Raw genomic sequence first — 55617 nt, forward strand, 5'->3', positions numbered from 1 at the left:
CGCACCGCCGAGCCGAGCCGAGCCGAGCCGAGCCGAGCCGAGCCGAGCCGAGCCGAGCCGAGCCGAGCCGAGCGCCGGGATTGGCGCTTTCGCTGGTCACGATCCTGTCGCCTGTCATGCTGATGCTGGTCCACACGGTATCGTCGCGCCAGTCGCCGCCGACCTGAGCGCGACGCACGATTCGCCGATGGCGCTGGCGATCGACACGCGCGGTGTTCTTCTGCCACGTCAGCGATGCCAGCGTCTGCATGGCACGCAAATACTTCGGACTCCCATTGAAACTGACGCTGCCCATCTGTTCGGTGTTGCAGACGATCGTCTCCATGGTCGGCCTCGCGTCGACACTGGTGTTGCAGAGCGCGTTGACATAACGGGTGCAACGGGTCTCACGGAGCGTCGACAGGATGTGCCGCCCGGCGGTCTTTTGCGAGAAGCGCCGGCCGCTTACACTTGCCGGCAGGCGAGGCGCACCCCGCGCCTCCTGAAAAGCGGAGCCACTGTCATGCTTGAACTGAGACCGACTTGCGAAGGATGTGGCAAGTCACTGCCGCCGAACGCGTCCGACGCGATGATCTGCACGTACGAATGCACCTTCTGCGAAGTCTGCGCGCTTAGCAGATTGCGCAATGTGTGCCCGAATTGCGGCGGCAATTTCCAGCATCGACCGATTCGCACGCGTGCGCAGCTCGAGAAACATCCTGCTCGTATCGAAGCGCACGTTGGCCCGATCGACGAAGCGTCGCACGCGCGCTTTTTCGAACGCTATCGGGACACGCCTGCTGGCGAGCGTTAGCCGGCGCGGCTGTGCCTACCGTGCCTATACGCTGCACGATACGCATAGGCACGCTCCACGCAGAATCCCCGCCCATGCCTACCCACACGCGCACGGGTTTTACTCATCGCGCTGCACCGCACCCGGCGTCGCACTTCCACTCGCCGTATGCGCGGCCACGCGCAACAGACGGATCTGTTTGCGATAGTTGCGGCAGCCGCTACAAGTCGGCAGATGCAGCCGGATCGCGACCCACTCGCCGGTCGTCAGCGAGCGGTCGAGAGCGTCGGACAACAGGCGCGTGATGTTTTTACACTTCCCCATTCGCGTCCTCGCTGGATAGGCCCTTCTCGCTCAGGCAGGTGCGCAAACGCAGCCGTGCGCGGTAGATCAGCACGCTGCAGTGATTGGCGGTGATCTGCAGTTCGGTGCAAATGGCCTCAATCTCGAGATCGAGGAATTCGCGCATCATGAACACCCGGCCGATGTGCTCGGGCAGATGCTCCAGGCAGATCTCGAACAGGGTCCAGAACTGCTGCTGACGCAGCGCGGTTTCGGGCGTCGGCCATGGACGCGGTTTGGCAGCGCGCGACCAGTGGCCATTGTCGTTGAACAGTTCCCGATCGAGCAGCGCCTCGCCGTCGAGTTCGGATTCGAGCGCCGACAGGTTGATCGTGCGTTGCCGCGCTCGCAGCGTGTCAATCAGCTTGTGCCGCAAGATGCCGAACACCCAGGTCTTGTGTTCCGACTGCGCGGCGAACCTGTCGGCCTGCGTCCATGCGGCGGTCAGGGCTTCCTGCACAGCGTCCTCGGCGGCCGCGGCGTCGCGCAACTGCAAACGGGCAAAGCGCACGAGGTCGCGCCGCAACTGCGCCAGATACACGGGATCGTCGAGCGCCGGGCCGCCTAGTTGCGCCATCGCGTGCTCCGTCGATGCGTCCGCGGTTGCCGCGCGTGATCTTCTCGAACCTTGTCGTTCATGAGCGAAGGGGCGTCCTCGTGTTATCTGCGGATACGTGCGCCATTCTCCTTCACGTTCCCGCATAAGCGAATTGGTGCTGAACATAAGGCCGCCGACATTCGATCAAGAGATGAGCTTGGTCGCGCGGGCGGCGCACTTATGACAACGGAAAAATATTATTGCGCAAATTGAAATCAATGCCGTTCGCGCGTATCTCGAATCCCCACTGACACCGAAGACAGGTCTGGAATTCGGCCGCCCCAGGTACATGCCAGCTCATTTCAAATCATTTCATTAATTGAAAAAATGTCTTCCTGTCTTTGCTGTTTGTAGGCGGACAACGAGTCGTTATTCTTCAGCCCATCCGATCGCACCGATCGCGAACCACACGCTGAAGAGGAGTAGCACCATGAAACGCATTCTTTCCGCCCTGATCGCTTCCGTCGCCCTGTTTGCTGCTGCTTCCGGCGCAGCTCACGCTGCGGCTCCGGCGCAGTGCAACGGCCCGGCATCTTACTGCAACGTGTTCTTTGGCAACTGATATCGGCCAACGGACGTGGCCGGGCCAATGGCCGGTGCAGGCTGGGTCCGTCAAGGCTGCCGTGTTTCGAAGTCGCAAAAAGGGCATCGATAACGGCGCCCTTTTTGCATTCAGACGGGAACTGGACTGAGTCATTGGGCGCAGCCGGCGCACCGCACGCCGCATCCCAATACCGCTATCGGTGTTGCTACCGACGGCCAGTTTTCCCGCCGCCGTCCATCCCGGCACCCGTACGCCACACCTGCTTGCCGCGTTCGGACAGTTCGCCGCTGCTATGCACCTTGTCGGCTTGCGTACCGTCGACGGCCATATCGCCGCCGGGTTGTTCCTGTGACCGCTGCTTTTCCTTCTTGCGAGCAGCCACCGCTTCATCGTGGGATTTGCCTGCGTAGTTCAGACTCATGGCTGGATCCTCCAGAAAGTCGGTTCGCTCAATGCACGTCGTCGGTCGTCTTGCCCGCCGCCCAATGTGCATCCGGTCCGGCACCTTTTCATTACGCATTTGCCTCAAATCGTCCCAAGCCGAAGGCATGCTTGATTGACAAGGCAAAAGTACCAGTTATCCACAAAGTTATTCAGCGAAACTGTGGATAACTTTGGTGGTTCGCGAGGTTATCCACCGGCGGTCGCCCCGCCGCATCTCCAATGTTGGCAAGCCGCCGTTATTTGCCACCCGGCCGCCACCACTCGCGCGGCTTTTGCCTATGATGGACAGTTCGTACCCTTCGCGCGTCAAGCGCCTGTCATCGAGGAAGCGAACCATGGCCCATCACATTGCAGTCGTCGTCGGCAGCCTGCGCCGGGACTCGTTCAATCGTCAGCTGGCAAAAGCGGTGATTTCGCTTGCGCCGGCCGATTTCACCTTCGAATACATCGAGATCGGCGGTTTGCCGCTCTACAGCCAGGAGTATGACGCCGACTATCCCGAAGCCGGCAAACACCTGAAGCAGCGTGTCGAAGCCGCCGATGGCCTGCTGTTCGTCACGCCCGAATACAACCGGTCGATGCCCGGCGTGCTGAAAAACGCGATCGACTGGGGTTCGCGCCCGTGGGGCACGAATTCGTGGGCCAACAAGCCCGGCGCGGTGATCGGCACGTCGGTCGGCGCGACCGGCTCGGCGCTGGCGCAACAGCATCTGCGCAACACGCTGGCCTATCTCGACGTCCCAACCATGGGTCAGCCCGAGGTCTTCATCAAGCACGACCCGGCCGTGATCAACGAAAATGGCGAGATCCTCAACGACGGCACGCGCAAGTTCCTGCAGAAATTCGTCGATCGCTACGTCGAGTGGGTCAAGCGGCACACCGCTGCCTGAAGCGAGCGCCGCCGTCGTCCGTCGATTGGAGCGGCCCCCACCTGTCCGGCACGCATCGAGAGACGGCGGTCGTCAATGCCTGAATGACCGCCGTCGCCGCTGCCCCGTTTTTTTACCTGTGTTGATGTCCCGTCACTCGTTCCCACCCGTGACGCACCGCGAGCTTGAAACGCTCCCACGTGCTATCGGGCGAGGTCTTTTCCCAGTGGCGCCGGGCTTCCGGTTCGACGTCGTCCCAGGTGCGGTTACGGAAGCGCTCGTCGCGACCTATTTCCGCGCCATAGCGATAAGCCGGCACGTAGTCTTCGTAGCGCGCATCTTCGGTGGCGTATTGCTCGTCGTAGTGCGAGCGGAAATCTTCTTCGTACTCCAGATATTCGTTCGGTATCTGCTCACCCGGACCGGCGCCCGGCTGCCCGCCTTCCGGAATGTCTTTCGGCGGCTGCATCACGGCGCCTGAGCCCGGCACCGAGCCGGCGGCAATCGCGCTGCGCCCCGCATCGCCGACCAGCGGGTCGGTGACCGGTTCGTTCAGCGGATCGAGCGTCGGCCGCTCGCTGAGCGGCGGTGGGACGAAAGGCTCGGCGTCGGTGTTGCCAGGCGGCACCGCATAGCGCGGTTCGATCCTCGTGGCAGGCCGGCTGGTCGTGCCCGGAGTCGCCGCGTCCGGGGCGCTCGTGTCCGGTCTCGCGCCGCTGGGCGCGTCTGCCGCGCGTGGCGCTCCAGCGGGCGTCGTCACGCTCGACGTGTGCGGCGTGCCCGGCGTCACCGCGCCGATGCCCAGTTCATCGAGTATCGAGTGATCGCGTCTGCCTGCCGTCGGGGTTCGCCAATCGCGCGAGCGTTCGCCGACCTCGGTCGCACCCAGCCTCGTCAAGGTATTGCGGGCGAGTTCCGCGTGCGATTCGCTGGCTGCGCGCACGCACACCAGCACCGCGCCACGGCGCACGGCTTCGGCGTAGCGGGCGGTGTCCAGCGGATGGGAGTCGGTGGCGAACAGGCTCGACAGAAAGCGCTCGATATTCGCCAGCACGCCGGCGCCAGCGACTTCCTCGGTTGCCGAGCCGATGGACGGCTCTGGGGGCGCCTGCAACTCAATCGTGTCGCGTCCAAAGCCGGTCTGTACGAGCGTGTCGCGGGCAGTCTCCGCTTGGGTATATGTGTCGAATAAACCGATCACCATATGTTGCATGGTCGTCTCCCCACGTATTCAGGCGCAGCGGGCGGCGCTGCAACGCGCGGCCCCCTGCATCTGTTTAGTCGTGCAACAACCATGCCGGACGCTCGCCACGCGTCACGCGCTCGCGCGCCGCGCAAAGCCAGTCCGCTCGGGATGAGTCATAGGAAAAAGCGCGGTGTGTCACCGCCGCGTTTTTACAACCCTAGGTAAAGGGCGCCAGGCCCGTGGCGCCAAACCCGCTGTCGCGAGCTTTACTGCGCCGGATGTGTCGTCGCCGGATCGGTGCCGCTTTGCGCGAGGTCGTGCTGGATCGCTTCGAGCATCTGTTCCAGCAGGCGGATATCGAAGGGTTTGGACAGCACCCGCACGTCCACGTGCCGCGCGCGGTCGAGTTCTTCCGCGTAGCCGGTGACGAGAATGACCGGCAGTCTGGTGTCGAACGCGAGCACCGCTTCGGCCAGATCGATGCCGTTCATCGCGCCGGGCATGTGGATGTCCGACAGCACGACATCGAACGGCAGTGGCTCGCCGGTGCTGACCTGCTTCGCGTGCGCATCGTCGAACAGGCGCAGCGCCGTATCGGCGTTGAACACGCACGTGACCTGGTGTCCCATCATCTGCAGCAGGGCTTCGGTGCCGGCGGCGACTTCTTCGTTGTCCTCGACCAGCAGGATGCGCAGTCCGTGCGATGCGCCGCTCTCGCCGGCGCCCGTTTCGACCGGTCCGGCGGCTTCCGGCTCGCCGGTGGCGCGCGGCAGGTAGAGGCGCACCGAGGTGCCTGCGCCGACCGCGCTGTCGATCGCGGCGAGTCCGCCCGAGCTCTCGCAGAACGCGAAAACCTGCGGCAAGCCGAGGCCGGTGCCCATGCCCTTCGGCTTGGTCGTGAAGAGCGGCTCGAAGGCGCGCGCCAGTATGTCGGGCGCCATACCGACGCCGGTATCTTCGAGCGACAGTTGCACGAAGTCGCCAATCAGCGGGAACCCATCCTCGCGCCGGAACACGATGTTGGTCGCCCGCACCATGAAGCGCCCGCCATTGGCCATCGCGTCGCGAGCGTTCACGGCGATGTTGATCAGCGCCAGTTCCAGCTCGGCGATGTCGACGCGCATCGGCCACGTGTCGACCCCGGGATCGATCACCAGCGATACCTTCGCGCCGAGCGACGCGCGCAGCAATTCGCGGCACGTCGGCAGCCAGCGTTCGAGCGACAGCGTTTCCGTGCGCAACGGTTGCTTGCGCGCGACGCCGAGCAGTTGCCGGGTGAGCGACTGGCCGCTCTTGAGGGCCCGCTCCATCGCCGACAGTTCGCGATCGAGCCCGGTCACGCCACGCCGCCGCGCAATCTGCACGTTGGCCGACAGGATCATCAGCAGATTGTTGAAATCATGCGCGACGCTGCCGACCAGCGTGCCGAGCGCTTCCATCTTGCGCGACTGCCGGTACGCGGATTCGATCGAGCGGCGCATCGACGCTTCGGCCTGCCAGCGCTCCCACGCCTCCTCTTCCGCACCGAGGCGCCGCAGCGACAGCCAGATCACGCACCACAGCGCGATCGACGGCGTGAACATCGACAGGATCAGGACGCTCAGGCGCCGGTACCACGCGGCCCGGATCGCCGACGTGCGATAGCCGCACAGCACGTACACGGGATACGAGCCGATATGGCGGAACGCCACGATCAGATCGTCGTCGTCGACATTCGAGCGCATCCGCACCACGCCGGCGCGCCGTCCTTGCGCGACGGCTTCGGCGAACGGCGAATGTGCCGCCATGACCGCCGGCTCGCGAGGGTTGCGCGGAAAATGCGCGAGCACCGCGCCATCGGTGCGGACCAGCGTCATGATCATCGGCGTGCGGTCGCTGCCGCCGAGCAGTTCGCGGTAGAACGCGTCGAAATAGCTGGGCCGCAGCGCGATCGACACCAACCCGGCGAACGAGCCGTCGGCGGCCTTGCGCGCCACGCCCATGTTGAACACCTGCTCGCCGGTCACATGGCCCGTCATCACCTTCGACACGTGTTCGAGTTGCTGGCCCGCGCGAATGCCCATGAAATCGTCGCGCTCGCGTATCGACAGCACCGGCGACGGGTAATAGCGGCTGCTGGCGAGCAGCGCGCCCTCGTGCCCGAAGATCGACACCGCGGCCACCTGCGGGTAGCCGCCGCCCATGGTGCGCAGCTTCTCGTGAATCTCGGTTTCGCGGGCGCTGATGCCTTCGTCATCCAGACCAGCGGTCAGGTCGATGATGCGCGCGTTGAGCGTCTCGTTCATGTCGAACACTTTCAGCGCGTGCTCTTCGGCCACGCGCACCGTGCGCAGCGTCACATCCGTTGCGTCGGCCTCGCGCGTATGCAGATCGGACAGCGCCATCGCCGCGACGTACACGCACGGCAGCACGATCGCCGCGACCAGCAGCGCGATCAGCGTGATGCGCCGCACGTGGAAATTCTGTTCCGGCACCGCCGGGAACGACGCCTCGTCCGGCCGGTGGGCGGCACTGCTGGACAGGCGGTGCGCGCGAGATGGTTCGAACCGGTTTGGTGTCATGTTTCGATAAAGCCAAAATCGTTCGGGACCAGGAGGCCGGGAGCCGGCTTCACAAGAGAAGCATAGACGGGCTGCGGCGGTAGAAGTTACCCGTTACGAACAGGTGGAGGTTCGCCAACCCACATTTGTCTGTTTTTTTAAACAGCGACGAATCGGGAAGCGCAAACGTACACAAAAGTATAAATGTAAAAGAAAGCACGAAAAATCTATTCGAATATTTTAAGTATCGAGCAGAAACGGAAAATATCATTAGCGAATGCGAATTTGCCGAGTTGCCTTTGCGCGAATTTACTCTGAAAATCCATCCCACGATAAAAATCCGTCTGCCATGTTCGGACGCATTCGCCGCGAGGGCAGCGAGGCCATGCGTGACGCGCGTGAGCCGAGGCATTCGCGGCAGCCACGCGCGGCAACGGGAACAGCCCGCTCCACGAAGTCGCGCAGATTGATCTACGGGGTAGGCTTCGAACATGCCGGTCACAATCGTCGTCCATTGCGCGCACACACCTTCACGTGGGGCCGCCGAATACGCCGAACGCGCGTCGCCGCGTACGCTTGCCGCTCGCAGGTCACCCGCATTCCAGCAGGCGTCATCGCGCCTTGCCACCGGTCGACAGAGCTCGCGCTAAAGAAATCCGCCTGCCCGCCGTTAATGCGTATGAGATAACTCCGCTCCTTGAGCTGCCCATGTCTTTGCCTATCGTGATCGCCGATGATTCGCTGCTTGCCCGCAAGGTGCTCACCAGGGCATTGCCGCCGGATTGGGATATCGACGTGTCCTATGCATCGAACGGGCGTGAGGCGCTCGATCTGTATCGCGCGGGCAAGGCGTCGGTGATGTTCCTCGACCTGACCATGCCGGACATGACCGGCTATCAGGTGCTGGAAGCCTTGCAGCACGAGGATCTCAATACCTTCGTGATCGTCGTTTCCGCCGACGTTCAGCCGATGGCGCAGGCGCGCGTGCGCACGCTCGGCGCGGCCGCGTTCATCGCCAAGCCTGTGACGCCCGAGGCGGTACTGCCCATCCTCAAGGAGTACGGGTTGTATGTCTGAGCCAGTCCTCACCGAAGATCAGCGCGACGCGCTGCAAGAGGTCGCCAATCTGGCGATGGGCCAGGCCGCGACGCGCCTCGCGCGGCTGCTCGATTCGTTCATCGAACTATCGGTGCCGCGCGTGAAGGTGGTGGCGGTCAGCCAGGCGGCGCAGGAGCTGCGCGCGATGACGGGCATCGAGGACACGGTGAGCGCGGTGCGTCAGGGCTTTCGCTCCGACATCAAGGGCGAGGCGCTGGTGATCTGCCGCAGCGACAGCATCGCGCAGTTGTGCTCGCTCGTCAGCGATCCGTACGCGCGCTCGAGCTACGAGGCGGTGAGCCAGCGCGAACTGATGTTCGATGTCGCGAACGTGCTGGCTGGCGCGTGCGTGTCGTCGATTCTCGACCAGCTCGGCCGCACACCGGTGTTTTCCGCGCCGGGTCTGCTCGGCGAAGCGATGACGCTCGACGAAGTCTTCCAGCCCGGCGTGCTGCAGTGGCAGGTGGCGTTGCTGGTCGAAGTGAATTTCGCGCTCGAGGATCACCGCTTTCGCGCGCATCTCGTGATTCTGATGGCCGAAGAGTCGATTCGCCATATGAACGTGGCGCTCGACGCGCTGTTGTCCAGCCTATGACCGTGTCCGTGGAATCATTGAGCGAGCTGGTGGTCGAGCGCGTTGGCTTCGGCATCTTCGTGGTCGACCGCGACATGAATGTGCTCATGTGGAATCGCTTCATGCAGGATCACAGCGGTTTGTCGGCGCAACAGGTGGTCGGCCAGTCGCTGTATGCACACTTTCCGGAACTGCCGCGCGTGTGGCTCGCGCGCAAGATCGAAAGCGTGTTTCAACTCGGCACGTTTGCGTTCAGCTCGTGGGAGCAGCGCCCGTATCTGTTCAGGTTCGATCATGACCGACCGATCACCGGCGGGGTCGACTTCATGCAGCAGGACTGCACGTTCATGCCGCTGATGCGCGATCGCGAAGTGGTGGCGGTGTGCGTAACGATCTCGGACGTCACGCATGTGAGCATCGTGCAGCGCGAGCGCGAAGAGGCGGTCGCGAAGCTCCAGGAGTACGCGGATCGCGACGGTCTGACGGGTATCGCCAACCGCCGGTTCTTCGAGGCGCGCCTGCGCGATGAATTCACGCGCTGGCAGCGCTATGGCGGCGACATGTCGATGCTGCTGTTCGATCTCGACTACTTCAAGAAGATCAACGACCAGTTCGGTCACGGTGTCGGCGATACGGTGTTGCGCGTGATGACGCAGCGCGTTGCCGAGGTGGTGCGGGCGCAGGACACGTTCGGGCGCTTCGGCGGCGAGGAGTTCGCGCTGCTGCTGCCGTGCACGCCGCTTGCCGATGCGATGCGCGTCGCCGACAAGATCCGCTGCGTGATCGCCGATACGCCGGTCGAGGTGCTGGGCACCAGCGTGCCGGTGACGGCGAGCGTCGGCGGCGCCGCGGCGCGCGAGGGCGTGCCGACCTATGACGTGCTGATCAACGAGGCCGACGCGGCGCTGTACAGCGCGAAGCGGCAGGGACGCAACCGCTCGGTCGCCTTTCGACGATAGTGCGCAGGGTGGGCCGCCGGCCGGTACGGTTGCCGAGGTGGCCGTGCCTCTCGCGTTCCTGGCCCTTTATCCACCGACGAAACTGCGGCGTCTGCCAAACGTTGATATACTTTTCGCCGTTTCCGGCATGCCTGCCGGGTGTTTCGCGCGGGTCCGCACGCGCGGGCCGCCTGCCCTGCGGGTAGCCATCAAACCTCTTTGAACGCCTTTCAGCGGGCGCCTCCAGCGGAGATCGTCTTGGCTGTTTCCAATCTCGTCGTGGACGATACAGAAATCGACGCCGCTGCCGCCACGTCCGGCAGCTCGTTCTATCTCGCGATGCGCATTCTGCCGGCCGCGCAGCGCGATGCAATGTATCAGGTCTACGCGTTCTGCCGCGCTGTCGACGATATCGCCGACAGCGACATGCCGCGCGCCGAACGCGCTGCCGCGCTCGAGTGCTGGCGCGCCGACATCGACGCGTGCTATGCCGGCGCGCCGCGTGCTTCGCTGAGCGCGCTGACGCGGCACATTCACACGTTTCACCTGCATCGCGAAGATTTTCACGCGATGATCGATGGCATGGCGATGGACGCCGCCGCCGACATCTGCGCGCCCGACGAAGCCACGCTCGACCTCTACTGCGACCGCGTCGCCAGCGCGGCGGGCCGTCTGTCGGTGAGAATATTCGGGATGCAGGACGAGCCCGGCCGTCTGCTCGCGCACCATCTGGGTCGCGCGCTGCAACTGACCAACATCCTGCGCGATATCGACGAAGACGCCGGTATCAACCGCTGCTACCTGCCGCGCGAATTGCTCGCACGCGAAGGCATCGCTGTGAGCGACCCCCTGCAGATCGCCGACGATCCGTCGCTGCCGCGTGTGTGCGCAACGCTCGCCGAGCGCGCCCGGCAACACTTCGCCGCGTCCGACGCGATCATGGACCGCGAGCCGCGCAGTCACGTGCGGGCGCCGCGCATCATGTCGGGCGTCTATCGTTTGCTGCTCGAGCGCACGCTGGAGCGCGGCTTCGACATTCCGCGCACCAAGGTCAACAAGCCGCGGCTGCGCATGCTGTGGATCGTCGCGCGTTACGCGCTCTTCTGAGCTGATGGCGAGGCTCGTCCATGTGGTCGGTGCGGGCCTCGCCGGGCTGGCCGCCGCCGTGCAGTTGCAGCGGCGCGGCGCGCAAGTCGTGCTGCATGAAGCGGCGGCGCAGGCCGGTGGCCGTTGCCGTTCGTACTACGACGAGAAGCTGGGCGCGACCCTCGACAGCGGCAATCACATGGTGCTGTCGGGCAATGCCGCGACGCTCAGCTACACGCGGGCGATCGGCGCCGCCGACGAACTGATCGGCCCGCAGCAGCCCGTGTATCCGTTCGTCGACCTGGCCACGCGGGCGCGCTGGACCGTACGCATGTCGCCGGGACATCTGCCGTGGTGGATTTTCGACCCGCATGCGCGCGTGCCGAATACCGGTCCGGGCGACTATCTGGCGCTCGCGCCGCTGTTGTTCGCCAAGCCCGGCCGCAGCGTTGCGCAGACCATGCGCTGCAACGGCCCGCTATGGGACCGGCTGCTGCGGCCGCTGTTTCATGCGATGCTGAACCTCGAGCCGCGCGAAGCGTCGGCGGAATTGACCGGCGCGATGGTGCGCGAGACCCTGCTGGCTGGCGGCATCGCGTGCCGGCCGCTGGTGGCGCGCAACGGTCTGGGCAGCGCATTCGTCGATCCGGCGTTACGGTTGCTGCAACATGGCGGCGCAACGATCAAACTGGGTTCGCGGCTGCGGGATATCGTCTTCACGGACGCCGGCCGCGTGCAGGCGCTGCATTTCGCCGACCAGAGCGTCACGCTCGACGCGAACCAGGCCGTGATTCTCGCGGTGTCGCCGGAGATCGCGCCGACGCTCGTGCCGGGGTTGCGCGCGCCGAATCGCTTTGGGTCGACCGTCAACGTGCACTTTGCGGTCGAGCCGCCGTTCGGCATGGCGCCGGTCACCGGGTTGCTGAACGCGACCGCCGAATGGCTGTTCGCGTTCGACGGCCGCCTGTCGGTAACACTTGACGCGGCCGAGCGTCTGCTCGACACGTCGCCTGAAGCACTCGCGGCCACCGTCTGGGCCGAAGTGGCTCAAGCGGTCGATCTGCCTGCTGCGCCGATGCCGGCCTGGCAGGTGGCGATGGAAAAACGCGCGACGTTTGCCGCGCTGCCGGACCAGGAAACGCTGCGTCCCGGCACGCGCACTCGCTGGAATAACCTGATGCTTGCGGGCGACTGGACCGCCACCGGTCTGCCCGCGACGATTGAAGGCGCGATCCGCTCCGGCCAGAAGGCCGCGGATACGTTGCTGAATGAACCGATGGAACGCCGATGAACGACTTATCTCAAGCCCAGCCACTGGACGACGTCCTGCCCGACCACACCGACGCGGTGCCACCCGCTGCGGCCGTCGAGCCGTTCGCGTCCGCGGCGTCGAGCGCTTCGAGCGCGTCGCTCGATGCCGCGATCACGCGCGCCACCGACGCGATCCTCGCCGCGCAAAAGCCGGACGGTCACTGGGTCTACGAACTCGAAGCCGACGCGACGATTCCCGCCGAATACGTGCTGCTGGTTCACTATCTCGGCGAAACGCCGAACCTGGAACTGGAGCAGAAGATCGCGCGCTATCTGCGCCGCATCCAGTTGCCGAACGGCGGCTGGCCGCTGTTCGCCGATGGCGCGCTCGACATCAGCGCCAGCGTGAAGGCGTACTTCGCGCTGAAGATGATCGGCGATCCGGCGGATGCCGAGCACATGGTGCGCGCACGCGAGGCGATTCTCGCGCATGGCGGCGCCGAAAAAGCGAACGTCTTCACGCGGATTCTGCTCGCGCTGTTCGGCGTGGTGTCGTGGCGCGCCGTGCCGATGATGCCCGTCGAGATCATGCTGTTGCCGATGTGGTTCCCGTTCCACCTGTCGAAGGTGTCGTACTGGGCGCGTACCGTGATCGTGCCGCTGCTGGTGCTCAACGCCAGGCGGCCGCTCGCGCGCAACCCGCGCAAGGTCCGTATCGACGAGCTATTTCGCGGCGCGCCGGTCAATACCGGTATGAACGAACGGGCACCGCATCAGCATGTCGGCTGGTTCAGCTTTTTCCGCGGCGTGGACGCGGTGCTGCGCGCGGTCGACGGCCTGTTGCCGAAAGCCACGCGTGAGCGCGCGGTGCGGGCGGCGGTGGCGTTCGTCGACGAACGGCTGAACGGCGAAGACGGCCTCGGCGCGATTTTCCCGGCGATGGCCAACAGCGTGATGATGTACGACGTGCTCGGCTATCCGGCCGATCACCCGAATCGCGCGATCGCGCGGCAGTCGGTCGACAAGCTGCTCCTTATCAAGGACGACGAAGCATATTGCCAGCCGTGTCTGTCGCCGGTATGGGATACGTCGCTTGCCGCGCACGCGCTGCTCGAAACCGGCGAAGCGCGTGCCGAACAGGCGGCCGAACGTGGGCTCGCGTGGCTGCGTCCGCTGCAGATTCTCGACGTGCGCGGCGACTGGATTTCGCGTCGGCCGAATGTGCGTCCTGGCGGCTGGGCGTTCCAGTACAACAACGCGCATTACCCGGACGTCGACGATACGGCGGTGGTCGCGATGGCGATGCAGCGCTCGGCGGCGCTCACGCAATCGGCTGTGGATCGCGAGGCGATTGCGCGCGCGCGCGAATGGGTGGTCGGCATGCAGAGCAGCGACGGCGGCTGGGGCGCGTTCGAGCCGGAAAACACCCAGTATTACCTGAACAACATTCCGTTCGCCGATCACGGCGCCTTGCTCGATCCGCCGACTGCCGACGTGTCGGGCCGCTGTCTGTCGATGTTCGCGCAACTCGGCGAACTGCCGCAGAACAGCGAGCCAGCGCAGCGCGCATTCGCGTACATGCTGCAGGAACAGGAGTCGGACGGCAGCTGGTACGGCCGCTGGGGCCTGAACTACATCTACGGCACGTGGACCGCGCTGTGTTCGCTGAACGCCGCGGGCATGCCGCACGACGACCCGCGCATGAAGCGCGCGGTGCAATGGCTGCTGTCGATCCAGAATGCGGACGGCGGCTGGGGCGAGGGCGGCGAGAGCTACAAGCTCGACTATCGCGGCTACGAGCGCGCGCCGAGCACCGCGTCGCAGACCGCGTGGGCGGTGATGGGCCTGATGGCGGCCGGCGAGGTCAATCACGAAGCCGTCGCACGCGGCATCGACTATCTGCAGCGCGAACAGCGCGAGCACGGCTTGTGGGACGAAACGCGTTTCACCGCGACCGGTTTTCCGCGCGTGTTCTATCTGCGCTACCACGGCTATCGCAAGTTCTTCCCGCTGTGGGCGCTGGCGCGCTTCCGTCACCTGAAGCGCAACGGGCTCACGCGCGTCACGGTCGGGATGTAACGGATGCCGCTTTCGACAACGCCGTCAGGTCCATCGACCGATGCCGGCCGCCGCGGCAGCGCACCGGTGATCGTGGTGACGGGCATGGCGTTCGAAGCGCGGATTGCGCGCGGCGAGGGCGTCGAGGTGGTCTATGCCGCGCGCACCGATCTGCTCGAGCGCGCGCTGAGCGCGGCAGTCGCACGCGGCGCAGCGGGCATCATCAGCTTTGGTACGGCGGGCGGTTTGGCGCCGGATCTGGAGCCGGGCTCGCTGATCGTCGCAGACGCCATCGTCGGGCCGCTGGGGCGCGCGGAAACCGACCGGCAATGGACCAACACGCTCGCCGCCGCGATGGCGGCAGGGCCGCTCGCGGCGCGTCTGCGGCGCGGTCTGATGGCGGCCGTCGCCGCCCCCTTGGTCAGCGCTGACGACAAGCGGGCGTTGCATCGTTCGACCGGTGCGTTGGCGGTGGATATGGAGTCGCATATCGCCGGCGCGACGGCCGCCGCGCACGGGCTGCCGTTTGCCGTGTGCCGCGCGATCGTCGATCCGGCATGGCGCACGCTGCCTTCCGCCGCCACTGCCGGTCTGCGCGACGATGGCAGCACCGCGCTCGGGCCGATACTGCGCGAGCTGATGTGCGAGCCGGCGCAGCTCGGCGCGCTGCTTCAGGTTGCGCTCGACGCACGCGCCGCACGGGCCTCGTTGGTCCAGGCACGGCGGGCGATGGGCGAGGCAGGCGTGTTGAAGAGACCAGCCTTGGTCTGAGCGGCAGCTTGTTGATGGCGGCGGTGCGCTCGCACGGCGCCCAGCGGCGCTACCCACTCCGTTAGTCTCGACGAGAGTGGCGAGCCCGCACCGCACGCACGCAGATCCGCTACGCCGACGAAGCGTTCGCTCACTCACTATCGCCTGAATTTAGCTCGTCCTTCGGCGCGTTCAGATTCGTTGCGCGCCTTGTCCCGAACCCCGCTGCTCGTCCCAATCCTATTGCGTGGCCGGTACCGTAGCCGGTTGCTTGTCACCGGCCGGTGGGGCCTGAGGCGCCGGCGTGACTGATGCGCCGGCGGGCGCTGCGGCCGGGGTGGTCGGAGCAGTCGGCTCGGCGGGCGCAGCGGGCATTGCGCCCGCCGCGCCGCTGGGCGTGGTCTCGCCCGGATCGCTGTAGTTCGGGACGCCCGCCGGCGCGCTCGGGGCCGCGTTCGGAGCGGCGCCCGGAGCCGCCTTCGGGGCTTGCGCGGCGTCGCCCGGCTCCGTGTAGTTCGGCAGAGCCGGTGCGCCTGCGGCAGGCGCGACCGCAGCGCCGGAGTCGCCAGTGTCGTCATAGTTCGGCAGCGGCGCGTTGTCGCTCGTGCCACGCAGGCGTGCACGGCGTTGCTGCAGGTACGCGTCACGCACGAACGAGTATTTGTCGAGCGCGGCCTGCTCCAGCAGGTTGGTGGCGCCCAGCAGGTCGGAACGCACGCTGACGAACTGCAGCACGTACAGCGGATTGCGCACCGCCGGTTCCATGTAGTTCAGCGGGTTGAACTTCACGTCCACGACGAGGCCCATGCTGTCACGCACGGTGCTCGGCCCGAACAGCGGCAATACGACAAACGGGCCCGACGGAATACCCCAGTGGCCCAGCGTCAGGCCGAAGTCCTGGTGGTGCTTGGGCAGGCCGGCCGGAGTCGCCCAGTCGAGCAGACCACCGATGCCGAAGATCGTGTTCATTGTGAAGCGCATGATGTCTTCGGTCGCGTCGGTGATCTTCAACTGCAGCAGCGCGTTCGCGGCGTTGGTCAGGTCTCCCAGGTTCGAGAAGAAGTTGCTGACGGCAGTACGCAGCGGCTGCGGTGTCACCTTCTGATAGCCCTTCGCGACCGGCTCGGCGATGTAGCGGTCCACGTTATCGTTGAACTTGAATACGGCCCGGTTCATCGGTTCCAACGGGTCGCCGGGCTTGCGGTCGGGACCGGTTGCGCAGCCGGAGATCAATCCGGTCGCGACGAGCGCCAGCGCGGCGTTACGCAACTTCATGCTTGGATTCCTTTTTGCTTCGCACGACGTTGGCGCGACGTTGGCGCGGCTTGCCCATCAGCACCGGCTGAAATACCACCGCACCGATCAACGTGCAAACCAGCGACAGCGCCAGCAGTCGTCCCATGCTGGAGGTGCCCGGATGATGCGATAGCCACAGACTGCCGAATGCGGTCGCCGTGGTCGCCGCGCTGAACAGCACGGCATGTGTCAGGCTCGACTGCAGCAGACCGGTCTGGCCGTGGCGCCACGCCATCACGAAGTAGATCTTGAAGGCCACGCCGACGCCGAGCATCAGCGGCAACGCGATGATATTCGCAAAGTTCAGCGGCATGTCGAACACTACGCATAATTCCAGTGTGACGAGCGCGGACACCAGCAGCGGCACCAGCGTGCGCAGCACGTCGCCGAGCCGGCGCAGCGCGATCCACAGCAGGATGGCGATCGACACGAGCGCATAGACGGCGGCTTGCAGGAACGCCTTGATGATCGTGTCGGCCGAATGCAGGATCGAAATCGGCCCGCCGATCGCGCCGGGCTCCGCCTTCTTCACCGCGTGCGCGAAGCGGGCGAGCATCGCGTCGTCGTTGGGATCGATGCCGGGCGGGACTTTCGGCGCGATGTCGACGAGGGCCCGGCCGTCCTTCGACACCCAGCTCGAGGTGATGCTCGCGGGCAGGTTCTCGCGCGTGATTTCGGTGGGCTGCAGCAGGTTTTCCAGCTGCTTCAACGCGATGCGCAGCGTATCGGACATCGCAATCTCGGCGCGCTCGCGCGTGGCGGGATTCGCGTCGGCCAGCTTTTGCAGTGTCGCCGACAGGTGCTTCGCTTCGGCCGCGCCCGGGCCGGGGTGATCGTCGGCGGCGAGCGAGAGCTGGTTCGACGTGCGCTTGAGCGCGGCGACGCGTATCTCGTCAGTGGCCGGCGATGCCGGTTGCTGCTGTAGCGCGGGCAGCAGTTGCTGCGCGGCGCTCGCGATCAGCATCATCTTCTGCTGCTGCTCGGTGGGGATGAAGGTAGTCAGCGTATTCACGCGGCCCACTTCCGGCAATGTCCGCAAACGCGCCGCTATGGCGTCGGCCTCGGCGAGCGACGGCGCGAGCACATGCACGTTGTTGACCGCGGCTTCCGGCGAATCTTTCAGCGACAGCAGCGTGGCCAACGACTCCGTATGCGGGTCCTTCAGATGCAGCGGGTTGAAGTCGAACCGCAGATGCGCAAGCAACGGCGTCGCGCCGATCACGACGATCAGCGTGCCGATCAGCACCGGGTTGCGGTGACGATCGAGGAAATCGTCGACCGGTGCGAGCTGCTTGAAGCCCGGCGACGCGGCTTCGCCCGGCGGGTTGAAGACTTTCAGCAGGGCCGGCAGCAGCGTCATGTTGGTGAAGTACGCGACGAACATGCCAACGCCGGCGATCTGGCCCAACTCCGACACGCCGCGGTAGGCGGTCGGCAGGAACGAGAAGAAGCTCAGCGCGACCGCGACCGCCGCAAGGGTCAGCGGCACGCCGATGGTGTGCGCGGTATGCATCAGCGCGGCGGAAAGCCGGTCGTCGCGGTTGCGCTCCTCACGGTACTTGACTGCGAACTGCACGCCGAAATCGACTCCAAGGCCGACAAACAGCACCATGAAGGCGACCGACAGCATGTTGAGCGAGCCGACCATCATGAGGCCGAGCGCGGAGGTGATCGCGAGTCCGACGAATAGCGTGATGAACACGGCGGCAATCATGCGGCCCGAACGCAACGCGAGCCACAGAATGATCAGCACGACGATGACGGTGCCGATGCCGTTGAGCACCGCGCCGTCCTTCACCGACGCGAACTCTTCGTCCGCGAGCGGCTGTTCGCCGGTCAGGCGGATCGTCGCGCCATAGCGCGTATCGAGGTGCAGCGACGCGGCGGTGTCGCGAATCGCCTTGGACGCCATCGCGCCCGCTTCCAGCGCCTCATAGTTGAGCACCGGCTGCACGAGCACGAACGCGCGTGCCGGATCGGTGGCGGCGCTCCTGTCGACCAACGCGCGCCACGAGAACGCCGCCGGCTGACCGGCCAGCACGCGATCGAGCGTGGTCGCGCTTTGCGACAGCAGATGGCTCATGTCGGAGAGCTTCACCTGGCCGAGTTGCAGTGGCAGCAGCAGGCTCGTGGTCAGCGTGCCGGCAAGGCCGGTCAGGCTCGGATCGTGGGCGAGGGTGTTGACGAGCGGGCGCGACTGAACGAGTTGCGAAGTGGTCGACATCACTTCGTCGGTTGACGGGAACAGCAGGCCGTTGTGTTCGAAGAACGGACCGCCGGCCGGCTGCGAGACCGCCACGAATTCCTTCGGGTCGGCCTTGAGCGCGGCGGTGAGCGCATTGGCGGCGGCGTCGGCGAATTCCGGTGCGCGCGCTTCGACCACCACCAGCACGGTTTGACCTCGATCGGGGAAGGCCTTGTTGATCGCCTGGTCGAGCGCTGACCATCGCTTGTCGGTTTCGATAAGACGGCTGACGTCCGTGTTGATCTTGAAGTTGTCGACAACGTAGAAGGCGCTCAAAACGGCGAGCAGGATCGACAGTGCGATGATCCTGAACGGATGACGCACCGAATAGGCGACGAGACGGACAATGTATGACTTCAGCATGTAGGCGAACGTGGCCTTATCACGGGTGTTGATTTCGACGAAAGTGCACAAGTATACAGAGACACAGCGTTGTAACCCGACTTCGGTAGCAATTGCGGCTCCCGGGTGGCGGCCGGGAGGGAACGCATTCTCGGTATACTGGGTCTATCCTGAATTCGCCGCCGGCTCGTAAGCCTGTCGGCGCTTACTTCTCTCCAAGTCCCTGGCGAACGTATGAAACGTTATCTGACTGCTCTTCTGGCTGCGGCCGTGGTGTCCACGGCGGCGTACGCGCAAACCGCGCCTGATGCGTTGGTAAAAAGTGCCGTCGAGGGCACGGTCGCCGCGATGAAGGCCGATCCTCAGGCGCGCGGCGGCGACATGGCCAGGATCACCCAACTCGTCGAGTCGCGCTTCGTGCCCGCCACCGACTTCCAGCGCACGACGCGCATCGCGGTTGGCAGCGCCTGGTCGACCGCGACGCCTGAACAGCAGAAGCAACTGTACGAGCAGTTTACGCTGCTGCTGGTGCGTACCTACGCTACTTCGCTTGCGCAATTGCGCGACCAGGACGTGACGTTCAAGTTTATGCCGGTCAACCTGGCGGCCGGCGCTAAGGATGTCGTCGTGCAGACGCGTGTGACCAGTCGCGGCGGCGACGATGCGATCGACTACCGGCTGACCAAGGGTCCGTCCGGCTGGAAGATCTACGACATCAACATGATGGGAGCCTGGCTGATCCAGGTGTATCAGACGCAGTTCGCCGACCAGATCGCCAAAGGCGGGATCGACGGGCTGATCAAGTTTCTGACCGCCCACAATGCGCGCAGCGCCGGTTAAGGTTAAGGCCCGCCTGCCCCCGAGGTAGCCAAACAAAAAGCGCGGTGGCCGTCGGGCCACCGCGCTTTTTTTATGCGGCGCAGCGACGGCGGTGCGAACCGCCGCCATGACGCTCAGTGTGCGGCCGTTGCCGTTTCCACCTTCTTGCCCTTGCCGGCGCGCTGGATCTCTTCGAGCTTGATCTCGACGTGGCGCGAAAACACATACTCGGCGGGACGCTGCTTGTCCAACGGGATGTCCTGCGTAAATGCACCCGAGGTCTTCGGCCCGCGCAGGCTGACCTTCAGTGCCTTCAGCGGATGCGCGACCGTATCCATCACGGCCGTCGCTTCGAAACCGCAGTGGACCATGCAGTCGGCACATTTCTCGTAGTTGCCGGTGCCGTACCTGTCCCAGTCCGTGGTCTCCATCAGTTCCTTGAAGGTCTTCACGTAGCCTTCGCCGACCAGATAGCACGGCTTCTGCCAGCCGAACACGGTACGCGCCGGGTTGCCCCACGGCGTGCACTCATAGGTCTGATTGCCGGCCAGGAAGTCGAGGAACATGGCCGACTGGCTGAACGACCAGTTCTTGCCGTTGTTGCCGCGCTTGAAAATCTCGCGGAACAGATGCTTGGTCTTGTCGCGGTTCAGGAAGTGCTGCTGGTCCGGTGCGCGTTCATACGCGTAGCCCGGCGACACGGTGATGCCGTCCACGCCCATCGGGCCAAGAGTGTCGAAGAACGCGGCCACGCGTTCGGGCACCGCGTCGTTGAACAGCGTGCAGTTGATGTTCACGCGGAAGCCGCGGCGCTTCGCTTCGCGAATCGCTGCCACGGCCTTCTCGTACACGCCTTCCTGCGACACCGAGTGATCGTGCGCTTCCTTGTCGCCGTCGAGATGCACCGACCAGACGAAGTACGGATTCGGCTCGTAGTCGTCCATCTTCTTTTCCATCAGCAGCGCGTTCGTGCACAGGTACACGAACTTCTTGCGCGCGATGATGCCCTTCACGATCTGCGGCATTTCCTTGTGCAGGAGCGGCTCGCCGCCGGCGATCGACACCACCGGCGCGCCGCATTCGTCGACGGCGCCGAGGCACTCTTCCAGCGACAGACGCTGGTTCAGGATGGGATCCGGATAATCGATCTTGCCGCAGCCATTGCAGGCGAGATTGCAGCGGAACAGCGGCTCCAGCATCAGGGCGAGCGGATAGCGTTTGTTGCCGGACAGATGCTGGCGCATGATGTATGCGCCGACGCGGACTTTCTGTAGCAGCGGAATAGACAAGATGTCCTCCTTAAACTTCGCGTGCAGCGAGTGGTTGCATCAGCTTCGATGGCAACTTGAATTCGACTTTCTCTTCACGGCCCGCCATCGTCGTGACATCGACGGGCCCCAATGCGCTCAGCGCATCGATGACGTTCTTCACCATCTCTTCCGGCGCTGAAGCACCGGCGGTGATGCCGACGGTCTGCACGTCAGCAAACCATTCCGGCTTGACTTCCGAACCGTCGGCGACGAGATAGCTCGGCACGCCGCTTTCGCTGCCGATCTCGCGCAGACGGTTCGAATTGGAACTGTTGGTTGCGCCCACCACCAACAGCACGTCGACCTGCTTGCTCAGTTCGCGCACCGCTGCCTGGCGGTTTTGCGTCGCATAGCAGATGTCGCGCGTATCGGGACCGACGATGTCGGTAAAACGGCGCAGCAACGCGTCGATGATGCCGCGCGTGTCGTCCACCGACAGCGTGGTCTGCGTGACGTAAGCAAGCGGCGTGTCGGGCGCGAGATCCAGCTTCGCGACCTCGGCCTCGCTTTGCACCAGCAGCACTTTGCCGGGGATCTGGCCGATCGTGCCTTCCACTTCCGGATGTCCGGCGTGACCGATGAGGATCAGCGTGCGGCCGGCGCCCACATATTGACGCCCTTGCACATGCACTTTGGTGACGAGCGGGCAGGTTGCATCGAGCACGTCGAGGCCGCGCGCCTCCGCGTCGCGTTCGACGGTTTGAGCGACGCCATGCGCGCTGAATATCGCCACCGCGCCTTGCGGTACTTCATCGAGCTCTTCGACGAAGCGCGCGCCCTTCTGGCGTAGATTGTCGACCACGTGGCGGTTGTGGACAATCTCATGGCGTACATACACGGGCGCGCCGTGTTGCTGTAACGCGCGTTCGACGATCTCGATTGCACGAACAACACCCGCACAAAAGCCGCGGGGTTGAGCAAGGATGACTCGCATAAGTTGGCGAACTCCGACTGACGCGGGTTGTTCGAAGAAGCCGGTGAACCTGACTTTATCGCCGCGACCATCTTGATTAGTTGACGTCTTGAGCCCCGGCGACGGGCCGGTACAGCAAAACCAAACGCGCATTCTAACGCTATCAGGCCAGCTTTGCTTTTGGCGCGCCCCTTGTGTTGGGCGGGTGCCGCAGCCGCAGCTCGCCGTGCGGTGATGCATTGGTGCTGCATTGGTGCGGCATGTGGCAATGATGACGCGCTGCACCGGTTTGACGGAACCCTTAAACTACGCGATTCTGCGGCGCGCATCGGCGCACGCATTACAGAATGGTTTCGAGACTCGCTGGATGGACGCCGAACCGTACGAAACTTATGCGGTCGCGAGCGTGCTGCTGCCAAAGGCGCTGCGTCGCGCCTGTCGGCATTATCCACCAGGTTGTGCGAAGCGCGGCCGATATCGCTCACCAGGGCGACGGGTGCGCGGCCGAGCGGCACGTTCCGCTTCGCCGACTTGCGCGCCGGCGAGTGGATCGGGATGGCGGGCTACGACGTATTCCTCAAGCGCCCGGTGCTCAATATGTTCAACTGGTGCGTGGCCGCAGTGCGCACGGCGGTGATGTGGCTGTCGCGGCGCATCTGTATGCAGGGACGTTCAATCGAGGGCAATGCTCAATGGCGGTGGTTCTGTTTCTTCTTTCGTGTCTTTCCCTGTTGATCTGGTGCGTGCTGCTGTTCGCCCGCGGCGGTTTCTGGCGTGCGCGTCCCGCCGCGCCGCTCGCGCTCGCGCCGCGTGCGACGTGGCCCGCGGTCGCCGTCGTGGTGCCGGCTCGCAATGAAGTCGACGTGATCGCCGAGGCGGTCACGAGCCTGCTTCGGCAGGACTATGCCGGTGCGTTCCACGTGATCGTCGTCGACGATCACAGCACCGACGGCACCGCCGACGCCGCCCGCGCGGCCGCATTGCAGCTGCAATGTCCGGACCGCCTGACGGTGCTGAGCGCGAAACCGCTGCCACCAGGCTGGTCCGGCAAGGTGTGGGCGCAATCGCAGGGCATCGAGGCGGTGCGCACACTCGGCTTGCCGGCCGACTACCTGCTGTTGACCGACGCCGACATCGGCCATCCCGCCGACGCGCTCGCGCAGCTCGTGGCCCGCGCGGATGTCGAAAAGCGCGACCTCGTCTCGCTGATGGTCCGGCTGCGCTGCGATTCGTTTTGGGAAAAGGCGCTGATCCCCGCGTTCGTGTTCTTCTTCGCGAAGCTGTATCCGTTCGCGTGGGTCAACAATCCGCGCAATCGCACGGCGGCGGCCGCAGGCGGCTGTATGCTGGTGCGGCGCAGTGCGCTTGAAGAAGCGGGCGGCATCGAGTCGATCCGCGCGGAGCTGATCGACGATTGCAGTCTCGCCGCGCGCATCAAGCATCGCGGCACAGGGCGTCATCCGATCCGGCTGGATGTGGCGGCGCGCAGCGTGTCGCTGCGTCCATACGATAGCTGGCGTGAGATCTGGAACATGATCGCGCGCACGGCATTCACGCAACTGCGTTATTCGCCGCTGCTGCTGGCGGGCACGCTGGCCGGCATGACGATCATCTATCTGATGCCGCCCGTTGCGGCGCTGGTGCTCGGTCCGTTGGGCTGGCCCGCATGGCTCGCGTGGGCGGCGATGTGCTGCGCATACGCGCCGATGCTCGGCTACTACCGTCGCTCGCTGTTGTGGGCGCCTTTCCTGCCGTTGGTGGCGCTGTTCTATGTCGGCGCGACGTTCGCATCGGCGGTGCGCTATTGGCGCGGCAAGGGTGGTCAGTGGAAGGCGCGCGTTCAGGCGCCCGTGCAGGAGCGTTGACGCAGCGCTGGAGAGTTTTGCTGAGGGATAAAAAAGCGGCGTAGCGCCGCTTTTTTACTTCACGCGTTGGTCAGCATCATGTAGAGCTGAATCACCACGTCGGGCGAAAACGTGAACGGCACCCAACCGTGGCCGGTGTGGCGCATGACCAGCAGGCGGTCGCCGCTCGATTGCTTCTGCACCGCCATCACCGGGTTCTTGGTCGACACGAAGCGCCAGCCCGGCGGGATGCCTGGCGGCTGCTCGGGCGTCATCGACGCGCGAGCGTTCGACAATTCCTCGATCAGTTTGCTGATCTGGTCTGGACGCAGCGCGACAGTCTGATTGCCGATCGTCATCGTGATCTCGTCCTGCGCGGGGCGATTGATCTCGAGCGTGGGCTGGAATTGCGCGGCCGGCTCGTGGTCCGTGACCGGCGCGCCGTTTCCGGCGGCGCTCGCTTCGGCCTGCGCTGCGGTTGTTTGCGCCGCGGTTTGCCCGGCGGAGTCGGACTCGGACTCGGACGCGGCACGCTCCGCCGGTGCCGACGATGCGGCGCCGTCTGCGGGTGTCTCGATGGGTTCGGCCTGCTGGGCCACGACAGCCTGAATGAGCTGAGCGACGCCCATTTCCAGCGCGCCGAGCTGTTCGTGAAGATTCATGCGAGGTTTCTCTGGTAAGACCCGCGATTTTACCTGCAGTGCATGGGCTTGAACCGCTCGCGCACACGGGACTTGTAACAAAATGCTTACGGCAGCACCGCGTCGTGCGGAGCGGTCATGCGCGCGTGTCAGGGCTTCAGATAGCCGGCCTGCCGGAACCAGTCGAGCGCATCGCGCAAACCGTCGCGATAAGGCCGCGCACGATAGCCGAGTTCGCGTTCCGCCTTCGCCGATGTGAAGTACATCTTGTTCTTCGACATTTTCAGGCCGTCGACGGTGACGAACGGTTCGCGTTTCGTGATCTTCGCGATCGCTTCGGCACCCATCGCGAGCGGGTAGAGCGGCCAGCGCGGCAAGCTCAGCGTCGGCGCCTTGCGGCCGGTCAGCGCGGCGATATCCGCGAGCATCTGCTGAAGCGGCAGATTTTCGCCGCCGAGAATATAGCGCTCGCCGATCTTGCCGCGTTCGAGTGCGAGAAAATGGCCGGCTGCGACGTCGTCCACATGCACGAGGTTCAGGCCCGTATCGACGAACGCGGGAATCTTGCCGAGCGCCGCTTCGACGATGATGCGTCCGGTCGGCGTCGGTTTGACGTCGCGCGGGCCGATCGGCGTGGACGGATTGACGATCACCGCCGGCAGGCCTTGCTCGGCGATCATCCGTTCCACCGCGCGTTCGGCCAGCACCTTGCTGCGCTTGTACACGCCAATGGCCTGGTCGGCCTTGAGCGGCGAGGTCTCGTCGGCGGACTGACCGGAGCTGGTCACCTTCAAGGTCGCCACGCTGCTCGTGTAGACGATGCGCTCGACGCCTTCCTTGAGCGCCGCGCGCATGGTCGCCTCGGTGCCTTCAAGGTTCGAGCGCTCGATCTCGCTCGGGTCCGGCGCCCACAGCCGATAGTCGGCGGCCACGTGCAACAGGTAGCGCACGCCGCGCAGCGCGGTGCGCATCGACGCTTCGTCGCGCATGTCGCCGACGACGATTTCCGCATCCAGCGCCTCGACGTTGCGGCGCGAACTGGTGGCGCGCACCAGCACCCGCACCTTGAAGCCCTTCTGTTGCGCGATGCGCGCCACCGAGGAGCCGACGAAGCCGGAAGCGCCGGTCACGAGCACGAGATCGCGATTCTGTTCGGTCATTCTGTTTCCATTCGCTGCATGACAGTCGACGGATTGTACGTGGCGCGCACGCCGCGTGTCGCGCTCTGCGTGCCTGAGCGCTCACGCGATGACCGCCGCAACCGCAACGCCGTCGAGCAGGCTCGCCGCGACGCGACTAGAATGCCGGCTTGAAAGAGTGTGAGGAGAACACGGCATGGCCCCGGATCTGGATCAGCGGATCGAAACGTATTACGTGCGAGTGCGCGGCATGGTGCAGGGCGTCGGCTTTCGTCTCGCGACCGTGCGGCAGGCGCACGCGTACGGTATCAAGGGATGGGTGGCGAATCTCGACGACGGCTCCGTCGAAGCCATGTTGCAGGGTCCCGCCAATCAGGTCGACCGGATGCTGTCGTGGCTGCGTCATGGGCCGCCGGCGGCGCGCGTGACCGAGGTGACCGGCGAGGAGCGCGTGACGGAAAAGCGTTACGAGCGTTTCGAGCAGCACTGAGCGAACCAACGAAAAAACCGGCGCGCCATCATGCCGATGGCGCGCCTTCGTTATTCTCGCGTTCCTGGCGCGCGTGAACTTGCGCAGCGGCCGGGCCGTTCGCGCTCAGCGGGCCACCAGCAGACTTTCCGCAAAGCCCCAGTCCTGCTCGATCCACTGACGGCTGCACGCGAAGCCGGCGTCGTCGGCGATCGCGGGCACTTCCTCCGCGCGATATTTGTGGCTGCTCTCGGTCCAGATCGTTTCGCCTTGCTTCAGCGACACCGTCAATTGCGCCGCGCCGATGTACGCTGTCACGTCGCGCGTTGCACGCAGATGCATTTCGATGCTGCGCGCGTCCGGGTTGAAGCGCGCGAGGTGCTCGAATGCGTCGAGCGGAAAATCGCCGTCGAGTTCGCGATTGACGCGTGCGAGCAGATTCAGGTTGAACGACGCGGTAACACCGATCGCATCATCGTAGGCGGCGACCAGTATCGGCGTCGGCTTGATGAGATCGGTGCCGAGCAGCAACGCGTCGCCGGGCGCGAGCATGTTGCGGATATCGCGCAGGAACCGTGTCGCCGCGAGTCTGCCGAAATTACCGATCGTACTGCCAAGGAACAGCACGAGTAACCGTTCGCCCGCCGCGCGCTGCCTGCTCACTTCAGCGAGACCGGCCAGATAGTCGCGTTCATAACCAACAATCGAAATTCGTTCGATGTCGCCGAGTTCGCGTCGACACAATTGCAACGCGCTGCGCGAAATTTCAATCGGGCAGTAAGAAGTGGGGCGCTTTTTACACAGCGCTTCAAGAATGCGCCGCGTTTTACGGCCGCTGCCGCTGCCGAGTTCGGCAACCGTCACGTCATGCGGCAGGTGCTCGACGATGTCCGCCGCGTGCCTGGCGAGCAGTCGCTCCTCGGCGCGCGTTACGCCGTATTCGGGCAATACGGTGATCACTTCAAAGAGCGCGGAGCCCACTTCGTCGTACAGATACTTCGACGGCAGCTCTTTTTGCGGCGTGTGGGTGAGTCCGGCGCGAACCTCGGCGGCGAAGGCGGAGCGCAGGTCGGGTGAGGCGTCGTGCGAGAGGGCTGGCTGGGTCATGCTGTCTCCAGTAGTCACAGTCGGGGGAGCGGGATTGCTGGCCGGGCGGCGGCTTGCACGGTGCGAGGCGGCTGATGCATGCCGTGCAAAAGAAGAGCGGGCGAGGTCGCGAGACTGCCTGTGCCGGCCCGGCATCGTCGATGCTGCTTAGGCTCTGTTGCGGACCACGTTGCAAACAACGTGGAAGACTTCTAGCAAGATTCGCGCTTGGGTGGCGTCTGGGTGGCGCTTGATTCGCGTCCGGGCGCATGGAGCCGCATGGAGCGCGTGGAGCGCGTGGAGCAATTCCGGGCGGCGTTGCCGATGAAACAGCGCGGCTTGGCTCGCCGCGCATAAAGTTATGTTCTAGTGCATTGACGCGCGATGCGCACGGATTAATTGCAGTCTACCGACAAAAAGCGCGGACCCGCAGATGAATAACCCGTCTAGAATGCGGGGCTTGCGTCGTCTACCGAAAAACAAAACCGCAGCGCACGTCGATTCGCGCTGCCCGCTTGCGAGACTCACTTTCCATGACCACCACGAATGCAGCACGAGCGGAAGACGCTACGCTGCAATCCGACATAACGGCGCGCGCATCGGATCATGAAGCGATTACGCCATGGCCCGCGCGATGAGACAGTATGACCCGAAGCAGGGGATTGCGTTGTCGGTCGGCGCGTCCGCGATGTTCTCCCTGCTGTCCGCTTACGCGACGCTGCTCGCGCCGTTGAGCGGCCTCGACATCTTCGCGTGGCGCATCGTATGGACCGTGCCGGGTGCGCTGCTGCTGGTCGCGTTGCGCAAGCGCCTGCCCATTCTCCGACGATTTCTTTACCAGATGGTGACCGAGCCGAAACTCGGCGCCGCGATGCTCGTGACCGCGGCTTTGCTCGGCGCGCAGCTATGGGTCTTCCTATGGGCGCCGCTGCATGGCCGGATGCTCGAAGTGTCGCTTGGCTACTTCCTGCTGCCGCTGGTGATGGTGCTGGTCGGGCGCTTCTACTATCACGAACACATCGACGCGTTGCAGTGGCTCGCCGTCGTCTGCGCCGGCCTGGGTGTCGGCCATGAACTGTGGATGACGGGCGCCTTTTCGTGGCCGACCCTGCTGGTTGCGCTCGGCTATCCGCCGTACTTCGCGTTGCGCCGCAAGATCAACCAGGATTCGCTGGCGATGTTCACCGTGGAAATGGCGCTGCTGCTGCCACCGGCCATCGTGTTCATCATCAGCGGCGGTTCGCTGGCGATGATCGCCGGCCGCGTCGACATGTGGTGTCTGCTGTTGCCTGGCCTCGGCGCGTTGAGCACACTGGCGCTGGCTTCGTATCTGAAGGCGAGCCGCTTACTGCCGCTCGCGTTGTTCGGCATCCTCGGCTATGTCGAGCCGGTCTTGCTCGTGCTGGTGTCGATCACGTTGCTCGGCGAAACACTGACCGCTGCGCAACTGGCCACTTATGTTCCGATCTGGATCGCGGTCGCGTTGACCGCATTGCATGGTGTTCGCCTGGTTCGGCTTGCGCCGAATTGAGCGGCGTCGGCGGAGTCTGGCATCGATGGGCGAATCACACGGCGTGCGCGGCGCTCAGCGATGCGCCGCGGCACGGTCCGCATTTTTACGCGTCGGGCCAACCTGTGCGTCGATCGCGTCGCGCAACGCGGGCCGCCAGCCGACACCAAACAACGCTTCCGCGAGCACGAACAGCGGTCCGATCAGCAGGCCGATCACATCGTCGACGAAGGCCGGCTTGCGATGCTCGTAGGCAACATGGCCGATGAACTGAAACACCCAGCCGACCACGAAGAGGCCCACGCCGCTGGTGAGCCATGCAAGTGTGGATTGCGCGGCGATCCATGCGCCGAACGCCACGCAGAGTGCCGACACGCAGGCCATCATCACGCCGAGCGGCACATCGAGCGCGAGGTAGTACACGGTGGCCGCGATGAACAGTAGCCACGCCGGCGATAACACCAGCGGCGACGCGCCGACCGCGAAAGCAGGGCGGCTCAGCAACACGGCCAACGCCAGCACGATCATCGGAATGCCGATGAAGTGCGTGGCGATATTGCGCCGGTCGCGATGGTAAGCCGCGTATTGCGTTAGTTGTTGTGTCAGCGTTCTCATGGATGCCGCTCCTCGTTCGAAGTCAGCATAATCGCGGCGAGCGGAATTTGAAACCATCGGTAGCCGACAATCGCGCACGGATGCCATCCCATGACTGTGAGTTTTTCATCGAATGTGCTGCGTGAATGCCGGCGCGTGCAATTCAAAGCGAACCATGCATGAAAAAAGGGCGAGTCATCAGACTCGCCCTCCCTGAACGGCACGGCCGGCTTCGATTATCTACCCCATATGTGGCCGCTGCGTGCCGAAACCGATCACGTGTTATTGCGTCTTCGTCGTGTCGGCTTGTGCGCCGTCGGCTTTTGCCGGGGCATTGCTGGCCTCTTTCGCGCTCTCCGTTTTAGCCTTTGCGGCGCTGGTGTCGTCGCCAGCGGCCTTCTTGCTGACCTTGTGCGCCTTCACCGTGTGCTTGGCGGAAGTCTTTTTCACATGCGCTTTCGTCGCGGTCTTGGTCGGCGTTTTCACCGTGGTCGTGGCTTCATCCGTGGCGCTGGTTTGCACGGCGGTGCTCGCCTTCAGATTCGCTTGACCGGCGGGCTGCGTTTGCGCAGGCTGCGCGGATTGCGTGGTGGACGGTGCGGCCGTTTGAGCAAATGCGGTCGACACGAGCAGAGCGGAAGCGAGAGCGGCGAAAAGCGTCTTCATGGTGTAACTCCTGGGTTGGACCGGTTAGTTCTTGTGTTGGCGGCTGAGTTATTTCAGCGCTGCCGGTTTAACGTCGGCCGGAGGACAGGAGTTGACGATGCTCTGGTGACAAAACGTAACCGCTGAAACATGCCGGGGTAGTAAATCGGCGCGCGGCGTTCAGGCTTCAGGTAGTTGAGGAAGTTTGCGTCCGTTGTGAAGTCGGGCACGCGCACTGGGCGAAGCGCGCGTGCTGCGAAAAGTTCTTCCGCCTTCACACCGCACCATTTGGCGTACCCGCTATTGAAACGGATTCTGCACGACGCCCGGTTTCGCATCCGGCTCGTCCTTCACCTTCGCGGGCAAGCCGGATTGAGCCTGCAAGCTGGCGACGATCGCATCCACCGCTTCCTTCAGCGCAAGCGCCGCCTTCAGGCCGCGCTGGTCGCGTGTCAATTCCAGCGTGCCATTCAGCACGACGCGTGTCGTGCCGTTGCTCACAGTGAGCGCGTCGCCCTGGATGTTGAGCACGTCGTTGTCGTTCGAATAGGGTTTAAACACCTTTCAGTCCTCCTGGCCGCTGGTCCTTGAGGTTCTCCGGAATGCCCGGAAAACGGATGCCCGATGCTGCTTCGAGTTCGTGAATCGTCATGATGTCGTAACGATTGGTCGAGACATTGTCCACCACCACCGCGAATGCCATCTGTCGCGAAGGCACATAGACGGCCTTGAACAACTGCGTCGGCACGAACACGTGTGTCGGCCCGATGGTCTGCAATTGCTGGCCGTTGAAAAGCGGCCCGGTGACGACGTAAGTATCGTCGTACGACATTGCGATCTTGCGCACCGATGTTTCGATGCGCGCCCACAGCCGTTGGTTGTTTTCGCGGTTCTGTGGCACGACGTTGGCGAGCGAGAACGATTGTGCCATTGCCTGTTCGTTCCAGCGATTGCCCGCCGGACTCATATGACCGCGATCGAAGCCGCTGCGCTTGTAGTCCGCGAGCGTGGCGCCTTCGCCGTCGGGTAAGCGCGCATCTTCGAAAAACTTGTTGGTGCGCGTCATGTCTCTCGCGGCATCGATATGTTCGCGTGTCAGATGCTCGGCGGACCATAGCGGACCATGCGTGATGCCCGAATGCAAAAGCGCGAAATCGCTATAGCACAGCATGCGCGTTTTCGGCGCCATCTTCTGATTGGTCAGAACAGGCCATTGCGCGTTTGGTGTGAACTGGGTGCAGGAAGGCGCCGCGCTCGCCTGTGCGGCGACGGCGAATAACAGACAGGCAAGCCACTTCTTCATGTATCAGTCAGTCGGGAGATCGGGCGCAAGAGTATAGCGTCGCGAGCCTGCATCGAGCGACGCGAAACGCAGAATCAGCAGCAAGAAAAAGCCGGCCGCGCATCGCGATGAATGCGATGCGTGCATCGAGCGAAGCAATGAGCGCGAATCGCGCGGGCAAAAAAACGGGCCGCTGTGCAGCGACCCTAATGCGTGGACTTTTGACTCTACGCACATATGCTTAAGACGAGCTTAAGCATATGTGCGACGGGTATTCGATGTGTGCGACGGCGCACGAACAGCCGCGAACACACGAGTGTTTGCAGCCCCGTGGACGGAATATTCGACCGACAAAATCAACTCACGGAATCAACGCAGAACTTAATTACCGAACAGGCTGTTTTCGGCGTGAACGGTTTGCCGGTCCACCGCTTGCAGGCGCCAGAAGCCGCTGGTCGGTGCGTGTGTCGGCAGAGCGGTCCATGCGGCGGCGCCTTGTGCCGCGCTCACGCGCTGCTTGCGATCGACGTGCAAGCCGCGCAGCGTACAGAGTGGCGCATCCGTGCTCGGCGCACAGAGCGTGGTCACGCCATTGTCGTCATGCATCTCGCCCCAAGGAGGCAGGTCGATCCCTTGATGTGCTTCTCTCGACCAACGATGTTCGTCGGTGTCGAGCCATAGCACGGCGTAATCGTGGCTGACGGTGGGATCGGAACCGTTGATCAGGATGGTCAGTCGCATATCAGTTCCGTACAAATTGCGAAGTGGTGCTTTATCAGTCTATGTCGTGACCGGCGTTATGCAAGGCAAAAGCATCAGCGATCGCGCAGAAAAAAGCAGCCGCGCGACGCTCGCGAAGACCGCGCAGCAGATCGCGGATGCAGTGCAAAACTGCATGCCGCGATGCAGTGACGTCAGGCGAGATCCAGCGACGCCGTCAGATCGCCCAATGGCGCAAGACCATTGCGCGCCAATGCCCGATCCCGCGCGAGCACGCCGTCGAGCGGCGCCAGCCCATGCACGCGGCTGATCAGGCGAAGAATCGAATTGGTGTCGTACACAGTGTGATCGACATAAGCCTTCTTCGCCAGCGGGGAAATCACCAGCGCGGGAACACGTGAGCCCGGACCCCAGCGATCGCCTTGCGGCGGCGCCACCGGGTCCCACCAGCCGCCGTTCTCGTCGACCGTGACGATCACGACCGTATTGGCCCAGTGCGGGCCGCGCTGAATATGTTCGATCAGCTTTGCGATGTGACGGTCGCCCGATTCGACATCCGCGTAGCCTGCATGCATGTTCAGGTCGCCTTGCGGCTTGTAGAACGTGACGGCGGGCAAATGTCCCGCATCGATATCCGCGATCAGGCGATTGGTCGACGCGTCGTTGCCGAGCCCCGCATCGCGCAGATGCTTGCGCCGCGCGGCCGTACCCGGCGCGTAATTGGCGAAGTAGTTAAATGGCTGATGGTGATACTGGAAGTCCGGCATCGCGCCGGTGTCCTGATGCTCCAGTGCGTATTGCCACGCGCCGCTGTACCACGCCCAGTCGATGCCCTTGGCGCTCAGGCGGTCGCCGATCGTTGCGTCATGCTGCGGCGGCAGCACGCGCGAATTCGACGGGTCCGCTAAGGCCGGGTCGCCGCCTTCTGCTGGGCGCACGTTGCTCGGCTGATAGGGTGGCGCCATCGTGTTGACTGCGTAGCCATCGGCGGTGAAAGCGCCGTCATTGACGAACTTCGGCGGACCGTCGAGTGCGGACGCGGGCGAGTCCGCGGCCAGTTTCAGGCGCGTGCCGGTCGGATCGTCGCCTTCCACCACCGACACCAGTTTCTTCGCTGGGCTGTCGTGGATGTCGGGATAGAAGGGCGCCTGCGCCGAGATCAGGAAGATGTGGTTCAACCACGAGCCGCCGAACGCCGCCATGAAGAAGTTGTCGCACAGCGTGTATTGCTGCGCGAGATTCCACAGACGCAGCGTATCGGCGGAATTGCGGTAGTGCCCCATCACGAGTCCGCCGGAATCGCTCCACGCGGCGAACTGGTTGTTGCGGCCGGCGTTGATCTGCATCTGATTCTGGTAGAAGCGATGCACCAGGTCGCGCGTGATCACGCCGGTCGGCAACGGCGCACCATACGCGTCGGCGATCGGGAACGGGCGGTTGCGCAGGGGCTCGAGATCTTTCTCGCCGATCATGTAGCGCCGGCCGTCCACTTCCTGCGCTTGCGGCACGAGTCCGCCCCAGATGGCCGGCAAGCGCGTCAACGGTGTCTTGCCGTCGCGGTCTAGTTGCAGATAGCGCTCGGCGCTCACCGTGTCGAGTGGATGCTGGACGCCGGGGAAGTTGCCGTAGAGGTTCGCGAAGCTGCGATTTTCCGCATAGATCACCACGATGTGCTTGACCTGGTCGCGTAGCGCGGCATCGAGCCGCAAGTCGGCGGCACTGCGCGGCGCAGCATTGCTCGCCGTGTCTTGCGCCGTTTTGCAGCCGCTCAGCGCGAGACCGAGGCCGACCGCCGCGAGACCGGTCAGGACACGGCGGCGTTCGGGATCGTCGGGGGCGTCGTTGGCGTTGTCGGCGTGCGGCGGGAGGTGGGCATCGTGGTCGGTCATCGGTCGTTTCCGAAGTTTTGTGTCGCGCACGTCGGTGCCGCTCGGGATGCTGTGCGCGCGGCACCGGTTGCAGATTCGAATGGATGGGCAAGCGCCGGCCTAGGCGAGCGCCAGGGCCAGGGCCAGCGCTAAGGCTAACGCAGTCGGCGCTTCACGCGCCAGCTGTTGTGCGTTGCATCGACGGCAAGCAGCAGCCGATGCCGCGCATCCACGGGATGGACCGGGTCAAAGAATAGCACTGCGAGCAGCTCTGGCGGTGCAGTAAATGCATCGGATGCGCGTTTGTAACCGTGACGCGTCGCCTGCTTGCAGGGGATGCGCGTTGTTATGACGTTTCCACTCCAGTCGCGGGGCGATTACGCCCGCCTGAATCACGTGGCGTTCACCGTGTGCGACATTCACGAAGTGTTCGGCGGCGGCATGCACATTAGCCGTTGCGGTTGGGATACACAACCCGGGCCGGGGTGTCATGCGGTGCCGTCGGAGTACTTCCGTACTTCCCGAATCTGGCCGGTGGCCTGATCGAGTATTACGCCGACGAAGACCAGCTCACACCCGGGCGAATGCGATGGGAATTGCCAACCGTGCGGCTGATGATCGATTGATGTAGATCATCGGCTCGCTGGGCATTTACAAATCTTGACCACAAAAACATAGGCGATAGGAAGGTGATTCGATATCTTTTCAAAATATTTAGGAAGCCTTAAAAAGTTCCTGAGGAGATACCGATGGCTAGCTTTGCAATGTGGTTGTCCGGTGATTCTTTTCTGTCGCGCTGCTCACGTGCTGCCGTGGTCCGGTATGTTGCGTGTCACCTTGTGGTCGCTTCGTTTGCGCTTCCTTCTGTGTCCTTTGCCGATGATATTACCTACGCCTACGACGCGTTGGGACGGCTTGTCTCGGTGACTGTCGCGGGCGCGACTGCGTATTGCGACTACGACGCGGCGGGGAACATTACCGCGATCCGACGATAGGCGACGGTAGCTTCCGCACCTTCAACTTCCTCTACTGGTCAACTTGCGGTGCGCTGAGCACGTCTGCCGCGCGTTCCCATCCCTTGCCTGCCAGGTTCCTGATGTCGACACTCGATCCCGCTGCCACCATGTGGCGCACGCGCCTGCCTGTGCGCTTCTTCTTCCTTGTCCTGTTTGTGCTGCTGTCGTGGTTTATCGCACCACATGCCCACGCCGCGACCGATTGCGAATCCAAATATATCAATGCGGGCGCCTTCCCGGCCGATCCCAAATGCCCGCTCCAGGCGGCGTCCGCCGACTTCGGCGGTATGGGCGGGTATGTGTGCGGCGACCCCAATGCAATCGCAGCGTATTGCAGCGGGCCGTCCGGCGGCACCACGATCGAACCGGTTTCGCCCGATGAGACAGGCACCCTCGATGGTGACGGCACGTACGGTCAACCCGGAGGCTCGGGGGGCTGTGGCGGCGGCGACGCGACGGCGGGCTGCGGCAGCAGTACGTCCGGCGGTGACCCGGTGCGCTTGTACACGGGTCAGTTCCATCTGGTCGTTCACGACCTGCATGTCGCCGACACGATCGCACTTGATCTCGCACGCGTCTACCGCAGCAGCGCTTACGACACCACTGGCAACCCGATGGCCGGCGCATTCGGCATCGGGACGACGTTCAACTACGACAGCTACCTGACGGTAAGCGCCACTGACAGCAATAATCTGCAGCAGCTTGTTCAACTCTATCTGCCGAGCGGAATCCGTGTTCCGTTCACGCTTCGCGTCGGCACGAGCACGACCTGGGATGACCTGACAAGCCCGGGTGCCTTCTACCGCGCCAGCATCACCAGCAGCGGCTCGACTAAATTGCTTACTTTGCGCGACGGCCGCACCATGCAGTTCACGATGATCGGCGGTCTGTACCGGCTGACCCGACTTCAGGACCGCATTGGCAACACGGTGGCGATCGCCCGCAACAGCACGACGGGCGTGGTCACCAGTTTGAGCGGCCCGAACGGTCGCACGCTGACGTTCACTTCGGTGGTGGGTGCGCGCGGCACGCCGCTCATCTCGCGCGTGACCGATGCGCTGAACCGTCAGGTTAGCTACCAGTACGACAGCCAGGACCGCCTTACGCAGGTGACCGATGCGGGTGGTGGCGTCTGGAAATACGGCTGGGACGCCAAGAGCCGGATGGTGAGCGTCATGGATCCACCAGGCAACCGGGTGTCACGACGCGCTATACGCGCAACGCGATTGGCCGTCCGCTGACTAAAACTGATCCGCTGGGTCACAGCGAGACATATGAGTGGAACCGCGCAGGGCAGATTGCGACGGTGACCGATCGAAGGGGGCAGGTGACGGCGTACTCCTATGACGCCGCGGGCCGCGTGGTACGGATCGGTTTTCAGCCGACGGCCAGCTGAGCCGAATCCCGCGCGTGGCAATTCGGCTGGGACAACACCCTTGGCAAACTGACAGGCATCAACGACTACGGTCCGAGTACGCGCGGCGAAACGCAGGCCGACGGAGCCCTCACCAGCACGCTGCTTTACTACGACAGCGTGACGGGTAAATACAAGGGCATGCAGGACATTCCGAGGTTTCAGGGACTGTGGCAGTACCGGTTTGCGCCAGATACCCGCGAACTGGCTGAGATCGACATGGATCGCGCGACGGTGAGTTACAGCCGGGACGCTGAACGTCGGGTGACGCAGATCCAGTATCAGGTGAACGGCGAGGTACCGCGTACATTTGGCTATACCTATGACGCGCTGGGACGGCGTAGCCAGACGATCTTCGCCAACGGAATCACAGCGATCTACAACTGGGATGCGGCAAGCCAGTTGACAGGCATTAGTTACAAGCGGGCCGACGGCAGCGTACTGGGAAATCTGACGTATGGCTATGACCTGGCAGGCCGGCGCACGAATGCGGGCGGCAGCCTCGCGAAAGCGAACCTGCCGCAGGCGGTGAGCGACGCGCAGTACAACGCAGCGAACCAGTTGACGCGCTGGGCGGGCAAGACGCTGTCGTATGACTTGAATGGCAACCTGGCCAGTGACGGGGTGAATCAGTACGGCTGGAATGGACAAGGTCTGTTGAGCCAGATCAGCGGCGGCGTGACGGCGAACTTCAGCTATGACGTGTTCGGGCGGCGCAAGGACAGCACGGTGAATGGCCATCGGATTCAGACCGCCTGGATCGATGATGAACTGAACCTCATGGTGCCCGACGGTGACTGGTCACAGCGTATTCGAGTGTTTTCCGCTTATCCGGAAAGCGGGGTGGATGAACTGACGTACCGGCGCATTGGAGATGACGCGAACCAGGATCGGTATGTGCTGCGCGATGCGAATAACAATGTGATCGCGCTGATGGATGCCAATCAGCAGAGCCAGACGCAGTACAGCTATGAGCCTTATGGCCTGACGAAGCAATCGAGTATCGTGGATCCGAACCCGCAGCAGTACACTGGTCGGGAAAATGATGGGACGGGGTTGTATTATTACCGGAACCGCTACTACAGTCCGCAAACTGGAAGGTTCATCAGCGAGGATCCGATTGGTTGGGAAAGTGGGCAGACGAATGCGTATGCTTATGTGGGTGGGAACCCGGTGTCAAAGACGGACCCATTTGGGCTGGGACCATGGGATCAGAAGTATGGCTTATCGGGTACATTTTGGCGTTGGCTCCACCGGCAGGATGGCGGTAAATTGATCGGAGAGCTTAAAGACCCACAGACCGGTCAGGTCCCGAAAAACACTGCGTTGGAGTACTACAAGATTTATCTTTTTGAGATTGGGCAATGCGGCTGAAAGCCCAATATTTTTTAGGTGATGAACTTTATGCCTGGTTGCATTCTTTGTGGATCCGGTGCGGAGTTTGATGTGGACAGGTTCCTGGTGTCCTCGCCGTGGTCCGGTACAGCGGAGATATTTCGACGCGGGCCAACCGGGGCTGCATACCGCCCAATTCGGAAGTACTCATCTCTACAAATTGAAGTGTCACCCATCGATGAGGATCTCCTTGAGCCACAGGTCAATGCGACGCTCGCCTTTTTGCGGAGCTATGAGGCCGAAGTGAGGCGGCTGGTCACATTTCCAGGAGTGGAAGCGGTAGAGTTTCGCATCGGCCTCTTCTGGTTGCCCGACACGGCCATTTACCCCATTTCTCTCACGTCATCGTTTCTCAAGGCAGTTGGGGATGTTGGTGCGAGCGTTGACATATATGTTTATGCAAGCGATGGAATAAAGACGGTATAAATTAGGTTGAGCGTTACCGCTGCCAAATGTGAAGTTGCAACCCATGAACAAAATGGACGAAGTCAGTGGCATCGCGTGGCCTGTTGTCAAAGACAGCGAGGTTCTCCTGAAATTATTCGGGAGATACCCGTCATTTCATGATGCAAACGTACTCTCCATAACTATGGAGCGGGCCAAGCGAATGAGAAGGTATGAGCCGCTTAATGGACCCGTTGATCCACACCGCCTGGAGTTTGTCGACGTAATACTCGAGGTGCTGCACAGGGAGGATCGGCCTGCAGCGGAGCGGATTGAGCGGCCCGATTACGCGATTACGATCGCGCTGCTGGATGTGCGAAGCGCTGACATCGATATCAACGCTATGCTTGACGACAGCTTTGTTTCTGAAATCAGCAGGCTCGTTCGACGGCGATGCGCATGTCCGGGTCTGAACCTTGGGTACGTTGCCAACGTCATGATTGCATCGCTCACGGATCAGTGATCCGACTGGCGAAGTTGGACTTCCAACGAGTGGACCGGCCAATATCTGGGTATTGAATCCTTCGGGTAGCGGGCAGATGCGAATCCATGATCCCAATGGCCGACCCGGCGTTGATCTTGGTTTCGATCATTCTCATCGTGGAATGATCCCACACGCGCACAGTTGGGATGGTAACAATCGGGATTGGGCCGTTGCCCATTCTGTCCGTTGTGAATTCTGGGTGATAACTATGCTGCCGGACCATCTGCATGATTGGTATATAGACGGAATCGAGTTGGATGGAAGCGATTTGCGTATAAAAATCCACTTCGAAGCTGAAAAAAGGATGCTCGTTTTTGGTGGCGTTTCGCGCTGCATCGTGACCGATTTCCTCATCCAGAACGTTATCTATGACATCAGCATCTTCTCTTTCTGGGATGATCCGTCGCGCTATGACGAGGCAATTGCCCGGCTGAACAAATCCTATCCATTGCCGCCCGAAGAGTTAAAAAAGATCGCGGAGATACGACCTTCCGTTGGCGCCGATATAACGATCGAGTTCTCGACAGTGTCAGTGCTGGAATAGCGTTGAACCGGAGGGAACGTTCTATGATCCGCTTACAACCTCTTCCGATTTATCGAGAGCCTGCAGCGCACGAGCGAAAACTGATGGATCTACTCGTTGCTCCCGATTTCCCGGGGGTAGAGCAGATTCGGGAACAGCTAAGGTCGTGTAATGTGCGAGAGATCGATGATGAAGGTAGTCTTGGCTTGCAGATACAAAGCGCTGTAACGGCATCGGTCATTACGAGGGTGCCGGTTGAACTATATGCGCCGGATATGGATGGTTTCGACGTGCATGTTCTGCTGCATGTGGTCGATGGGATATGCCAGGAGATCGAAATCTATAAGGACGCTCCCGGACCTATAAGGAAACTGCCAGAGAGATGGAATTACTTTGTGCCATCGTCTGGCGGGTCGAATCCTTGAAATTGCCGATGCATTTATGTGGGTGGGAACCCGGTTCAGTTCACGTGCTGTTGTAGTGCTGAATCCCGTCGGTCGGGTTGTAACGGTTTGGCGTCAATAGAGGGACAACTCGATGAGCGGAACACAGTGGCATAACCAAGCCTTGCAGGATGCAGTGAAAGAGGTTCTGCTTCATGAGTGGGATCCAATAGGTCTCGAGGGGGAAGATACCGCGAAGGATGAATACGACGCCTATGTCACCAGGATTTGTGCACTCATTGTGCAAGGGCAGTCGGTTGAGGAAGTGATCAAATGTCTGTTGTGGGCAGAGACAGAACAGATGGGATTGCAGGCAGAGGTTGAGCGAGCGCGAAGAGTGGCCGGAAGGTTGGTTCAACTCATTTAATTGCCGCGCTCCGATGATCTAACGTCGCTACGTGAACGAAGGGATGCGAATTGCGGCCCTTCTGTTTTAAAGCGGCGCAATGATGAGCCGCTGGCGTTATGACCGGCCGTTCTGCTTGACGCTATCCACCAGCGACGGGGTGAATCAGTATGGCTGGAATGAACCGGGCCGGCTGAGCCAGATCAGCGGCGGCGTGACAGCGAGCTTCAGCTATGACGTGTTCGGGCGGCGCAAGGACTGCACGGTGAATGGCCATCGGATGCAGACCGCCTGGATCGATGATGAACTGAACCTCATGGTGCCGGACGGTGACTGGTCACAGCGTATGCGCGTGGTTTCCCCGTATCTGGAAAGCGGCATGGATGAACTGACGTACCGCCGCATTGCACCTGGTGCGGTTGGCCTTGCGACAGCAAGTTAGCTCGAGGCCGGTTCGTTCCGCCTGATCGGGACGAATCCGACCTGCAGGCCAAAGAGCTTCGCAACGCTATTGAGCGAGTCGACGGTCGGATTGCCGGTCCCGCGCTCGATGTCCTGGATGACGCGGCGGCTGACACCTCGGTGCGCGGCGAATTCCGCCTGAGTCAAACCTGTCATCTCGCGCATCGCTTTGATGGCCTCAGGAATGGTCATGTCGCCCCGGCCGATCCTTTCGTAGAAAGCGCGGCGCAGGGCGTTTTGCTCTTCACGGGTAGGTCGGTTCCGACGCGGCATGATGGGTCTCTGGCGGTTGAAGGGCTTTCAGTTGTCCGACCTGCGTATCAATGGACCGCGTCAGGAACTCGATGATGTCGTGGTCGACGCCCTGCGCTTCCATGATGTCGGGCAGGCGTTCAATCTGCACGGCAAACTGGCTCAATGCCTGGGCGAGCATCCCGCGCTCGTGGTCAGATACAGGCAGCGCCGCGAGCACGTCGGCCCAGTCCGTCAGCTCAACCCGGGTGTCTGGCCGGTACCACCTCAGCGCACGTGGAATCAACTGGGGATCCAGGTACATCGGCGCGAAGTCGAACAGGGGCGTAAGCTGGACTTTGCCTTCGACCAGTTGCATGGCTGTATTGCGCGCGTGATTGTCCGTGTTGCGCATCGCCAGATTGAGCACGTCCCGCTTGATGAATTCGAGCGTTTCGGTTGACGGATCGGTCGCAACCTTGCGGATTCCGGCCACGACCTCGAAGAGGCTCGGGCGCAGCTCAAAGCCGGACAGCCCTAGAATGGATGCCACACTTTCCTGGTGGAGGCGCACGACTTTCCCGCCGCTCGCGATCCGGTCAAAGCGCGGGACCAGCAGAACGTCGCCGTGAAGGGTCGGCAAATCCGCATGCGTGCGGATACCGAGCGCGGCGGCCACCCGCATGTACGCCGCTTCATTGCGCAGGACCTTGCCATCGGCCGCGCTATTGCCGCGCGGCAGTTTCGCGATCAGGTGCTGGGTGGCGTCGGCATCGCGCAGGACGGCATCACCATGCAGCAGGCCAGCGCGGTCCCGCGTCAGCAAGTATTTGGGCGCCGCACCCTGGACCCCGGTGGTGCCGGTGCCCAGCATCCCGTGCAAGAACATCGTTTCCTTGAATTCCGAGCTGCGCACGACGACGTCGTCGATCGTCAGGCCGGGCAGGCCACGCGCGGTAGGGTGCCGCGCCACGTGCGTCTCAAAGTAGTCGACCGCCTCGGCCACCCGGATCCGACCGACCGGGTTGAAGGCGCCTGCGCAGATCAGCGGAAAGTCCGCGTCAGGGCCATCCGGCAGTTTCAGCTCGCCCAGCAAGAAGCGACGACCATCCCCCTGCGGAACGAGATCGTAAAGGAAGGCGGGCATGGTCGGGGCCGTGCGGATGTCCGTGTCCACGGACTCAGCCAGTGACAGCTGAGCGTCCGTGTGCTCCACGGCATACATAACCGGGTGATTCCACTGGCAACGACTGCCGTTGAGTTCAATCTGCGCGCAGTCGACCCAGCGATCGTCCAGGAATATCTGCAGGGTGCAATCCATGAGCCCTCCTTGTGCATCATAAATGTAGCACAATAGGGCGTTCTATTGCTGGTGCGCTTCTTATAAGAGCTTTTTTGAGCAAAATAGCGCTTGGGTTTCTTGAAGTCGGCGGCTTGGGGGGAGGTGGGTGACCCGTCCGAAGGCCATGGTGTGGGAACTGTCGCGCCATCCGCGCCGCGTGTGTCAGCGCCGGAGCGACGGAGTTCGCGCGACCGCCCGCGACCGCGCCAAAGTTGTAGCATCTTGCCAAACGCGATCGCCAGTAGGTCAGACTCGCGCAACGGGCGCGCTGCAACCGAATGGAAGGCCATTGCACGATTCGTTTCTGTCCCGATAACCGTCACGTCTTCGACGGACTTTATGGGGCAAGCGCCATGCTCGCTTCATGCAGGTCATTCGCGAGGTCCTGTAGCTCGTCATGAGGCGGGCGAAAGAGCTTGGCGTAAAGGCCCAGAACTTCGGCTGCGTTCGGAACGTTGTACGGATTCATCATCCCCGGCGGGCCGAGGCAATCTTCCACTTCAGCCACTGCCTTTTCCGTCAACAGAAGAGTATTTTCAATCAATTCAATCATTCGCTGATCGTCTGCGTAGAAGTTGCTTACAGCGGCGTGTAACTCCAGGGATCGCTCCAGTTTCTTCGCGCCCAGGAGTTCGAACATTGAGCCCCAAGTCTTGGTTTTGGTTCGAGCGTCAAGCTTGTCGCGCAACGTGTAGACTTTCGAGCAGTTCGCCTTTAGCTCGTGGATGTGACCCCTGAGTTCGTCCGTGTTTGCGCGCTGGGCGATTAGGTAGTCATTGAGCTGGCGCAAATCACGGGAAGCAATATCCAGGTCGATGGACGTTCCGGCGACTACGAAGCGAAATCCACTCATCACGTTGGTAACGTTTGCTAGCCCGACGATGGTGCGCTGCATTTGCTGCAGTAGGCTGCTCAGGTCGGATTGAGCATCAGGGTAGTAGCGCTTCAAATACTCTTTGCCATCGTTGACGGCCTGGACGATCTCGCGGGTACTCTTGACTACGTCACCCAGCAACTTAATTGTTTCGGCGACTTCTCTGACTAGCGGCATGGCACTCCTCGCTATGGCTTGACGATCAACGGTCACTTCCCTGGCCAGGCAGCAATTTGCTACCGGCGGCCCAAAGGTGTCCGCCGAAATCTGCGCAGATCTCGATCGGGGTTCAAATTATTGGAGGCTATTAGCTGTGTGGGATGCCGCGAAGTATAGGAAACAGCGCGTCGGTTCCAAGGAGGAATTTCGCCAATCTGCTCGGGGCTGCATACCGCTCAATTCGGAAGTACTCACCTCTGCAAATTGAAGTGTCACCCATCGATGAGGATTTCCTTGAGCCAGAGGTCGATGCGACGCTCGCCTTTTTGCGGAGCTATGAGGCCGAAGTGAGTGGTCACGTTTCCAGGAGTGGATGCGGTAGAGTTTCGCATGATATCCATCATTTCATGATGCAAACGTACTCTCCATAACCTTGGAGAGAGCCAGGCGGCTCACAACCCCTTCCGATACACCACAAACCCCGACCGCTCCGCAACCTTGTCATACAGCTTCATCGCAGTCTGATTCGTCTCATGTGTCTGCCAATAGACGCGCTGGGCCCCATCGGCTTTCGCACGCGCATAAACGGCTTCGATCAGCGCCCGCCCCACGCCCTTGCCGCGCTCGGCTTCCAGCGTATACAGGTCTTGCAGATAGCAGATCGGCCCCGCCATCGTCGTGTGACGGTGATACAGGAAATGCACGATACCGAGCAACTGGCCATCACGTTCGGCGACCATCGCGTGCATCGGCTCGTAGCCGTCGAAGAAGCGTCCCCACGTAATCTGCGTGATCTCGCGCGGCAATGCCGTTTCGCCCGAGCGGCCATAGAACGCGTTGTAGGCGTCCCATAGCGGCAGCCATGCGTCGAAGTCTTCACGGTTGACAGGGCGGATCTGGATGGCGTCGGACATGGGTAGGGTTCCTCGTTGAGTGAAGGCGGCAATCGAATGAGTCGCCGCGACGCGAAGGGCGGGGCGCACCAGGACTTCCGGACCCATCAGCATAAGAAATTCGCGGCGCGATTGTTAGCTCCACAATGCGATCGAAATTTGGAGCCACGCCGTCGACTTCGCCCCATCCCTGCGCAATCGTCACGCGACCAACTCAAGCCGCCGCGCTCAATACGAACGTTGCTTGATACCCCAGCGCCCGCTCAGACCGTCTCGGCTCGCAGCCAGCGCGCGAGCATGGTGTCGTCGTCGGTATCCAGCGCCTCGGCGACGCGCCGGCCGACCGCCGCGCCGAACTTATAGCCATGCCCCGAGCAGGCCGACACCACCAGCGTCTTGCCGAGGCGTTTCGAAAAGAAGCGTCGGTCGCGCGTGAATGTGTAGGCGCAGGTTTTTACTTCGGTAACCGTATAGTCGTCGATCCGGTTGAACGGCGGCGCAAACAGCCGGCGCAACTGATCACCTTCGCCGGCGCGCGCAGCGCGATCGGCGTCGGGGTCCGGCGCGTTCGATTTGCACATGCCGGCGCCGAACTTCAGGCCGACGCCATCCATCGGCGGCAGCACATAGCCGTCGCTATGGCCGCCGATATCGACGATCGCGGGCGCGTTCGACCATGCGTCTTGCAAATCCGCAGGCGGGTCCAGATAGGCGACCGCGTTGCGATACGTCGTCAGATCGCCGGCGAGCGTGGGCAGCAGTTGCAGCGTCCATGCGCCCGCGGCGACCACGAGCCGGTCGGCCCGCACGATAGTGTCATCGTCGATCCGCACGCAAGCGCTGTGCGGATCGACCGTGAGCACCTTGGTATGCATGCGAATGTCGGCGCCGCGCATCCTGAGCCAGGCTTTCATGTCGTGCGCAATGCGTTCGCTGAAGAGTGCGCCGCCATCGCGATCGAGGTACGCGTAGCGAAACGTGCCAGGGTCGAGAAACGGATAACGCGCGGCGGCTTCGCGCGGCTCGAGCCGTTCGTATTCGAATCCCATCCGCTCGAGGCCGATGCGGAAACGTTCGGCGCCATCGTCTGCGAATTGCGAAATGCCGAGCACGCCGCAATTCTCATAGTGAGACACGCCGAGATCGTTCCATAACAGATCCCAACTATCGAACGCCTCGGCGATGGTGCGCGCGTAGCCGTCGGCATCGCCATAGGCGCGGCGGATCATCCGATGATGGTCGCCCGACGCAGCGAGTGGATTTGGAATCGAACCCTGCTCGATCAATGTGATGTCGTGTCCGAGCTTGACGAGCGACCATGCTGTACTCAGGCCAGCGATACCCGCGCCCACGATTGTCACTCGCATCCCGGTCCCCCCGAGTCGATGGCTCAGGGGCAGAGTCTAGCAGCCGGAAAAAAATTAGCGGAACTCAAAAAATCGGCGCAGGCGCCGGCGAGCCGATGTGAAACGTCATCAGAATTGAGCAGCGCGGCGTGCTCCGCGCGCCGCCGTGTCAGTGTTTGCGAAGCTGGTCGCGTACCTTCCTTGCGGCGAATAACGGCACGTAATCGAACACGCGCGCCTCCTTCCGATAGACGGCCAAGGTGTCCTCGTACATGCGGGAGACTGTTTCGGTCGGTGTGTCGGTTTCCTCGGCGATGCTTTTTACCACTTGATCTACATCTGGCTCGGGCTGCGACATGGAGCGCTCCGGATAGGTGGGTGGGTTGGACGGATCGAAGGGCGACAGCAATCATCTTGCATGGGACCAGAGTAAGAGCTTTGCATGGGACCAGAGTAAGCGCTGAAGCGCCAACTCTGGTCGACAGCTGAAGCGCTAACTCTGGCCGACAGGAGAATCCATTACAGAATGCGAAGCGCGAGCATGCCAATTGAATCGCTCTATCGCAAGATCCATTCCACAGAGATTTTGTCTTGCGCAACGGCACACGCCCATCCGGCGGGGCTGAGCTAAAAATCAATGGGTATGACGGTGGTGAATGTCCGGATAGTGTGCATGCGTATGCGTGATCGGCGCATGGTGATGCGCATGGGTGTGCGGTTCCTCACCGTCCCACGCGAAATCGTGCTCGTGCTGATGATGCGCGTCATGTCGATGCCGATGCGTGTGAACGAGCGGTTCGTGTGTGTGCGGATGCTCGTGGCGTTCGCGGATATGCAGCCATACGCCGAGCGTCATCAACGCGGCGGCGACCCAGAACAGCAGTGGCGGCAGCTCCGGCCACAGCACCCAAGACAAGGTCACGCCGAATAGCGGCGCGACCGAGAAATAGGCGCCGGTGCGCGCAGTGCCGAGATTGCGCAGCGCAACGACGAACAGCACGAGACTGACGCCGTAGCCCGCGAAGCCGGTGAGCATGGCCAGCGCGACGCTCGATAGATTCGGCCATCGGGCGCCGAGCGTGAGCGCGAGCGCCACGTTCACCGATCCGGCGACGAGCCCTTTGACGCAGGCGATGAACATCGCGTCGTGCGTCGACACCTTGCGGGTCAGGTTGTTGTCGATGGCCCAGCACGCGCACGCGCCGATCAGCAGCAGCGTGCCGGGCGGCAGACCCGCCGCGCCCGGCTGCCACGACAACGCCACGCCGCCCGCGACGATCGCGACCATGCCGGCGAACACCTGCACGTCGACGTTCTCGCGGAACACGACCCACGCGATCAAGGCGGTGAACACGCCTTCCAGATTCAGCAGCAGCGAGCCGGTGGCGGCGGGCGTCGTGTTCAGACCGAGCATCAGCAACGCGGGCCCGGCGACGCCGCCCGCCGCGATCGCGCCGGCCAGCCACGGCACGTCGCGCAGCGGAAAGCGGCTGTGACCCGTTTGCGGCGCGGCGGCGCGGTGCCGGACGCGGCGCGCCAGAATGACTGCGGCGAGGCCGGTGCCGCTGCCGAGATAGAACAGACCGGCGAGCAGGAACGGCGACAGCGAACCGAGCAGCGCCTTGGCGAGCGGGGTGGTTGCGCCGAACAGCGCGGCGGCGAGCAGCGCGGTGAATGCGGCGCTATGGCGGGAAGACATCAGTGGATCGTTCAGTAGAACACGGGCGAGATTGACACGATAACGCGATTGGCCAGCGAGCGTCGAAGGCGAAATTTGCGCTTCGCTGAACAATCCGGCAAACGTCCGGACTCGGTGCAATCTAGCGGGACTCCAATTGCTATATTCCGCTCTCGCGACGATCCGCTGAAGGCGTGAATCGGGCCGAACCGCGGCGCGTCGCGCCACATGACTGGCAGCGCGTACGAGACACGCGTACGAAACAATTTGAAATACACAGTTAAGCGCGTGTTGGAATAAAACGGCACACTGCACAGTTAGCCCGATACCGGCGGCGGGGTTCGCCCGGCATCGGCCGCATCGATTTTCAAACAGCTTTCGCCGCACTGCTCTCGTGGACAAAACGACCATGAACACTCACACGGATTCCCTGACCGATGCGACCGCCATGCACCCAACGCGTTACACGCGCACCGCGATGACGCTGCACTGGCTGATCGCGCCGCTGATGATCGGCAACGTCGTGCTTGGCCTGAGCGCGGATTCGTTACCCGACGACTGGGTGCGTCCGGTGATCGATACGCACAAGTCGATCGGCATCACGGTGCTGGGTCTCGCGCTGCTGCGCATCTTGTGGCGTGTGTCGCACAAGCCGCCGCCGTTGCCGCGCGAGTTTGCGTCGTGGGAGAAAATTGCCGCGCATGCCGCGCACTTCGTGCTGTATCTGCTGATGATCGCGCTGCCGCTGTCCGGCTGGCTGCACGATTCGGCGTGGAAAGACGCGGCGACGCATCCGATGCGACTGTTCAACCTGTTTGCGTGGCCGCGTATCGGCTACGTGATGAACCTCGATCCGACGCTCAAGGAGAGCTTGCACGATCGCTTCGGCGCGCTGCATACGTGGCTTGGCTACGCGCTCTACGCGTTGCTGGCGATGCATATCGGCGGCGCGCTCAAGCATCAGTGGCTCGATCGCAAGTCGGTGCTCGAGCGCATGGTGCCGTGAGCGCCGCCACGCCATCGACCTGCGCCATTGACCTACGCCATTAACTTTTTTCCAACCGCAGTATCGACGAGTCGGCAGTCACTTTGAAGAAAACGCTCGAACAGTCCCTCGCCCTCGTATCGCCGCGCATCGTGCCGCGTCCCGCCACGCTGTCGAGCACGCTGATTCACTTCAGCGTCCTCGCGCTGTGGCTGCTGCTGTTTGCACGCGCGTTTTTTCTGCGCGGCGCGCTGGCGTGGTCCACGGGCATTGCGTACGTCGTGTACGACACCTTGCTGCTCGCGTTCGTCACGTGGAAATCGCTGCCGCTGATGCGGCGCACGCCGCCGCCTGACGCCGACTACGAGCAGCGCAGCTTGCCGGACATGGGCGTGATCGTCGCGTCGCATAACGAAGCGGCGGTGCTGCCCGTGACGCTCGCCGCGCTGCTGCGTCAGACGCATGGCCCGGCGCAGGTTGTCATCGCCGACGACGGTTCCACCGACTCGACCCGCGCGCTGCTTACCGAACGTTTCGGCCTGACGCCCGCCGCCGACGGCGTGCTGAGCGCACCGAGCTCGCTGCATCCGAACCTGTTCTGGCTGCGCGTGCCGCACGGCGGCAAAGCTCGCGCGCTGAACGCCGCGATCACCGTGATGACCACGGAGACGGTGATGACCGTCGACGCCGACACACTGCTCGACGACGACGCGACCTACGCAATGCGCGCCGCGTTCGCGAGCGAGCCGAAACTGGTCGCCGCGGCTGGCATCCTCGTGCCGGTCTGCGGCAAATCGGTGTCGGGCCGCGTGTTCCAGTGGTTCCAGACCTATGAGTACATGCGCAACTTCATCGCCCGCTTTGCGTGGATGCGCGCCGACAGTCTGCTGCTGATCTCGGGCGCGTTCGCGTCGTTCAGGCGCGACGCGCTGATCGACGTGGGCGGGTTCGATCCGCAATGTCTGGTCGAAGACTACGAGCTGATTCACCGGTTGCGCCGCCATTCGGCCGATCATGGCCTCAGCTGGGACGTTCGTGTGGTCGGCGAAGCGCATGCGCACACCGATGCGCCGGGCAACCTCGGCAGCTTTTTGCGGCAGCGCCGCCGCTGGTTCGCGGGTTTCCTGCAAACGCAGTACTGGAACCGCGACATGACCGGCAATCCGCGCTACGGCACGCTCGGCATGTTGATGCTGCCCGTCAAGGCAATCGATACGATGCAGCCGATCTACGGTCTCACCGCGTTCGCGCTGCTGCTCGGCTTTCTGTTCGGTCGACATGGCGCGATCGTCGTGTCGATCTTCAGCGTGATCGGCCTGAAAACGGCGATCGATCTCGCGTTCTATCTGTGGAGCATCCATCTGTATCGCCGCTGGACTGGCGAGCGCTCCGGCAACAGTGTGTGGATGGCGATGCTCGCGGCCATTGCCGAGCCGTTCACATTCCAATTGGTGCGGCATGTCGGCGCCGCGCTCGGCTGGCTGCACTTTCTGCGCGGCGGTCGCTCGTGGGGCGCGCAATCCCGCTCCGGGCTGGTGGCGCACGAAGAGAGCTGAGCGCGCGCCGCCTTTCTCGGATGCGTTCGTGTTCGGGCAGCTGCGCAGCGCCATGACAGAGGCCGCAGGTGCCGTCGTTTGACGCATGCGGCGGCCGGTTCGAGTAGACTGGCGACGATGCCGGCCTCGACATGCGAGGCGGCAACTCTCCATCCGCTGATGCACGGAGGCTTCATCCATGCATGCTGTTCCCCCGCTCGAACAAGACATCGTCGATGCCACCACCGATGCGCCGCCTGCCCACGCAGCGCCGCACAATGCAGCTCATGCCGGCTCGCCGGCAGCAAGCCACGCGCAAGCGTCGAATCAGATCGCCAACGACAGGCCGGAGCGCGATCTGCGCCGCGTCGGCATTCACCCGGACCACTGGTACCCGCTCGCGTGGTCGCGTGAGGTGAAGCGGGGCAAGACGCATGGCGTGACGTTCGCGGGCGACCCAATCGTGCTGGCGCGTGCGGAGTCCGGCAAGGTGTTCGCACTCGAAGACCGCTGCGCGCATCGTCAGGTGCCGTTGCATCAGGGTGTGGTGGAAGGCGAATCGATCCGTTGCGGTTACCACGGCTGGACCTACGACTGTTCGGGCCAGTGCATCGACGTGCCGTATCTGGGCCGCGACCGTCTGCCGAACGGTGTGCGTTCCTATCCGTGTCAGGAAGTCGAAGGGCTGATTTTCGTGTTCCCGGGCGATGCCGCGTTGGCCGAACAGCGGCCGCTGCCCTCATTTGATTCGGTCTCGGACAGGAAGTACAAGACGCGCCGTTTTGGCCGGCCGGTGAATTGCCACTATTCGTTCATGCACGAGAACCTGATGGACATGAACCATCAGTTTCTGCACCGCCGGCAGATGGGGCAGATGCGTGCGCGTTCGTTGGGGCGGCGGCGCGGCGAAGGTTGGGTCGAAGTCGACTACACGTTTGCGCGCATGGCCGGTCAGCAACCGCTCGGCGAGGCGATCGTGTTCGGCGAGAGCCGCAAGACCGGCGGCTTCAAGAAACACAAGGACGTGATGACGATTCGCACGGAGTATCCGTATCAGACGCTGCAGATCCGCACGTCTGAGCAGAAGCTGGTGATGAATCTGTGGATCGTCTACGTGCCGCTTGATCGCGAGCAGCGCACCAACCGCACGTTCGGGCTGTTGTCGATCCTCAAGCCCGGCATTCCCGGCGTGCTGAATCTCGTGTGGCCACTGCTCGTGTGGTTCACCGAACGCATCTTCAAGGAAGATCGCGAGATCGTCGAAGCCGAACAGCGCGCTCACGACTCACAGGGCGCGGACTGGAATCACGAGGTGTTTCCGGTCATCAACGACCTGCGCGCCTTGCTGCGTGATAATGGCGCACCCGGTCAGATGGTGGGCGCCGGCACCGGCGACACATCGGTGATCCGCTTCTGGGACTCGCGCCACGGCGACCCATTGGCGAAGACCTGATCGCTGACCCTGCCGGCGAGGCGATCTACTCGCCGGCAATCGTTCCCCCTTGTGGTGAACTAATCCATCTCCCCACGGTAGGCAATGCGGCGCGTGCGAGCGGCGATAATGTCGCCCGATACATGCGGCTTTTGCGCTCATCGGCGTGCCCTGCGCTCATACCCGTGTACCATTTCGCTTTTTCCGATCCTCAAGAAACGCTCGTGACCACGCAACAAGTCCCCACCACATCGCGCAAATCCCTCACTCTGCTGCAGTTGCTAGGCCTCATCGGCGCCGCTGGCCTGATCGCCGCCATCGTGCTGAATCAACTGGTCTAGTCGCGCCGCCCGGCCGCCCGCATGGTGCGTGCGGCCTTGCGCCGGCACCGTATGCCGGTTTCATCGATATTCTGATTGCCATGTACAAGAAGGGCGTAGCCGTAGAAATCCAGTTTTCCCCCGAGCGACTCAACGACGGCGCGGGCGACCCGTACTGGATCGATCTGACCCAAGACGAAGCGCAGCGCTTGCTGGAAGGCCTGCAGGCGCGCCTTGCCGCGAGCGGCGGCGGCACGGCTGCGCCGCTGGTGGTGAGCCTTGACGAAACGACGGCGCCGCACGCGGTTAGCGCGGCCGGCTCCGCGCCCGGCGCTGGCCCGTCGGCGGACGACTTCAAGCAATGGGTCTGCGTGATCTGCGGCTGGGTCTACGACGAGGCCGCAGGTCTGCCGGATGAAGGTATCGCGCCGGGCACGCGCTGGGCGGACGTCCCCGCCGACTGGCGCTGCCCGCTCTGCGACGTGGGCAAGGAAGACTTTGCGTTGGTCGAGTTCTGAACCCGGCCAACGGGTTTGAGCCAAGCGACACGCGTTCAAGCGGACCACACGGTCCAATGACCCACACCAGCGGCCCGGCAGAGCGCTGGGTACGCCGGTACGATCAAGCCGTCCCTTCCGGATAATCCGCACTTTCCGTCTTCGCCTTCCATGTCTCGAAGTCGCCGCGCAGCATGTCCAGCTTCCTGTGCGCGAGTTCGAGCGCGACCTTGCCAAGCAGCAGACGCAGCGGCGGCTGGTCCGACAGCGCCACGTCGATGATCGCCTGCGCGGCACGCACCGGATCGCCTGCCTGTTTGCCGCTGCGCGCCTCTGTCTGCTTGCGGCGCTCGCCGGCGGTGGCCGCGTAGTCGTCGATCACGGTGGCCGATTGCTTCATCGACGGACCTGCCCAGTTCGTGCGGAACGGGCCGGGCTCGACGATCAGCACGCCGATGCCGAGCGGCTTCACTTCCAGCGCAAGCGATTCCGACAAGCCTTCGACCGCGTATTTGGTCGCGTGGTAATAGCCAGTCGCCGCGAAGCTCGCAATGCCGCCGATCGACGACACATTGACGATCAGTCCGCTACGCTGCTCGCGCATGATCGGCAGCACCGCTTTCGTCATATCGACCAGACCGAACACATTGGTCTCGAACATCGCGCGCACGGCATCGTCCTCGCCTTCCTCGATTGCGGCCAGATAACCATAACCCGCGTTATTGACGAGCGCGTCGATGCGGCCGAAACGCTGCTTGGTCTGCGCGACCACGTCTTCGATCTGTGCCCGGTTCGTCACGTCGAGCGGCAGAACCAGCGCACGATCGCCGTGAGCTGCGGCGATATCCTTCACTTTCGACGCGTCGCGTGCGGTGACGACCGCACGCCAGCCGCGTTCCAGCACCAGCTTCGCCAGTTCGCGGCCGAAGCCGGTGGAACAGCCTGTAATCAGCCAGACGGGATTGTCTCGATTCATCATTTGGGAAACTCCTGTTGATGGTCTGCGACGTGTGAAGACATGAAGCGGAACGAATGCGCAATGTGCGCCCTTCGTGTTCGCTATCGGTTTTGCAGGTGAGGTGCAGCGTGAAGCGTGAAGCGTGCGGGGCCTTCGTATCGAATGGCATCCGCGACGGCGCGTGCAATTGAATTGAATTGCGCGCTATGTGCCGGGCGAGACCGTTATGACCGCTTGTGTGCAGTGTGACTTTTCAATTGTAGCCGCAGCGCTGCGGCCTCGCTTTGCAGCGCTTTGACGAATGCGCTGGCGAGCGGATGACTCGGGCGATGCTCCGGATGAATCACGCTGACGCGAAACGGCAGCGACACGGCAAGCGGCCGGATATGCAGATTGCGGCCCGCGAAATCGACGGCGGTCAACGGATTGACGATCGCGACGCCAAGACCCTGACGCACGAAACTGCACACGGAAACGGCGGTGGGCGTCTCGATCAGCTGGCGGCGCGCGATACCCGCTTGCGCGAACGCTTCATCGATCTGCAGCCGGTACGGATCGTTCGACGACAGGCTGATAAAGGCCTGCTCCGCGAAATCCTTCAACGCGATCACGCGCCTGGCCAGCAACGGATGCCGATCCGGCAACACGCACACCTCGTCCACTTCGAGCAACGGCGTCAGATGTGTGCCGGGCGGCGGCGCGCCGTGTTCGGTGAGGCCCAGGTCGTAGCGCTGCGCGGTCAGCCATTCTTCGAGGAACGGCGACTCCTGCGTGGCAATCGACACACTCACGCCGGGCTGCGCGTCGTGAAAGCGCTTCGACGCGCCCGGCAAGATTGAATGCGAAAACATCGGCAACGCGATGATCGCGAGCTGGCCGCCCTGGAATTCACGCAGACTGGCCGCCGTCGACGCCACCCGTTCGAGTCCGATGTAGGCGCGCTTGATTTCGTCGAACAGCGTCAGCGCGGACATCATGGGACGCAGCCGCCCATGCGCGCGTTCGAATAGCGGGAAGCCGATGCTCTGCTCCATGCGTGCGAGTTCGCGGCTGACGGTGGGCTGCGACGTTGAGAGCATGTCGGCCGCCTTGGTGACGCTGCCTGCCGTCATTAGCGCGCGAAAGACTTCGATATGCCGGTGGGTGAGCGCCATGGTGGGGTATATCAGAAGTGAATGGATCGGCAAATAATAGGTATTTTACTGAATGACGGATTCCCAGCATCATGTCGGTTACAGCAACGCTCCGACATCGAGCCGATCATGACGCCATTCAATCCGCGGCAACTTGCCGAGCTCGCCCGGCAGCACGGCACGCCGCTCTGGATCTACGACGCCGACGTAATTCGCCAACGTATCGCCGAACTGCGCAGTTTCGATGTGATCCGCTATGCGCAGAAGGCGTGTTCGAACCTGCACATTCTGAAGCTGATGCGCGACGAAGGCGTGCTGGTCGATGCGGTCTCGCTGGGTGAAATCGCGCGCAGTCTCGCGGCGGGTTTCACACCCGACCGCGATCCCGAAGGCGTGGTGTTCACCGCGGACCTGCTCGACCATGCAACGCTCGCGGCCGTGCTCGAACATCGCATCACGGTCAACGCCGGGTCGCTCGACATGCTCGAAAGAATCGGACGCCACGCGGGCGTTGGCCATCGCGTGTGGCTGCGGATCAACCCGGGTTTCGGTCACGGACACAGCAACAAGACCAACACCGGCGGCGAACACAGCAAGCACGGTATCTGGCTCGATGATGTGCCACGAGCGCTGGACCTCGTTCGTCGCTATCGGCTCACGCTGGTCGGGTTGCACATGCATATCGGCTCGGGCGTCGACTACGCGCATCTGTCGCGCGTCTGCGATGCAATGGTCGATGCCGTGATGGGACTCGGCCACGATATTGAAGCGATTTCCGCTGGCGGCGGTCTGTCGGTGCCGTATCGCGAAGGCGAGCCGCGCATCGACGTCGACCATTACTTCCGGCTCTGGGATGCGGCGCGCCGGCGGATCGAAGCGCATGTCGGGCATCGCGTGAGGCTGGAGATCGAACCGGGGCGCTTCCTCGTCGCTGAGGCGGGGGTGCTGGTCGCTGAAGTGCATGCGTTGAACCGGCGGCCCGCGCGGCAATTCGCGTTGGTCGACGCCGGGTTCAACGACCTCACGCGGCCATCGCTTTACGGCAGTCATCATGAAATGAGCGTGCTGAAACGCGATGGTGTGCCAAGCCATGCGCCGATCGGCTCATTCGCGGTGGCCGGTCCGTTGTGCGAAGCCGGTGATGTGTTCACGCAGGCCGCGGGCGGTGTTGTCACGAGCCGCTCGATGGCCGCGCCCGAAGTGGGGGACTTCATCGTGTTTCATGACGCGGGTGCGTACGGCGCGTCGATGTCGTCGAACTACAACAGCCGGCCGCTCGCGCCCGAGGTGTTGCTGGAGCAGGGCCGGCCGCGGCTGATCCGGCGCCGTCAGACCATCGACGAATTGATCGCGCTCGAAACCCTGGATTGATTGCGGCGCGAGCGCTGCGTAACGTGACCGGCGCGGCGCGCACGTCAGCGTTCAGCACACGCTCAGCGCGCCCTTACCGTGCGGGTATATGACGCGATCATCGTTGCGAGTTCCTGCGCGGCGGGCGTGAGCGGCATGGCCGCGCGCTGCAGCAGGCACACGTTCTGGTCGGCCGCCCGCTCGCGCACGGGGATCGACCTGAGCGCGCTCGCAAACGGGCCCTGTTTGACCACGATCGACGACTCCAGCGACAGGCAATCCGTCGCGCCGACCAGATGCAGCGTCTCGTACAGCCCTTCCACGGTCGCAATGATTTTCGGCGGCGGCAAGCCATGGCTTTCGAACAGATGGCTCAGGCGGTTGACATGCGGGTCCTCGGTGAGATTCGGCGAGCGTGTCGTCACCCACGTGCAGTCGACGAGTTCGGCCAGCGAGGTCGCGCCCGCTTTCGGATGACCCGCGCGGCACACGATCACCGGATCGGATGGATAAAGCGGCGTCACCGACAGATCGGCCGTGTCGGTCTGTTTCGAGACTAACGCGACTGCGAAGTCGAGCGTGCC

General features: G+C 63.0%; 58 protein-coding genes and 2 pseudogenes (1 of these 60 only partly in view). 30 read left to right on the plus strand and 30 right to left on the minus strand.

Annotated features, from left to right (window positions below; all coding sequences use genetic code 11):
- A pseudogene (locus BN2475_RS36430) lies at window positions 1-250 on the minus strand (hypothetical protein); the annotation flags it as partial.
- On the opposite strand from BN2475_RS36430, the gene BN2475_RS36435 reads away from it, so the two are divergent.
- Window positions 249-371 carry a hypothetical protein gene (locus BN2475_RS36435; RefSeq protein WP_425435443.1) on the plus strand — a complete coding sequence of 41 codons (123 nt, stop codon included), beginning with the start codon at window positions 249-251 and terminating at the stop codon, window positions 369-371. The pseudogene BN2475_RS36430 and the gene BN2475_RS36435 overlap by 2 nt on opposite strands.
- Before the next feature lie 131 nt (window positions 372-502).
- Window positions 503-793: a DUF1272 domain-containing protein gene (locus BN2475_RS01405; protein ID WP_094777798.1), complete on the plus strand. Its 291-nt coding sequence runs from the start codon at window positions 503-505 to the stop codon at window positions 791-793.
- A gap of 99 nt (window positions 794-892) precedes the next feature.
- On the opposite strand, the gene BN2475_RS01410 is transcribed toward BN2475_RS01405, so the two are convergent.
- Both BN2475_RS01410 and BN2475_RS01415 read right to left on the minus strand, forming a co-directional pair.
- Entirely contained in the window at window positions 893-1096 is a 204-nt protein-coding gene (locus BN2475_RS01410) for a zf-HC2 domain-containing protein (protein WP_094777799.1), read from the minus strand.
- Window positions 1083-1691 carry an RNA polymerase factor sigma-70 gene (locus BN2475_RS01415; protein WP_094777800.1) on the minus strand — a complete coding sequence of 203 codons (609 nt, stop codon included), beginning with the start codon at window positions 1689-1691 and terminating at the stop codon, window positions 1083-1085. The genes BN2475_RS01410 and BN2475_RS01415 overlap by 14 nt, the downstream gene beginning before the upstream one ends.
- Before the next feature lie 451 nt (window positions 1692-2142).
- On the opposite strand from BN2475_RS01415, the gene BN2475_RS36155 reads away from it, so the two are divergent.
- On the plus strand, window positions 2143-2274 hold the full coding sequence (locus BN2475_RS36155; protein ID WP_257030615.1) for a hypothetical protein: 132 nt from the start codon (window positions 2143-2145) through the stop codon (window positions 2272-2274).
- Window positions 2275-2461: 187 nt separating this feature from the next.
- Here BN2475_RS36155 and BN2475_RS01420 read toward each other — a convergent pair whose 3' ends face one another.
- Window positions 2462-2677: a hypothetical protein gene (locus BN2475_RS01420; protein ID WP_094777801.1), complete on the minus strand. Its 216-nt coding sequence runs from the start codon at window positions 2675-2677 to the stop codon at window positions 2462-2464.
- Between the two features lie 358 nt (window positions 2678-3035).
- Here BN2475_RS01420 and BN2475_RS01425 point away from each other — a divergent pair, with 358 nt between their 5' ends.
- Complete coding sequence (locus BN2475_RS01425; RefSeq protein ID WP_094777802.1) at window positions 3036-3590, plus strand: NADPH-dependent FMN reductase; 555 nt, start codon at window positions 3036-3038, stop codon at window positions 3588-3590.
- A gap of 112 nt (window positions 3591-3702) precedes the next feature.
- On the opposite strand, the gene BN2475_RS01430 is transcribed toward BN2475_RS01425, so the two are convergent.
- Both BN2475_RS01430 and BN2475_RS01435 read right to left on the minus strand, forming a co-directional pair.
- Window positions 3703-4782, minus strand: a complete 1080-nt coding sequence (locus BN2475_RS01430) for a hypothetical protein (protein ID WP_094777803.1) — start codon at window positions 4780-4782, stop codon at window positions 3703-3705.
- A gap of 239 nt (window positions 4783-5021) precedes the next feature.
- On the minus strand, window positions 5022-7316 hold the full coding sequence (locus BN2475_RS01435) for a hybrid sensor histidine kinase/response regulator (RefSeq protein WP_094777804.1): 2295 nt from the start codon (window positions 7314-7316) through the stop codon (window positions 5022-5024).
- 687 nt (window positions 7317-8003) lie between these two features.
- Here BN2475_RS01435 and BN2475_RS01440 point away from each other — a divergent pair.
- From BN2475_RS01440 to BN2475_RS01470, 7 genes are all read left to right on the plus strand, one after another.
- The gene (locus tag BN2475_RS01440; RefSeq protein WP_094777805.1) at window positions 8004-8372 is read left to right on the plus strand and encodes a response regulator; all 369 of its coding nucleotides are present in this window, start codon (window positions 8004-8006) and stop codon (window positions 8370-8372) included.
- Window positions 8365-8988, plus strand: coding sequence for a chemotaxis protein CheC (locus tag BN2475_RS01445; protein ID WP_094777806.1), 624 nt, complete (start codon window positions 8365-8367; stop codon window positions 8986-8988). The genes BN2475_RS01440 and BN2475_RS01445 overlap by 8 nt, the downstream gene beginning before the upstream one ends.
- Entirely contained in the window at window positions 8985-9926 is a 942-nt protein-coding gene (locus BN2475_RS01450; protein WP_094777807.1) for a sensor domain-containing diguanylate cyclase, read from the plus strand. Before BN2475_RS01445 ends, BN2475_RS01450 begins: the two co-directional genes overlap by 4 nt.
- 237 nt (window positions 9927-10163) lie before the next feature.
- Window positions 10164-11012: a presqualene diphosphate synthase HpnD gene (hpnD, locus tag BN2475_RS01455; RefSeq protein ID WP_094777808.1), complete on the plus strand. Its 849-nt coding sequence runs from the start codon at window positions 10164-10166 to the stop codon at window positions 11010-11012.
- A 4-nt stretch (window positions 11013-11016) separates the two neighbouring features.
- Entirely contained in the window at window positions 11017-12282 is a 1266-nt protein-coding gene (gene hpnE, locus BN2475_RS01460) for a hydroxysqualene dehydroxylase HpnE (protein ID WP_094777809.1), read from the plus strand.
- The gene (gene shc / locus BN2475_RS01465) at window positions 12279-14321 is read left to right on the plus strand and encodes a squalene--hopene cyclase (protein WP_094777810.1); all 2043 of its coding nucleotides are present in this window, start codon (window positions 12279-12281) and stop codon (window positions 14319-14321) included. Before hpnE ends, shc begins: the two co-directional genes overlap by 4 nt.
- Window positions 14322-14324: 3 nt before the next feature.
- A complete protein-coding gene (locus tag BN2475_RS01470; RefSeq protein WP_094777811.1) occupies window positions 14325-15071 on the plus strand; it encodes a phosphorylase in 747 nt (248 codons plus the stop codon).
- 219 nt (window positions 15072-15290) lie between these two features.
- Here the strand turns inward: BN2475_RS01470 and BN2475_RS01475 are convergent, their stop codons facing one another.
- Both BN2475_RS01475 and hpnN read right to left on the minus strand, forming a co-directional pair.
- Window positions 15291-16325, minus strand: a complete 1035-nt coding sequence (locus tag BN2475_RS01475) for an MlaA family lipoprotein (protein WP_094777812.1) — start codon at window positions 16323-16325, stop codon at window positions 15291-15293.
- A complete protein-coding gene (gene hpnN, locus BN2475_RS01480) occupies window positions 16312-18954 on the minus strand; it encodes a hopanoid transporter HpnN (RefSeq protein WP_094778006.1) in 2643 nt (880 codons plus the stop codon). The genes BN2475_RS01475 and hpnN overlap by 14 nt, the downstream gene beginning before the upstream one ends.
- A 213-nt stretch (window positions 18955-19167) precedes the next feature.
- Here hpnN and BN2475_RS01485 point away from each other — a divergent pair, with 213 nt between their 5' ends.
- Window positions 19168-19773, plus strand: coding sequence for an MlaC/ttg2D family ABC transporter substrate-binding protein (locus tag BN2475_RS01485; RefSeq protein WP_094777813.1), 606 nt, complete (start codon window positions 19168-19170; stop codon window positions 19771-19773).
- Between the two features lie 113 nt (window positions 19774-19886).
- On the opposite strand, the gene hpnH is transcribed toward BN2475_RS01485, so the two are convergent.
- Entirely contained in the window at window positions 19887-21041 is a 1155-nt protein-coding gene (gene hpnH, locus BN2475_RS01490) for an adenosyl-hopene transferase HpnH (protein WP_094777814.1), read from the minus strand.
- 10 nt (window positions 21042-21051) lie between these two features.
- Window positions 21052-21996, minus strand: coding sequence for a 4-hydroxy-3-methylbut-2-enyl diphosphate reductase (gene ispH / locus BN2475_RS01495; RefSeq protein ID WP_094777815.1), 945 nt, complete (start codon window positions 21994-21996; stop codon window positions 21052-21054).
- A 210-nt stretch (window positions 21997-22206) separates the two neighbouring features.
- Between ispH and BN2475_RS33345 the strand changes: the two genes are divergently transcribed.
- Window positions 22207-22710: a hypothetical protein gene (locus BN2475_RS33345; RefSeq protein WP_143325712.1), complete on the plus strand. Its 504-nt coding sequence runs from the start codon at window positions 22207-22209 to the stop codon at window positions 22708-22710.
- Window positions 22668-23840, plus strand: coding sequence for a glycosyltransferase (locus BN2475_RS01505; RefSeq protein ID WP_094777817.1), 1173 nt, complete (start codon window positions 22668-22670; stop codon window positions 23838-23840). The genes BN2475_RS33345 and BN2475_RS01505 overlap by 43 nt, the downstream gene beginning before the upstream one ends.
- Window positions 23841-23899: 59 nt before the next feature.
- On the opposite strand, the gene BN2475_RS01510 is transcribed toward BN2475_RS01505, so the two are convergent.
- The gene (locus tag BN2475_RS01510; RefSeq protein ID WP_094777818.1) at window positions 23900-24481 is read right to left on the minus strand and encodes a hypothetical protein; all 582 of its coding nucleotides are present in this window, start codon (window positions 24479-24481) and stop codon (window positions 23900-23902) included.
- 128 nt (window positions 24482-24609) lie between these two features.
- Window positions 24610-25620 (minus strand): hopanoid-associated sugar epimerase, encoded by a 1011-nt coding sequence (gene hpnA, locus BN2475_RS01515; protein ID WP_094777819.1) that lies wholly within the window; start codon window positions 25618-25620, stop codon window positions 24610-24612.
- A 175-nt stretch (window positions 25621-25795) separates the two neighbouring features.
- Between hpnA and BN2475_RS01520 the strand changes: the two genes are divergently transcribed.
- On the plus strand, window positions 25796-26089 hold the full coding sequence (locus tag BN2475_RS01520; RefSeq protein WP_094777820.1) for an acylphosphatase: 294 nt from the start codon (window positions 25796-25798) through the stop codon (window positions 26087-26089).
- A 105-nt stretch (window positions 26090-26194) separates the two neighbouring features.
- Here the strand turns inward: BN2475_RS01520 and egtD are convergent, their stop codons facing one another.
- Window positions 26195-27175: an L-histidine N(alpha)-methyltransferase gene (gene egtD / locus BN2475_RS01525; protein WP_094777821.1), complete on the minus strand. Its 981-nt coding sequence runs from the start codon at window positions 27173-27175 to the stop codon at window positions 26195-26197.
- A gap of 613 nt (window positions 27176-27788) precedes the next feature.
- Between egtD and rarD the strand changes: the two genes are divergently transcribed.
- On the plus strand, window positions 27789-28685 hold the full coding sequence (rarD, locus tag BN2475_RS01530) for an EamA family transporter RarD (protein WP_094778007.1): 897 nt from the start codon (window positions 27789-27791) through the stop codon (window positions 28683-28685).
- 54 nt (window positions 28686-28739) lie between these two features.
- On the opposite strand, the gene BN2475_RS01535 is transcribed toward rarD, so the two are convergent.
- The 6 genes from BN2475_RS01535 to BN2475_RS01560 all read right to left on the minus strand — a co-directional run bounded on the left by BN2475_RS01535 (window position 28740) and on the right by BN2475_RS01560 (window position 33794).
- The gene (locus BN2475_RS01535) at window positions 28740-29279 is read right to left on the minus strand and encodes an Mpo1 family 2-hydroxy fatty acid dioxygenase (RefSeq protein ID WP_094777822.1); all 540 of its coding nucleotides are present in this window, start codon (window positions 29277-29279) and stop codon (window positions 28740-28742) included.
- A 261-nt stretch (window positions 29280-29540) separates the two neighbouring features.
- A complete protein-coding gene (locus tag BN2475_RS01540) occupies window positions 29541-29924 on the minus strand; it encodes a hypothetical protein (RefSeq protein WP_094777823.1) in 384 nt (127 codons plus the stop codon).
- 279 nt (window positions 29925-30203) lie between these two features.
- Window positions 30204-30464, minus strand: coding sequence for a hypothetical protein (locus BN2475_RS01545; RefSeq protein ID WP_094777824.1), 261 nt, complete (start codon window positions 30462-30464; stop codon window positions 30204-30206).
- On the minus strand, window positions 30457-31206 hold the full coding sequence (locus BN2475_RS01550; RefSeq protein WP_094777825.1) for a DNA/RNA non-specific endonuclease: 750 nt from the start codon (window positions 31204-31206) through the stop codon (window positions 30457-30459). The genes BN2475_RS01545 and BN2475_RS01550 overlap by 8 nt, the downstream gene beginning before the upstream one ends.
- Window positions 31207-31566: 360 nt before the next feature.
- Window positions 31567-31926, minus strand: a complete 360-nt coding sequence (locus BN2475_RS01555; protein WP_094777826.1) for a DUF3564 domain-containing protein — start codon at window positions 31924-31926, stop codon at window positions 31567-31569.
- A 173-nt stretch (window positions 31927-32099) separates the two neighbouring features.
- On the minus strand, window positions 32100-33794 hold the full coding sequence (locus BN2475_RS01560; protein WP_094777827.1) for an acid phosphatase: 1695 nt from the start codon (window positions 33792-33794) through the stop codon (window positions 32100-32102).
- A 366-nt stretch (window positions 33795-34160) separates the two neighbouring features.
- Between BN2475_RS01560 and BN2475_RS01565 the strand changes: the two are divergent.
- The 9 genes and pseudogenes from BN2475_RS01565 to BN2475_RS01610 all read left to right on the plus strand — a co-directional run.
- Window positions 34161-34351 (plus strand): annotated as a pseudogene (locus BN2475_RS01565) (VOC family protein); the annotation flags it as partial.
- Window positions 34352-34869: 518 nt separating this feature from the next.
- Window positions 34870-36030: a DUF6531 domain-containing protein gene (locus BN2475_RS35230; protein ID WP_245841120.1), complete on the plus strand. Its 1161-nt coding sequence runs from the start codon at window positions 34870-34872 to the stop codon at window positions 36028-36030.
- 293 nt (window positions 36031-36323) lie between these two features.
- On the plus strand, window positions 36324-37577 hold the full coding sequence (locus BN2475_RS35240) for an RHS repeat-associated core domain-containing protein (RefSeq protein ID WP_245841121.1): 1254 nt from the start codon (window positions 36324-36326) through the stop codon (window positions 37575-37577).
- Window positions 37578-37649: 72 nt separating this feature from the next.
- A complete protein-coding gene (locus tag BN2475_RS01580) occupies window positions 37650-38024 on the plus strand; it encodes a DUF4279 domain-containing protein (RefSeq protein WP_245841122.1) in 375 nt (124 codons plus the stop codon).
- A 43-nt stretch (window positions 38025-38067) separates the two neighbouring features.
- Window positions 38068-38505, plus strand: a complete 438-nt coding sequence (locus BN2475_RS01585; RefSeq protein ID WP_094777828.1) for a hypothetical protein — start codon at window positions 38068-38070, stop codon at window positions 38503-38505.
- Window positions 38506-38581: 76 nt separating this feature from the next.
- Entirely contained in the window at window positions 38582-39070 is a 489-nt protein-coding gene (locus BN2475_RS01595) for a hypothetical protein (RefSeq protein WP_245841123.1), read from the plus strand.
- 23 nt (window positions 39071-39093) lie between these two features.
- Window positions 39094-39474, plus strand: coding sequence for a DUF6984 family protein (locus tag BN2475_RS01600; protein WP_218023677.1), 381 nt, complete (start codon window positions 39094-39096; stop codon window positions 39472-39474).
- Window positions 39475-39586: 112 nt separating this feature from the next.
- Window positions 39587-39859 carry a hypothetical protein gene (locus tag BN2475_RS01605; RefSeq protein WP_094777832.1) on the plus strand — a complete coding sequence of 91 codons (273 nt, stop codon included), beginning with the start codon at window positions 39587-39589 and terminating at the stop codon, window positions 39857-39859.
- 79 nt (window positions 39860-39938) lie between these two features.
- Window positions 39939-40280, plus strand: a complete 342-nt coding sequence (locus tag BN2475_RS01610; protein ID WP_094777833.1) for a hypothetical protein — start codon at window positions 39939-39941, stop codon at window positions 40278-40280.
- Here BN2475_RS01610 and BN2475_RS01615 read toward each other — a convergent pair.
- From BN2475_RS01615 to BN2475_RS01645, 8 genes are all read right to left on the minus strand, one after another.
- On the minus strand, window positions 40277-40573 hold the full coding sequence (locus tag BN2475_RS01615) for a helix-turn-helix domain-containing protein (RefSeq protein WP_094777834.1): 297 nt from the start codon (window positions 40571-40573) through the stop codon (window positions 40277-40279). The two genes, BN2475_RS01610 and BN2475_RS01615, sit on opposite strands and share 4 nt — an antisense overlap.
- Window positions 40545-41852 (minus strand): type II toxin-antitoxin system HipA family toxin, encoded by a 1308-nt coding sequence (locus tag BN2475_RS01620; RefSeq protein ID WP_245841124.1) that lies wholly within the window; start codon window positions 41850-41852, stop codon window positions 40545-40547. The genes BN2475_RS01615 and BN2475_RS01620 overlap by 29 nt, the downstream gene beginning before the upstream one ends.
- Window positions 41853-42210: 358 nt before the next feature.
- Complete coding sequence (locus tag BN2475_RS01625; protein WP_094777835.1) at window positions 42211-42924, minus strand: hypothetical protein; 714 nt, start codon at window positions 42922-42924, stop codon at window positions 42211-42213.
- Between the two features lie 254 nt (window positions 42925-43178).
- Complete coding sequence (locus BN2475_RS34140) at window positions 43179-43322, minus strand: hypothetical protein (protein WP_159444511.1); 144 nt, start codon at window positions 43320-43322, stop codon at window positions 43179-43181.
- 36 nt (window positions 43323-43358) lie between these two features.
- On the minus strand, window positions 43359-43820 hold the full coding sequence (locus tag BN2475_RS01630; protein WP_094777836.1) for a GNAT family N-acetyltransferase: 462 nt from the start codon (window positions 43818-43820) through the stop codon (window positions 43359-43361).
- 242 nt (window positions 43821-44062) lie between these two features.
- On the minus strand, window positions 44063-45166 hold the full coding sequence (locus BN2475_RS01635; RefSeq protein WP_094777837.1) for an NAD(P)/FAD-dependent oxidoreductase: 1104 nt from the start codon (window positions 45164-45166) through the stop codon (window positions 44063-44065).
- A 148-nt stretch (window positions 45167-45314) separates the two neighbouring features.
- The gene (locus BN2475_RS01640; protein WP_094777838.1) at window positions 45315-45503 is read right to left on the minus strand and encodes a DUF3562 domain-containing protein; all 189 of its coding nucleotides are present in this window, start codon (window positions 45501-45503) and stop codon (window positions 45315-45317) included.
- A gap of 276 nt (window positions 45504-45779) precedes the next feature.
- Window positions 45780-46844: a DMT family transporter gene (locus BN2475_RS01645; RefSeq protein WP_094778011.1), complete on the minus strand. Its 1065-nt coding sequence runs from the start codon at window positions 46842-46844 to the stop codon at window positions 45780-45782.
- Between the two features lie 388 nt (window positions 46845-47232).
- On the opposite strand from BN2475_RS01645, the gene BN2475_RS01650 reads away from it, so the two are divergent.
- From BN2475_RS01650 to BN2475_RS01670, 4 genes are all read left to right on the plus strand, one after another.
- Entirely contained in the window at window positions 47233-47829 is a 597-nt protein-coding gene (locus BN2475_RS01650; RefSeq protein WP_094778012.1) for a cytochrome b, read from the plus strand.
- 83 nt (window positions 47830-47912) lie between these two features.
- A complete protein-coding gene (locus tag BN2475_RS01655; protein WP_094777839.1) occupies window positions 47913-49364 on the plus strand; it encodes a glycosyltransferase family 2 protein in 1452 nt (483 codons plus the stop codon).
- Window positions 49365-49542: 178 nt separating this feature from the next.
- Window positions 49543-50796 (plus strand): aromatic ring-hydroxylating oxygenase subunit alpha, encoded by a 1254-nt coding sequence (locus BN2475_RS01660; RefSeq protein WP_094777840.1) that lies wholly within the window; start codon window positions 49543-49545, stop codon window positions 50794-50796.
- Window positions 50797-51196: 400 nt separating this feature from the next.
- Window positions 51197-51613: a rubredoxin gene (locus BN2475_RS01670; RefSeq protein WP_094777842.1), complete on the plus strand. Its 417-nt coding sequence runs from the start codon at window positions 51197-51199 to the stop codon at window positions 51611-51613.
- Window positions 51614-51716: 103 nt separating this feature from the next.
- On the opposite strand, the gene BN2475_RS01675 is transcribed toward BN2475_RS01670, so the two are convergent.
- Together BN2475_RS01675 and BN2475_RS01680 are read right to left on the minus strand one after the other, a co-directional pair.
- Window positions 51717-52571 carry an oxidoreductase gene (locus BN2475_RS01675; RefSeq protein ID WP_094777843.1) on the minus strand — a complete coding sequence of 285 codons (855 nt, stop codon included), beginning with the start codon at window positions 52569-52571 and terminating at the stop codon, window positions 51717-51719.
- Between the two features lie 203 nt (window positions 52572-52774).
- Window positions 52775-53704, minus strand: a complete 930-nt coding sequence (locus BN2475_RS01680; protein ID WP_094777844.1) for a LysR family transcriptional regulator — start codon at window positions 53702-53704, stop codon at window positions 52775-52777.
- A gap of 108 nt (window positions 53705-53812) precedes the next feature.
- Between BN2475_RS01680 and lysA the strand changes: the two genes are divergently transcribed.
- On the plus strand, window positions 53813-55054 hold the full coding sequence (gene lysA, locus BN2475_RS01685) for a diaminopimelate decarboxylase (protein WP_094777845.1): 1242 nt from the start codon (window positions 53813-53815) through the stop codon (window positions 55052-55054).
- Window positions 55055-55116: 62 nt separating this feature from the next.
- On the opposite strand, the gene BN2475_RS01690 is transcribed toward lysA, so the two are convergent.
- Window positions 55117-55617: the 3' portion of a LysR substrate-binding domain-containing protein gene (locus BN2475_RS01690; RefSeq protein WP_094777846.1), read on the minus strand. 420 nt of this gene lie beyond the right edge of the window; only the last 501 of its 921 coding nucleotides appear in the window; its start codon lies beyond the right edge, outside the window — the gene reads right to left on this strand; the stop codon is at window positions 55117-55119.

The organism is Paraburkholderia ribeironis, assembly GCF_900019265.1.
Classification (GTDB): domain Bacteria; phylum Pseudomonadota; class Gammaproteobacteria; order Burkholderiales; family Burkholderiaceae; genus Paraburkholderia; species Paraburkholderia ribeironis.

Bases quoted from the DNA above. Each gene is read 5' to 3' on its own strand.
- BN2475_RS01630 (WP_094777836.1), bottom strand. From the start codon at position 43,820: ATGTCCGACGCCATCCAGATCCGCCCTGTCAACCGTGAAGACTTCGAC.
- BN2475_RS01610 (WP_094777833.1), top strand. From the start codon at position 39,939: ATGATGAGCCGCTGGCGTTATGACCGGCCGTTCTGCTTGACGCTATCC.
- hpnN (WP_094778006.1), bottom strand. From the start codon at position 18,954: ATGCTGAAGTCATACATTGTCCGTCTCGTCGCCTATTCGGTGCGTCAT.
- BN2475_RS01410 (WP_094777799.1), bottom strand. From the start codon at position 1,096: ATGGGGAAGTGTAAAAACATCACGCGCCTGTTGTCCGACGCTCTCGAC.
- BN2475_RS01430 (WP_094777803.1), bottom strand. From the start codon at position 4,782: ATGCAACATATGGTGATCGGTTTATTCGACACATATACCCAAGCGGAG.
- lysA (WP_094777845.1), top strand. From the start codon at position 53,813: ATGACGCCATTCAATCCGCGGCAACTTGCCGAGCTCGCCCGGCAGCAC.
- BN2475_RS01645 (WP_094778011.1), bottom strand. From the start codon at position 46,844: ATGTCTTCCCGCCATAGCGCCGCATTCACCGCGCTGCTCGCCGCCGCG.
- BN2475_RS01475 (WP_094777812.1), bottom strand. From the start codon at position 16,325: ATGAAGTTGCGTAACGCCGCGCTGGCGCTCGTCGCGACCGGATTGATC.
- BN2475_RS01585 (WP_094777828.1), top strand. From the start codon at position 38,068: ATGAACAAAATGGACGAAGTCAGTGGCATCGCGTGGCCTGTTGTCAAA.
- BN2475_RS01485 (WP_094777813.1), top strand. From the start codon at position 19,168: ATGAAACGTTATCTGACTGCTCTTCTGGCTGCGGCCGTGGTGTCCACG.
- BN2475_RS01640 (WP_094777838.1), bottom strand. From the start codon at position 45,503: ATGTCGCAGCCCGAGCCAGATGTAGATCAAGTGGTAAAAAGCATCGCC.
- hpnA (WP_094777819.1), bottom strand. From the start codon at position 25,620: ATGACCGAACAGAATCGCGATCTCGTGCTCGTGACCGGCGCTTCCGGC.
- BN2475_RS01605 (WP_094777832.1), top strand. From the start codon at position 39,587: ATGAGCGGAACACAGTGGCATAACCAAGCCTTGCAGGATGCAGTGAAA.
- BN2475_RS01415 (WP_094777800.1), bottom strand. From the start codon at position 1,691: ATGGCGCAACTAGGCGGCCCGGCGCTCGACGATCCCGTGTATCTGGCG.
- BN2475_RS01540 (WP_094777823.1), bottom strand. From the start codon at position 29,924: ATGAAGACGCTTTTCGCCGCTCTCGCTTCCGCTCTGCTCGTGTCGACC.
- BN2475_RS36155 (WP_257030615.1), top strand. From the start codon at position 2,143: ATGAAACGCATTCTTTCCGCCCTGATCGCTTCCGTCGCCCTGTTTGCT.
- shc (WP_094777810.1), top strand. From the start codon at position 12,279: ATGAACGACTTATCTCAAGCCCAGCCACTGGACGACGTCCTGCCCGAC.
- BN2475_RS01535 (WP_094777822.1), bottom strand. From the start codon at position 29,279: ATGAGAACGCTGACACAACAACTAACGCAATACGCGGCTTACCATCGC.
- BN2475_RS01625 (WP_094777835.1), bottom strand. From the start codon at position 42,924: ATGCCGCTAGTCAGAGAAGTCGCCGAAACAATTAAGTTGCTGGGTGAC.
- BN2475_RS01560 (WP_094777827.1), bottom strand. From the start codon at position 33,794: ATGACCGACCACGATGCCCACCTCCCGCCGCACGCCGACAACGCCAAC.
- BN2475_RS01675 (WP_094777843.1), bottom strand. From the start codon at position 52,571: ATGATGAATCGAGACAATCCCGTCTGGCTGATTACAGGCTGTTCCACC.
- BN2475_RS36435 (WP_425435443.1), top strand. From the start codon at position 249: ATGGCACGCAAATACTTCGGACTCCCATTGAAACTGACGCTGCCCATC.
- BN2475_RS01420 (WP_094777801.1), bottom strand. From the start codon at position 2,677: ATGAGTCTGAACTACGCAGGCAAATCCCACGATGAAGCGGTGGCTGCT.
- BN2475_RS01550 (WP_094777825.1), bottom strand. From the start codon at position 31,206: ATGAAGAAGTGGCTTGCCTGTCTGTTATTCGCCGTCGCCGCACAGGCG.
- BN2475_RS01510 (WP_094777818.1), bottom strand. From the start codon at position 24,481: ATGAATCTTCACGAACAGCTCGGCGCGCTGGAAATGGGCGTCGCTCAG.
- rarD (WP_094778007.1), top strand. From the start codon at position 27,789: ATGAGACAGTATGACCCGAAGCAGGGGATTGCGTTGTCGGTCGGCGCG.
- hpnE (WP_094777809.1), top strand. From the start codon at position 11,017: ATGGCGAGGCTCGTCCATGTGGTCGGTGCGGGCCTCGCCGGGCTGGCC.
- BN2475_RS01435 (WP_094777804.1), bottom strand. From the start codon at position 7,316: ATGACACCAAACCGGTTCGAACCATCTCGCGCGCACCGCCTGTCCAGC.
- BN2475_RS01670 (WP_094777842.1), top strand. From the start codon at position 51,197: ATGTACAAGAAGGGCGTAGCCGTAGAAATCCAGTTTTCCCCCGAGCGA.
- BN2475_RS01520 (WP_094777820.1), top strand. From the start codon at position 25,796: ATGGCCCCGGATCTGGATCAGCGGATCGAAACGTATTACGTGCGAGTG.
- BN2475_RS01600 (WP_218023677.1), top strand. From the start codon at position 39,094: ATGATCCGCTTACAACCTCTTCCGATTTATCGAGAGCCTGCAGCGCAC.
- BN2475_RS01620 (WP_245841124.1), bottom strand. From the start codon at position 41,852: ATGGATTGCACCCTGCAGATATTCCTGGACGATCGCTGGGTCGACTGC.
- BN2475_RS01650 (WP_094778012.1), top strand. From the start codon at position 47,233: ATGAACACTCACACGGATTCCCTGACCGATGCGACCGCCATGCACCCA.
- egtD (WP_094777821.1), bottom strand. From the start codon at position 27,175: ATGACCCAGCCAGCCCTCTCGCACGACGCCTCACCCGACCTGCGCTCC.
- BN2475_RS01440 (WP_094777805.1), top strand. From the start codon at position 8,004: ATGTCTTTGCCTATCGTGATCGCCGATGATTCGCTGCTTGCCCGCAAG.
- BN2475_RS01405 (WP_094777798.1), top strand. From the start codon at position 503: ATGCTTGAACTGAGACCGACTTGCGAAGGATGTGGCAAGTCACTGCCG.
- BN2475_RS01615 (WP_094777834.1), bottom strand. From the start codon at position 40,573: ATGCCGCGTCGGAACCGACCTACCCGTGAAGAGCAAAACGCCCTGCGC.
- BN2475_RS01595 (WP_245841123.1), top strand. From the start codon at position 38,582: ATGCGAATCCATGATCCCAATGGCCGACCCGGCGTTGATCTTGGTTTC.
- BN2475_RS01555 (WP_094777826.1), bottom strand. From the start codon at position 31,926: ATGCGACTGACCATCCTGATCAACGGTTCCGATCCCACCGTCAGCCAC.
- BN2475_RS01445 (WP_094777806.1), top strand. From the start codon at position 8,365: ATGTCTGAGCCAGTCCTCACCGAAGATCAGCGCGACGCGCTGCAAGAG.
- BN2475_RS01425 (WP_094777802.1), top strand. From the start codon at position 3,036: ATGGCCCATCACATTGCAGTCGTCGTCGGCAGCCTGCGCCGGGACTCG.
- BN2475_RS01505 (WP_094777817.1), top strand. From the start codon at position 22,668: ATGGCGGTGGTTCTGTTTCTTCTTTCGTGTCTTTCCCTGTTGATCTGG.
- ispH (WP_094777815.1), bottom strand. From the start codon at position 21,996: ATGCGAGTCATCCTTGCTCAACCCCGCGGCTTTTGTGCGGGTGTTGTT.
- BN2475_RS01450 (WP_094777807.1), top strand. From the start codon at position 8,985: ATGACCGTGTCCGTGGAATCATTGAGCGAGCTGGTGGTCGAGCGCGTT.
- BN2475_RS01470 (WP_094777811.1), top strand. From the start codon at position 14,325: ATGCCGCTTTCGACAACGCCGTCAGGTCCATCGACCGATGCCGGCCGC.
- BN2475_RS01660 (WP_094777840.1), top strand. From the start codon at position 49,543: ATGCATGCTGTTCCCCCGCTCGAACAAGACATCGTCGATGCCACCACC.
- BN2475_RS01635 (WP_094777837.1), bottom strand. From the start codon at position 45,166: ATGCGAGTGACAATCGTGGGCGCGGGTATCGCTGGCCTGAGTACAGCA.
- BN2475_RS35230 (WP_245841120.1), top strand. From the start codon at position 34,870: ATGTCGACACTCGATCCCGCTGCCACCATGTGGCGCACGCGCCTGCCT.
- BN2475_RS01680 (WP_094777844.1), bottom strand. From the start codon at position 53,704: ATGGCGCTCACCCACCGGCATATCGAAGTCTTTCGCGCGCTAATGACG.